This window comes from Pseudorhodoferax sp. Leaf267 (genome assembly GCF_001422405.1).
Lineage (GTDB): Bacteria > Pseudomonadota > Gammaproteobacteria > Burkholderiales > Burkholderiaceae_C > Pseudorhodoferax.
On record NZ_LMMV01000023.1, the window covers coordinates 1 to 57,242 of the forward strand.

Annotated in this window: 46 protein-coding genes, 2 tRNA genes and 1 pseudogene (1 of these 49 running past the window's edge); 38 read left to right on the forward strand and 11 right to left on the reverse strand. The window is 68.5% G+C overall.

The window, feature by feature from the left end; genetic code table 11:
- The 20 genes and pseudogenes from tuf to ASF43_RS22115 form a co-directional block, all read left to right on the forward strand.
- Positions 1-1,154: elongation factor Tu (gene tuf / locus ASF43_RS22025; protein ID WP_235578334.1), on the forward strand; the 1,154-nt coding region annotated here is incomplete at both ends.
- Position 1,155: 1 nt separating this feature from the next.
- Positions 1,156-1,257, forward strand: a pseudogene (locus ASF43_RS32330) (elongation factor Tu); the annotation flags it as partial.
- Positions 1,258-1,267: 10 nt separating this feature from the next.
- Positions 1,268-1,343 (forward strand) — tRNA-Trp (locus ASF43_RS22030).
- Positions 1,344-1,443: 100 nt separating this feature from the next.
- Positions 1,444-1,827, forward strand: a complete 384-nt coding sequence (gene secE, locus ASF43_RS22035; protein ID WP_056185798.1) for a preprotein translocase subunit SecE — start codon at positions 1,444-1,446, stop codon at positions 1,825-1,827.
- A complete protein-coding gene (gene nusG, locus ASF43_RS22040) occupies positions 1,828-2,415 on the forward strand; it encodes a transcription termination/antitermination protein NusG (protein ID WP_056185801.1) in 588 nt (195 codons plus the stop codon). It begins immediately after the preceding gene.
- Between the two features lie 151 nt (positions 2,416-2,566).
- Positions 2,567-2,998: a 50S ribosomal protein L11 gene (gene rplK / locus ASF43_RS22045; RefSeq protein ID WP_056185802.1), complete on the forward strand. Its 432-nt coding sequence runs from the start codon at positions 2,567-2,569 to the stop codon at positions 2,996-2,998.
- On the forward strand, positions 2,999-3,694 hold the full coding sequence (rplA, locus tag ASF43_RS22050) for a 50S ribosomal protein L1 (RefSeq protein WP_056185805.1): 696 nt from the start codon (positions 2,999-3,001) through the stop codon (positions 3,692-3,694).
- A 241-nt stretch (positions 3,695-3,935) separates the two neighbouring features.
- Positions 3,936-4,463: a 50S ribosomal protein L10 gene (gene rplJ / locus ASF43_RS22055; RefSeq protein WP_056185808.1), complete on the forward strand. Its 528-nt coding sequence runs from the start codon at positions 3,936-3,938 to the stop codon at positions 4,461-4,463.
- Between the two features lie 39 nt (positions 4,464-4,502).
- Positions 4,503-4,877, forward strand: coding sequence for a 50S ribosomal protein L7/L12 (rplL, locus tag ASF43_RS22060; protein ID WP_056185811.1), 375 nt, complete (start codon positions 4,503-4,505; stop codon positions 4,875-4,877).
- Positions 4,878-5,150: 273 nt separating this feature from the next.
- Positions 5,151-9,263 (forward strand): DNA-directed RNA polymerase subunit beta, encoded by a 4,113-nt coding sequence (gene rpoB / locus ASF43_RS22065; protein WP_056185815.1) that lies wholly within the window; start codon positions 5,151-5,153, stop codon positions 9,261-9,263.
- Between the two features lie 24 nt (positions 9,264-9,287).
- Positions 9,288-13,505: a DNA-directed RNA polymerase subunit beta' gene (gene rpoC, locus ASF43_RS22070; protein WP_056185818.1), complete on the forward strand. Its 4,218-nt coding sequence runs from the start codon at positions 9,288-9,290 to the stop codon at positions 13,503-13,505.
- A 104-nt stretch (positions 13,506-13,609) separates the two neighbouring features.
- Positions 13,610-14,164, forward strand: coding sequence for a hypothetical protein (locus ASF43_RS22075; RefSeq protein ID WP_056185820.1), 555 nt, complete (start codon positions 13,610-13,612; stop codon positions 14,162-14,164).
- Between the two features lie 107 nt (positions 14,165-14,271).
- A complete protein-coding gene (locus tag ASF43_RS22080) occupies positions 14,272-14,586 on the forward strand; it encodes a c-type cytochrome (RefSeq protein WP_056185823.1) in 315 nt (104 codons plus the stop codon).
- A gap of 17 nt (positions 14,587-14,603) precedes the next feature.
- Positions 14,604-15,884, forward strand: coding sequence for an NAD(P)/FAD-dependent oxidoreductase (locus ASF43_RS22085; protein ID WP_056185824.1), 1,281 nt, complete (start codon positions 14,604-14,606; stop codon positions 15,882-15,884).
- A 10-nt stretch (positions 15,885-15,894) separates the two neighbouring features.
- A complete protein-coding gene (rsmB, locus tag ASF43_RS22090) occupies positions 15,895-17,223 on the forward strand; it encodes a 16S rRNA (cytosine(967)-C(5))-methyltransferase RsmB (protein ID WP_056185827.1) in 1,329 nt (442 codons plus the stop codon).
- A gap of 43 nt (positions 17,224-17,266) precedes the next feature.
- Positions 17,267-17,821: a DUF4390 domain-containing protein gene (locus ASF43_RS22095; RefSeq protein ID WP_056185829.1), complete on the forward strand. Its 555-nt coding sequence runs from the start codon at positions 17,267-17,269 to the stop codon at positions 17,819-17,821.
- On the forward strand, positions 17,818-20,112 hold the full coding sequence (locus ASF43_RS22100) for an ATP-binding protein (protein WP_056185832.1): 2,295 nt from the start codon (positions 17,818-17,820) through the stop codon (positions 20,110-20,112). The genes ASF43_RS22095 and ASF43_RS22100 overlap by 4 nt, the downstream gene beginning before the upstream one ends.
- Before the next feature lie 39 nt (positions 20,113-20,151).
- Complete coding sequence (locus ASF43_RS22105; RefSeq protein WP_056185835.1) at positions 20,152-20,844, forward strand: response regulator; 693 nt, start codon at positions 20,152-20,154, stop codon at positions 20,842-20,844.
- A gap of 19 nt (positions 20,845-20,863) precedes the next feature.
- Positions 20,864-20,939 (forward strand) — tRNA-Phe (locus ASF43_RS22110).
- 73 nt (positions 20,940-21,012) lie between these two features.
- A complete protein-coding gene (locus ASF43_RS22115; RefSeq protein WP_056185838.1) occupies positions 21,013-21,462 on the forward strand; it encodes a DUF2501 domain-containing protein in 450 nt (149 codons plus the stop codon).
- Between the two features lie 207 nt (positions 21,463-21,669).
- On the opposite strand, the gene ASF43_RS22120 is transcribed toward ASF43_RS22115, so the two are convergent.
- On the reverse strand, positions 21,670-26,040 hold the full coding sequence (locus tag ASF43_RS22120) for a DEAD/DEAH box helicase (RefSeq protein ID WP_200932592.1): 4,371 nt from the start codon (positions 26,038-26,040) through the stop codon (positions 21,670-21,672).
- 23 nt (positions 26,041-26,063) lie between these two features.
- A complete protein-coding gene (locus ASF43_RS22125; protein ID WP_056185844.1) occupies positions 26,064-26,297 on the reverse strand; it encodes a hypothetical protein in 234 nt (77 codons plus the stop codon).
- 156 nt (positions 26,298-26,453) lie between these two features.
- Between ASF43_RS22125 and ASF43_RS22130 the strand changes: the two genes are divergently transcribed.
- Positions 26,454-28,517, forward strand: coding sequence for a spermidine synthase (locus tag ASF43_RS22130; protein WP_056185846.1), 2,064 nt, complete (start codon positions 26,454-26,456; stop codon positions 28,515-28,517).
- A 3-nt stretch (positions 28,518-28,520) separates the two neighbouring features.
- Here ASF43_RS22130 and ASF43_RS22135 read toward each other — a convergent pair whose 3' ends face one another.
- On the reverse strand, positions 28,521-30,035 hold the full coding sequence (locus ASF43_RS22135; protein ID WP_056185848.1) for a tripartite tricarboxylate transporter permease: 1,515 nt from the start codon (positions 30,033-30,035) through the stop codon (positions 28,521-28,523).
- Positions 30,036-30,044: 9 nt separating this feature from the next.
- Positions 30,045-30,533, reverse strand: coding sequence for a tripartite tricarboxylate transporter TctB family protein (locus ASF43_RS22140; RefSeq protein ID WP_056185851.1), 489 nt, complete (start codon positions 30,531-30,533; stop codon positions 30,045-30,047).
- A gap of 236 nt (positions 30,534-30,769) precedes the next feature.
- Between ASF43_RS22140 and ASF43_RS22145 the strand changes: the two genes are divergently transcribed.
- From ASF43_RS22145 to ASF43_RS22155, 3 genes are all read left to right on the forward strand, one after another.
- Positions 30,770-31,186, forward strand: a complete 417-nt coding sequence (locus tag ASF43_RS22145; RefSeq protein WP_056185854.1) for a MarR family winged helix-turn-helix transcriptional regulator — start codon at positions 30,770-30,772, stop codon at positions 31,184-31,186.
- Between the two features lie 82 nt (positions 31,187-31,268).
- Positions 31,269-31,964, forward strand: coding sequence for a substrate-binding domain-containing protein (locus ASF43_RS22150; RefSeq protein WP_082498073.1), 696 nt, complete (start codon positions 31,269-31,271; stop codon positions 31,962-31,964).
- The gene (locus ASF43_RS22155) at positions 31,961-32,518 is read left to right on the forward strand and encodes a cysteine hydrolase family protein (RefSeq protein ID WP_056185857.1); all 558 of its coding nucleotides are present in this window, start codon (positions 31,961-31,963) and stop codon (positions 32,516-32,518) included. Before ASF43_RS22150 ends, ASF43_RS22155 begins: the two co-directional genes overlap by 4 nt.
- Positions 32,519-32,536: 18 nt before the next feature.
- Here the strand turns inward: ASF43_RS22155 and ASF43_RS22160 are convergent, their stop codons facing one another.
- Complete coding sequence (locus ASF43_RS22160) at positions 32,537-33,259, reverse strand: response regulator (RefSeq protein WP_056185860.1); 723 nt, start codon at positions 33,257-33,259, stop codon at positions 32,537-32,539.
- 106 nt (positions 33,260-33,365) lie between these two features.
- Here ASF43_RS22160 and ASF43_RS22165 point away from each other — a divergent pair, with 106 nt between their 5' ends.
- The 3 genes from ASF43_RS22165 to ASF43_RS22175 are packed head-to-tail and all read left to right on the forward strand — an operon-like array spanning position 33,366 to position 38,958.
- Positions 33,366-36,404, forward strand: a complete 3,039-nt coding sequence (locus tag ASF43_RS22165; protein WP_162241844.1) for a PAS domain S-box protein — start codon at positions 33,366-33,368, stop codon at positions 36,402-36,404.
- On the forward strand, positions 36,401-36,790 hold the full coding sequence (locus ASF43_RS22170) for a response regulator (protein ID WP_056185868.1): 390 nt from the start codon (positions 36,401-36,403) through the stop codon (positions 36,788-36,790). The genes ASF43_RS22165 and ASF43_RS22170 overlap by 4 nt, the downstream gene beginning before the upstream one ends.
- A complete protein-coding gene (locus ASF43_RS22175; RefSeq protein WP_056185871.1) occupies positions 36,790-38,958 on the forward strand; it encodes a CHASE2 domain-containing protein in 2,169 nt (722 codons plus the stop codon). The genes ASF43_RS22170 and ASF43_RS22175 overlap by 1 nt, the downstream gene beginning before the upstream one ends.
- Before the next feature lie 166 nt (positions 38,959-39,124).
- On the opposite strand, the gene ASF43_RS22180 is transcribed toward ASF43_RS22175, so the two are convergent.
- From ASF43_RS22180 to ASF43_RS22190, 3 genes are read right to left on the reverse strand one after another with little or no spacing between them, the layout of a single operon-like run.
- Complete coding sequence (locus ASF43_RS22180) at positions 39,125-39,733, reverse strand: OmpA family protein (protein WP_082498118.1); 609 nt, start codon at positions 39,731-39,733, stop codon at positions 39,125-39,127.
- Between the two features lie 5 nt (positions 39,734-39,738).
- A complete protein-coding gene (locus ASF43_RS22185; protein WP_056185876.1) occupies positions 39,739-40,182 on the reverse strand; it encodes a FecR domain-containing protein in 444 nt (147 codons plus the stop codon).
- 59 nt (positions 40,183-40,241) lie between these two features.
- Positions 40,242-40,973, reverse strand: a complete 732-nt coding sequence (locus tag ASF43_RS22190; RefSeq protein WP_056185879.1) for a Crp/Fnr family transcriptional regulator — start codon at positions 40,971-40,973, stop codon at positions 40,242-40,244.
- Positions 40,974-41,129: 156 nt separating this feature from the next.
- Between ASF43_RS22190 and ASF43_RS22195 the strand changes: the two genes are divergently transcribed.
- From ASF43_RS22195 to ASF43_RS22230, 8 genes are all read left to right on the forward strand, one after another.
- The gene (locus ASF43_RS22195; protein WP_056185882.1) at positions 41,130-43,076 is read left to right on the forward strand and encodes a long-chain fatty acid--CoA ligase; all 1,947 of its coding nucleotides are present in this window, start codon (positions 41,130-41,132) and stop codon (positions 43,074-43,076) included.
- A gap of 5 nt (positions 43,077-43,081) precedes the next feature.
- Positions 43,082-43,897, forward strand: coding sequence for an ABC transporter ATP-binding protein (locus tag ASF43_RS22200; protein WP_056186592.1), 816 nt, complete (start codon positions 43,082-43,084; stop codon positions 43,895-43,897).
- Positions 43,898-43,906: 9 nt separating this feature from the next.
- The gene (locus tag ASF43_RS22205) at positions 43,907-44,836 is read left to right on the forward strand and encodes a branched-chain amino acid ABC transporter permease (RefSeq protein WP_056185886.1); all 930 of its coding nucleotides are present in this window, start codon (positions 43,907-43,909) and stop codon (positions 44,834-44,836) included.
- 4 nt (positions 44,837-44,840) lie between these two features.
- Complete coding sequence (locus ASF43_RS22210) at positions 44,841-45,902, forward strand: branched-chain amino acid ABC transporter permease (RefSeq protein ID WP_056185889.1); 1,062 nt, start codon at positions 44,841-44,843, stop codon at positions 45,900-45,902.
- Positions 45,903-45,946: 44 nt separating this feature from the next.
- Positions 45,947-47,254, forward strand: a complete 1,308-nt coding sequence (locus tag ASF43_RS22215; RefSeq protein WP_056185890.1) for an ABC transporter substrate-binding protein — start codon at positions 45,947-45,949, stop codon at positions 47,252-47,254.
- 4 nt (positions 47,255-47,258) lie between these two features.
- Positions 47,259-48,086: an ABC transporter ATP-binding protein gene (locus ASF43_RS22220; protein WP_056185894.1), complete on the forward strand. Its 828-nt coding sequence runs from the start codon at positions 47,259-47,261 to the stop codon at positions 48,084-48,086.
- Between the two features lie 122 nt (positions 48,087-48,208).
- Positions 48,209-49,402 (forward strand): phenylacetate--CoA ligase family protein, encoded by a 1,194-nt coding sequence (locus tag ASF43_RS22225; RefSeq protein ID WP_056186595.1) that lies wholly within the window; start codon positions 48,209-48,211, stop codon positions 49,400-49,402.
- A gap of 110 nt (positions 49,403-49,512) precedes the next feature.
- Positions 49,513-50,490: a tripartite tricarboxylate transporter substrate-binding protein gene (locus ASF43_RS22230; RefSeq protein ID WP_056185897.1), complete on the forward strand. Its 978-nt coding sequence runs from the start codon at positions 49,513-49,515 to the stop codon at positions 50,488-50,490.
- A gap of 52 nt (positions 50,491-50,542) precedes the next feature.
- Here ASF43_RS22230 and ASF43_RS22235 read toward each other — a convergent pair whose 3' ends face one another.
- Positions 50,543-52,648 (reverse strand): PQQ-dependent dehydrogenase, methanol/ethanol family, encoded by a 2,106-nt coding sequence (locus ASF43_RS22235; RefSeq protein WP_369803316.1) that lies wholly within the window; start codon positions 52,646-52,648, stop codon positions 50,543-50,545.
- A gap of 170 nt (positions 52,649-52,818) precedes the next feature.
- Here ASF43_RS22235 and ASF43_RS22240 point away from each other — a divergent pair, with 170 nt between their 5' ends.
- From ASF43_RS22240 to ASF43_RS22250, 3 genes are read left to right on the forward strand one after another with little or no spacing between them, the layout of a single operon-like run.
- Entirely contained in the window at positions 52,819-53,838 is a 1,020-nt protein-coding gene (locus ASF43_RS22240) for a thiamine pyrophosphate-dependent dehydrogenase E1 component subunit alpha (RefSeq protein WP_056185898.1), read from the forward strand.
- Between the two features lie 38 nt (positions 53,839-53,876).
- A complete protein-coding gene (locus tag ASF43_RS22245) occupies positions 53,877-54,794 on the forward strand; it encodes an alpha-ketoacid dehydrogenase subunit beta (protein ID WP_369803318.1) in 918 nt (305 codons plus the stop codon).
- A gap of 19 nt (positions 54,795-54,813) precedes the next feature.
- The gene (locus tag ASF43_RS22250; RefSeq protein WP_056185905.1) at positions 54,814-55,830 is read left to right on the forward strand and encodes a tripartite tricarboxylate transporter substrate binding protein; all 1,017 of its coding nucleotides are present in this window, start codon (positions 54,814-54,816) and stop codon (positions 55,828-55,830) included.
- Between the two features lie 81 nt (positions 55,831-55,911).
- Here the strand turns inward: ASF43_RS22250 and ASF43_RS22255 are convergent, their stop codons facing one another.
- Entirely contained in the window at positions 55,912-56,238 is a 327-nt protein-coding gene (locus ASF43_RS22255; RefSeq protein WP_056185908.1) for a DUF1840 domain-containing protein, read from the reverse strand.
- Between the two features lie 23 nt (positions 56,239-56,261).
- A protein-coding gene (locus tag ASF43_RS22260) for a cyclopropane-fatty-acyl-phospholipid synthase family protein (protein WP_056185911.1) crosses the window boundary here: on the reverse strand, positions 56,262-57,242 show its 3' portion. 291 nt of this gene lie beyond the right edge of the window; 981 of the gene's 1,272 nt are visible here — the last part of the coding sequence; its start codon lies off the right edge, out of view; the stop codon is at positions 56,262-56,264.

The window sequence follows — 57,242 nt, forward strand, 5'->3', positions numbered from 1 at the left end:
CACGTGAACGTTGGCACCATCGGTCACGTGGACCACGGCAAGACCACGCTGACGGCGGCCATCACCACCGTGCTGGCAGCCAAGTTCGGCGGCTCGGCCAAGGCCTACGACCAGATCGACGCAGCGCCTGAAGAAAAGGCGCGCGGCATCACGATCAACACCGCGCACGTGGAATACGAAACGGCCAACCGCCACTACGCCCATGTGGACTGCCCCGGCCACGCCGACTACGTCAAGAACATGATCACCGGTGCCGCCCAGATGGACGGCGCCATCCTGGTGTGCTCGGCCGCTGACGGCCCGATGCCCCAGACGCGCGAGCACATCCTGCTGGCCCGCCAGGTCGGCGTGCCCTACATCATCGTGTTCCTGAACAAGTGCGACATGGTGGACGACGCCGAGCTGCTCGAGCTCGTCGAAATGGAAGTGCGCGAACTGCTGGACAAGTACGATTTCCCCGGCGACGACACCCCCATCATCCACGGCTCGGCCAAGCTCGCCATGGAAGGCGACAAGGGCGACCTGGGCGAAGGCGCCATCATGAAGCTGGCCGACGCGCTGGACAGCTACATCCCCACGCCCGAGCGTGCCGTGGACGGTGCCTTCCTGATGCCCGTCGAAGACGTGTTCTCCATCTCCGGGCGCGGCACCGTCGTGACCGGCCGTGTGGAGCGCGGCATCGTCAAGGTCGGTGAGGAAATCGAGATCGTCGGCATCAAGCCCACGCTCAAGACCACCTGCACCGGCGTGGAAATGTTCCGCAAGCTGCTGGACCAGGGCCAGGCGGGCGACAACGTGGGCATCTTGCTGCGCGGCACCAAGCGCGAAGAAGTCGAGCGCGGCCAGGTGCTGTGCAAGCCCGGCTCCATCAAGCCGCACACGCACTTCACCTCCGAGGTGTACGTGCTGTCCAAGGACGAAGGCGGCCGCCACACGCCCTTCTTCAACAACTACCGCCCGCAGTTCTACTTCCGCACGACGGACGTGACTGGTGCGATCGAGCTGCCTGAAGGCAAGGAAATGGTCATGCCCGGCGACAACGTCAGCATCACTGTCAAGCTGATCAACCCGATCGCCATGGAAGAAGGCCTGCGCTTCGCCATCCGCGAAGGCGGCAAGACGGTCGGCGCTGGTGTCGTGGCCAAGATCATTGCNAAGCTGATCAACCCGATCGCCATGGAAGAAGGCCTGCGCTTCGCCATCCGCGAAGGCGGCAAGACGGTCGGCGCTGGTGTCGTGGCCAAGATCATTGCCTGAGTGAGTTCGTAGGGGTATAGCTCAATTGGCAGAGCGTCGGTCTCCAAAACCGAAGGTTGTAGGTTCGATTCCTACTGCCCCTGCCACCTGATCTCCAGGTTGGCGAACCCTCCGAAGCCCGTCAGGACCTGACGGGCTTTTAGCGTCTTCGGGCGTGCATGTAGTTGAAGCAGGAACAAGGCCGACATGGCGACTTCGCAAGTTGAAACAGTCAGTACCGGCGCGGACAAGGCCAAGATGGGTGCGTCCGTGGCGCTTGTCGTGGCGGCGGTGGCTGGCTTCTATCTGCTGCGGCAGCAGGGCCAGGTGGCGCAGTGGGCCATCCTGCTCGTGGGCCTGGCGGCAGCCGTGGCGCTGTTCCTGACCTGCGAGCCAGGGCGCCAGCTGATCGCGTTCGGTCGCGACGCCTGGCGTGAGGTCAAGAAGGTCGTTTGGCCGACGCGCAAGGAATCCATGCAGATGACGGCCTATGTATTCGCCTTCGTGGTGATCATGGCGGTGTTTCTGTGGCTCACGGACAAGACCCTGGAGTGGTTGTTCTACGACCTGATCCTGGGCTGGAAGAAATAAATGACTGACGCTGTGGAATCTCCTTCGCAGGAGCCGTCGCCGGCTCCGACCAATCCGGATTTCCGCTGGTACATCGTCCACGCCTACTCGGGCATGGAGAAGGCGGTCGAGCGCAACATCACCGAGCGCATCAACCGCGCCGGCATGCAGACCAAGTTCGGCCGCATCCTGGTGCCGACCGAAGAAGTGGTCGAGGTCAAGAACGGCCAGCGCAAGACCACTGAGCGCCGCCTGTTCCCAGGGTACGTGTTCGTCGAGATGCAGATGGACGACGAGTCCTGGCATCTGGTCAAGCACACGAACAAGGTGACGGGCTTCGTCGGCGGCGCCAAGAACCGCCCGGCACCGATCTCGGAAGAAGAGGTCGTCAAGATCGTCAGCCAGATGCAGGAGGGTGTGGAGAAGCCGCGCCACAAGATCGAGTTCCTGGTTGGCGAATACGTGCGCGTCAAGGAGGGCCCTTTCACCGACTTCAACGGTTCGGTCGAGGAGGTCAACTACGACAAGAGCAAGGTGCGTGTGTCCGTGACCATCTTCGGTCGCGCCACCCCCGTCGAGCTGGAATTCAGCCAGATCGAGAAAACATGAGGCTGCGGGGTTCGGCCCCGCCACCTGATCGGTGTCTGCGCTCTTCGACTCGGCGCAAATGCTTGTGAACTAGCAAGAGTCTTCAACCCCGGGGAGCCGAGGTCGGGCCGCCAGGTCCGCCAGAGCGTCAGCACCCGTAAGGAGTTCATCCATGGCGAAGAAAATCGTCGGCTTCATCAAGCTGCAAGTGCCAGCGGGTAAGGCCAACCCATCCCCCCCGATCGGCCCGGCCCTGGGTCAGCGCGGCCTCAACATCATGGAGTTCTGCAAGGCGTTCAACGCCCAGACCCAGGGCGTCGAGCCGGGCCTGCCGCTGCCGGTGGTCATCACCGCGTTCGCGGACAAGAGCTTCACCTTCATCATCAAGACCCCGCCCGCGACGGTCCTGATCAGGAAGGCCGTCAAGCTGGACAAGGGTTCGCCCACGCCGCACACGGTCAAGGTCGGCAAGATCACCCGCGCACAGCTGGAAGAGATCGCCAAGACCAAGCTGAAGGACATGAACGCCGCGAACGTGGATGCCGCCATCCGCACGCTGGCAGGTTCCGCCCGTTCCATGGGCATCACGGTGGAGGGTCTCTAAATGGCCAAGCTGACCAAGAAACAAAAAGCGCTGCAAGGCAAGGTCGACAGCAACAAGCTGTACGCACTGACCGACGCACTCGCGCTGGTGAAGGACGCCGCCACCGCCAAGTTCGATGAATCCATCGACGTGGCCGTGCAGCTGGGCGTGGACGCCAAGAAGTCGGACCAGGTGGTGCGTGGTGCCGTCGTGCTGCCCAACGGTACCGGCAAGACCAAGCGCGTTGCCGTGTTCGCCCAGGGTGCCAAGGCCGAAGAAGCCAAGGCGGCTGGCGCCGACATCGTCGGCATGGACGACCTGGCAGCCCGCGTGAAGGCTGGCGACATGCCTTTCGACGTGGTCATCGCTGCGCCGGACGCCATGCGCGTGGTCGGTACGCTGGGCCAGATCCTGGGCCCGCGCGGCCTGATGCCCAACCCCAAGGTCGGCACCGTGACGCCCGACGTCGCCACCGCCGTCAAGAACGCCAAGGCTGGCCAGGTCCAGTTCCGCGTCGACAAGGCTGGCATCGTGCACGGCACCATTGGCCTGCGTTCGTTCGAATCGGACAAGCTGCAAGGCAACCTGGTGGCCCTGATCGAAGCGCTGACCAAGGCCAAGCCCGCGACCAGCAAAGGCTTGTACCTGCGCAAGGTGGCGGTCTCGTCGACCATGGGCATCGGTGTCCGCGTAGACACCCAGACCATCTCGGCGTAATCGCAAGAAATGTGGGCGGTTCCTCAGGGAGCCGTCCTCGTGGTGGGTCGCCCGGCATGCCGGGCGGGTCATCCAAGACCGTTGGCGCCTGTGGGGATCTCGATCCCCGGCGGCTTAATCGTGAAAACGGCCAACGCAGATGGCGATCCCGCTGCAGATGGAGTTTTTCCTGAACAGTTGGTCGCTGCAAGAAGGCGTGTCCGAAGGCTCCGGCCCGACGGCACACATAAAGGAGTAGACCTTGAGTCTGAATCGCAGTGAGAAAGAAGCGGTCATCAGTGATGTGACCAGCCTCGCCGCACAAGCTCAAACGCTCGTGATCGCGGAATACCGTGGCATCACGGTCGCCGACATGACCCGTCTGCGCTCCGCTGCGCGTACCGGTGGGGTGAGCCTCAGCGTGTTGAAGAACACGCTGGCTCGCCGCGCTGTCGCCGGCAGTGCATTCGAAGTCGTGTCCGACCAGATGACCGGCCCGCTGATCTATGGCTTTTCGACCGATGCCGTGGCCGCCGCGAAAGTGGTGGCCGACTTCGCGAAGACCAACGACAAGTTGGTGATCCGCGGTGGCGCATTCGGTGGCAAGGCCCTGGACGTCGACGGCGTGAAGCAACTGGCCAATATCCCTTCCAAGGAAGTGCTGCTGGCGCAATTGCTGGGCTTGATGCAATCCCCGATCTCGCGTACGGCCCGTGTCCTGGCCGCACTCGCCGAGCAAAAGGGTGGAGGCGCTGCCGAAGAACCGGCAGCAGAAGCCGTTGCCGCTTGAAGCGCGACGAATTCACCCAACTTAACTTAGGAAATCAAAATGGCATTCGATAAAGACGCATTCCTGACCGCGCTCGACAGCATGACGGTCCTCGAACTCAACGACCTGGTGAAAGCCATCGAAGAGAAGTTTGGCGTGAGCGCAGCCGCCATGGCCGCACCCGCAGCCGGCGGCGGTGCTGCTGCACCCGCTGCTGAAGAAAAGACCGAGTTCAACGTCATGCTGCTGGAAGCCGGCGCGAACAAGGTGTCCGTCATCAAGGCCGTGCGCGAAATCACCGGCCTGGGCCTGAAGGAAGCCAAGGACCTGGTCGACGGCGCTCCCAAGGCCGTCAAGGAAGGCATCGCCAAGGCCGACGCCGACGCAGCCAAGAAGAAGCTGGAAGATGCCGGCGCCAAGGTTGAACTGAAGTAATCAGCCTGCTCTCCAAGGCTGGAGCGCCCTCGTGGGCCTCCAGCCTTTGGTGCTTGTGGGGCGCCCGTCGCGGCGCCCCCAAAAGCCAGCCGAAAGCGACGTGATGCGTGGCTTTCGAGTGTCTTTTGACTCGACTGCAAAAGATGCCTTGGTTCGGGCGATGTGCAATGCATCGCTGTCCGCCAGAGGTTGGTAGTGGCCAACCGCCAAGTTCGCCGGGTGTGATGCCCCGGCGCCACAGTCGCAGGATTCGAATCCTCGCCCGGAGATCTCATGGCCTATACGTACACCGAACGAAAGCGCATTCGTAAGAACTTTGGCAGCCGCGACAGCGTGCTGGAAGTTCCTTACCTGCTGCAGATGCAAAAGGACGCCTACACCGCGTTCCTGCAGGCGGAAGTTCCCCACAGCAAGCGCACGCCCGAGGGCTTGCAGGCCGCTTTCGAGGCGGCGTTCCCCATCGTCTCGCACAACGGCTATGTCGAGATGAAGTACGTGGAATACAACCTCGCCAAGCCGGCTTTCGACGTGCGTGAGTGCCAGACGCGTGGCCTGACCTTTGCCTCGGCCGTGCGCGCCAAGGTGCAGCTCATCATCTACGACCGCGAGTCGTCGACCTCGCAGTCCAAGGTGGTTAAGGAAGTCAAGGAGCAGGAGGTCTACATGGGCGAAGTGCCCCTGATGACCGATAAGGGCTCCTTCATCATCAACGGCACGGAACGCGTGATCGTGTCCCAGCTGCACCGTTCGCCCGGCGTGTTCTTCGAGCACGACAAGGGCAAGACGCACAGCTCGGGCAAGCTGCTGTTCTCCGCGCGCATCATCCCCTACCGCGGCTCCTGGCTGGACTTCGAGTTCGACCCCAAGGACGTGCTGTACTTCCGCGTCGACCGCCGTCGCAAGATGCCGGTCACGATCCTGCTCAAGGCCATCGGCCTGAACCCGGAGTCCATCCTGGCGAACTTCTTCGTCAACGATAACTTCCGCCTGATGGACAGCGGCGCGCAGATGGAGTTCGTGCCCGAGCGCCTGCGCGGCGAGGTGGCCCGCTTCGACCTGACCGACAAGTCGGGCAAGGTCATCGTCGCCAAGGACAAGCGCGTCACGGCCCGCCACACGCGGGATCTGGAGCAGTCCGGCACCACGCACATCAGCGTGCCCGAGGATTTCCTGATCGGCCGCGTGGTTGCCAAGAACATCGTGGACGCCGACACCGGCGAGATCATCGCCAAGGCCAACGATGAGCTGACCGAAGCGCTGCTCAAGAAGCTGCGCCTGGCCGGCGTGCAGGACCTGCCCGCGATCTACACCAACGAGCTGGACCAGGGCGCCTACATCAGCCAGACCCTGCGTTCGGACGAAACGGCCGACGAGTTCGCGGCCCGCGTCGCCATCTACCGCATGATGCGTCCCGGCGAGCCGCCGACGGAAGACGCCGTGCAGGCTCTGTTCCAGCGCCTGTTCTACAACCCGGACACCTACGACCTGTCGCGCGTGGGGCGCATGAAGTTCAACGCCAAGGTCGGCCGCGACGAAGCCACCGGCCCCATGGTGCTGACCAACGAGGACATCCTGGCCGTGGTCAAGATCCTCGTCGACCTGCGCAATGGCCGCGGCGAAGTCGATGACATCGACCACCTGGGCAACCGCCGCGTGCGTTGCGTCGGCGAGCTGGCCGAGAACCAGTACCGCGCCGGCCTCGCCCGGATCGAGAAGGCTGTGAAGGAGCGTCTGGGCCAGGCCGAGCAAGAGCCGTTGATGCCGCACGACCTGATCAACAGCAAGCCGATCTCGGCCGCGCTGAAGGAATTCTTCGGCGCCTCGCAGCTGTCGCAGTTCATGGACCAGACCAACCCGCTGGCCGAGATCACGCACAAGCGCCGCGTCTCGGCCCTGGGCCCGGGCGGTCTGACCCGCGAACGCGCAGGCTTCGAAGTGCGCGACGTGCACGTGACCCACTACGGCCGCGTCTGCCCGATCGAAACGCCCGAAGGCCCGAACATCGGCCTGATCAATTCGCTGGCCCTGTATGCCCGCCTGAACGAGTACGGCTTCATCGAGACGCCGTACCGCCGTGTGGTCGACGGCAAGGTCACGATGGACATCGACTACCTGTCGGCCATCGAGGAAGGCAAGTACGTGATCGCCCAGGCGAACGCCACGCTGGACGGCGAAGGCAAGCTGACCGGCGACCTGGTGTCGGCCCGCGAAAAGGGTGAGTCCATCCTGGTCGGCGCGGAACGCGTGCAATACATGGACGTGTCGCCCGCGCAGATCGTGTCGGTGGCGGCCTCGCTCGTGCCCTTCCTGGAGCATGACGATGCGAACCGCGCGCTGATGGGCGCCAACATGTCGCGCCAGGCCGTGCCCGTGCTGCGCCCTGAAAAGCCCATGGTCGGCACCGGCATCGAGCGTGTTGCCGCCGTCGACTCCGGCACCGTGGTCACGGCCACGCGCGGCGGCATCGTCGACTACGTGGACGCCACCCGCATCGTGGTGCGCGTGAACGACGCCGAGGCTGTGGCCGGTGAAGTCGGTGTGGACATCTACAACTTGATCAAGTACCAGCGTTCCAACCAGAACACCAACATCCACCAGCGTCCCATCGTCAAGAAGGGGGACCTGCTGGCCAAGGGTGACGTCATCGCCGACGGTGCATCGACCGACCTGGGCGAGATCGCCATTGGCCAGAACATGCTGATCGCGTTCATGCCCTGGAACGGCTACAACTTCGAAGACTCGATCCTGATCTCCGAACGCGTGGTCGCCGACGACCGCTACACCTCGATCCACATCGAGGAACTCGTGGTCATGGCCCGCGACACCAAGCTGGGTGCCGAGGAAATCACGCGCGACATCCCGAACCTGGCCGAGCAGCAGCTCAACCGCCTGGACGAGTCCGGCATCATCTACGTGGGCGCCGAAGTCATGCCCGGCGACACGCTGGTCGGCAAGGTCACGCCCAAGGGCGAGACCACGCTGACGCCGGAAGAAAAGCTGCTGCGCGCGATCTTCGGCGAGAAGGCTTCCGACGTGAAGGACACCTCGCTGCGCGTGGACCAGGGCTCGCAAGGCACGGTCATCGACGTGCAGGTCTTCACGCGTGAAGGCATCACGCGCGACAAGCGCGCCCAGCAGATCATCGACGACGAGCTCAAGCGCTTCCGCCTGGACCTGAACGACCAGCTGCGCATCGTCGAGGCCGATGCGTTCGACCGGATCGAGAAGCTGCTGACCAACCGTGTCGCCAACGGCGGCCCGCAGAAGCTGGCCAAGGGCACCAAGATCGACAAGGCCTACCTGGGCTCGGTCGAGAAGTTCCACTGGTTCGACATCCGCCCGGCCGAGGATGAAGTCGCCGCCCAGCTCGAGTCCATCAAGAACTCGATCGAGCAGCAGCGCCACAGCTTCGACCTGGCTTTCGAAGAGAAGCGCAAGAAGCTCACGCAGGGCGACGAGCTGCCCGCGGGCGTGCTCAAGATGGTCAAGGTCTACCTGGCCGTCAAGCGCCGCCTGCAACCCGGCGACAAGATGGCCGGCCGCCACGGCAACAAGGGCGTCGTGTCCAAGATCGTTCCGGTCGAAGACATGCCCTACATGGCCGACGGCACGCCGTGCGACATCTGCCTGAACCCGCTGGGCGTGCCGTCGCGGATGAACGTGGGACAGGTGCTAGAAGTGCACCTGGGCTGGGCTGCCAAGGGCATCGGCCAACGCATTGGCGACATGCTGCAGGCTGAGGCCAAGATCGCCGAGCTGCGCAAGTTCCTCGACGAGCTGTACAACAAGTCCGGCCGCAAGGAAGACCTGTCGCAGCTCAGCGACACCGACGTGCTCGAGATGGCCGCCAACCTGTCGCACGGCGTGCCGTTCGCGACGCCGGTGTTCGACGGTGCGTCCGAAGAGGACATCCGCGCCATGCTCAAGCTGGGCTATCCGGACGAGATCGCCAAGCTCAAGGGCCTGACCGAGACGCGCACCCAGGCGCACCTGTTCGATGGACGCTCCGGCGAGCAGTTCGAGCGCCCGACCACGGTCGGCTACATGCACTTCTTGAAGCTGCACCACCTGGTGGATGACAAGATGCACGCGCGTTCGACCGGCCCGTACTCGCTGGTGACGCAGCAACCGCTGGGCGGCAAGGCCCAGTTCGGCGGCCAGCGTTTCGGGGAAATGGAAGTGTGGGCGCTGGAAGCCTATGGCGCCTCGTACACCCTGCAGGAAATGCTGACCGTGAAGTCCGACGACGTGGTCGGCCGCACCAAGGTCTACGAGTCCATCGTCAAGGGCGAACACTCGATCGAAGCCGGCATGCCGGAATCGTTCAACGTGCTGGTCAAGGAAATCCGCTCGCTCGGCCTCGACATCGAGCTGGAACGCAGCTAACCAGGCAAGCAAAGGAACAACGTTATGAAGTCATTACTCGACCTGTTCAAGCAGTTCACGCCGGACCAGCATTTCGATGCGATCCGCATCGGCATGGCCTCGCCGGAGAAGATCCGCTCGTGGTCCTTCGGTGAAGTGAAGAAGCCTGAGACCATCAACTACCGCACCTTCAAGCCCGAACGCGACGGCCTGTTCTGCGCCAAGATCTTCGGCCCCATCAAGGACTACGAGTGCCTGTGCGGCAAGTACAAGCGCCTCAAGCACCGCGGCGTGATCTGCGAGAAGTGCGGCGTGGAAGTCACGCAGACCAAGGTGCGTCGCGAGCGCATGGGCCACATCGACCTGGCCGCGCCCTGCGCCCACATCTGGTTCCTGAAGTCGCTGCCGTCGCGCCTGGGCCTCGTGCTCGACATGACGCTGCGCGACATCGAACGCGTGCTGTATTTCGAGGCATATGTCGTGACCGACCCCGGCATGACCCCGCTCAAGAAGTACGGGATCATGACCGAGGACGACTTCGACGCGAAGCGCAAGGAATACGGTGACGAGTTCACCGCGAAGATGGGCGCCGAGGGCATCAAGGACTTGCTGGAGTCCATCGACATCGAGGACTCGATCGAGAAGCTGCGCAACGACCTGACGGGCTCCGAAGTCAAGATCAAGAAGAACGCCAAGCGCTTGAAGCTGCTGGAAGCCTTCAAGAAGTCCGGCATCAAGCCCGAGTGGATGGTGCTGAACGTGCTGCCCGTGCTGCCGCCGGACCTGCGTCCGCTGGTGCCGCTGGACGGCGGACGCTTCGCGACCTCCGACCTCAACGACCTGTATCGCCGCGTCATCAACCGCAACAGCCGTCTGCGCCGTCTGCTGGAGCTGAAGGCGCCTGAAATCATCGCGCGCAACGAAAAGCGCATGCTGCAGGAGGCTGTGGACAGCCTGCTGGACAACGGCCGCCGCGGCAAGGCCATGACGGGCGCCAACAAGCGCGCGCTCAAGTCCCTGGCCGACATGATCAAGGGCAAGAGCGGTCGGTTCCGCCAGAACCTGCTGGGCAAGCGCGTCGACTACTCGGGCCGCTCGGTCATCGTGGTCGGCCCCACGCTCAAGCTGCACCAGTGCGGCCTGCCCAAGCTGATGGCGCTCGAACTGTTCAAGCCCTTCATCTTCTCGCGCCTGGAAGCCATGGGCATCGCGACCACGATCAAGGCCGCGAAGAAGGAAGTCGAGTCCGGCACGCCGGTGGTCTGGGACATCCTGGAAGAGGTCATCAAGGAGCACCCGGTCCTGCTGAACCGCGCGCCCACGCTGCACCGCCTGGGCATCCAGGCCTTCGAACCCATCCTGATCGAAGGCAAGGCCATCCAGCTGCACCCGCTGGTCTGCGCTGCGTTCAACGCCGACTTCGACGGTGACCAGATGGCCGTGCACGTGCCGCTGTCGGTGGAAGCGCAGATGGAAGCCCGCACGCTGATGCTGGCCTCCAACAACATCCTGTTCCCCGCCTCCGGCGAGCCGTCCATCGTGCCGTCGCAGGACGTGGTGCTGGGCCTGTACTACACGACCCGCGAGCGCATCAACGGCAAGGGCGAGGGCCTGATCTTCGCCGACACCGGCGAGGTGCGCCGTGCGTTCGATGCGGGCGAGCTCGACCTGAACGCCAAGATCAACGTGCGCCTCACGGAGTACGCCAAGGACAAGACCACGGGCGAGTTCACGCCGTCGACCAAGCTGTGGGAAACCACGGGCGGCCGCGCGTTGCTGTCCGAGATCCTGCCCAAGGGCCTGCCCTTCTCCAACCTGAACAAGGCGCTGAAGAAGAAGGAAATCTCCAAGCTGATCAACGTCAGCTTCCGCAAGTGCGGCTTGAAGGAGACCGTGGTGTTCGCCGACAAGCTGCTGCAGGCCGGCTTCCGGCTCGCGACCAAGGCCGGCATTTCGATCTGCATCGACGACATGCTGGTGCCCAAGGAGAAGGCCGGCATCATCACGCGCGCCCAGAAGGAAGTGAAGGAGATCGAACAGCAGTACGTCTCCGGTCTCGTGACCTCTGGAGAGCGCTACAACAAGGTCGTGGACATCTGGGGCAAGTCGGGCGACGAAGTGTCCAAGGTGATGATGGCCCAGCTGTCCAAGCAGAAGGTCATGGACCGCACCGACAAGGAAGTGGACCAAGAGTCCTTCAACTCCATCTACATGATGGCCGACTCGGGCGCCCGCGGTTCCGCCGCGCAGATCCGCCAGGTGGCCGGCATGCGGGGCCTGATGGCCAAGCCCGACGGCTCCATCATCGAGACGCCCATCACGGCGAACTTCCGCGAAGGCCTGAATGTGCTGGAGTACTTCATCTCCACGCACGGTGCGCGCAAGGGTCTGGCCGACACGGCGCTGAAGACGGCCAACTCGGGCTACCTGACGCGCCGCCTGGTCGACGTGACGCAGGACCTGGTGGTGACCGAGCACGATTGCACCACGCACGACGGCACGGTCATGCGCGCCATCGTCGAGGGCGGTGAAGTCATCGAGTCGCTGCGCGACCGCATCCTGGGCCGCACCACGGCCGACGACGTGTTGCACCCCGAGAACCGCTCGGTGCTGCTGCCGGCCGGCGAGATGCTGGAAGAAGACATCATCGACGAGCTCGAAGCCGTGGGCGTCGACGAAGTCAAGGTCCGCACCGCGCTGACCTGCGCCACGCGCTTCGGCATCTGCGCCAAGTGCTATGGCCGCGACCTGGGCCGCGGCGGCCTGATCAACAACGGCGAAGCCGTCGGTGTGATCGCTGCCCAGTCCATCGGCGAGCCCGGCACGCAGCTGACGATGCGGACCTTCCACATCGGTGGCGCCGCTTCGCGTGCGGCGATCGCCTCCAGCGTGGAAGCCAAGTCCAGCGGCACGGTGGGCTTCAACGCCACCATGCGCTACGTGACCAACAGCAAGGGCGAACTGGTGGTGATCTCGCGTTCCGGCGAAATCATCATCACCGAGCATGGCCGCGAGCGCGAGCGCCACAAGGTGCCGTACGGTGCGACTCTGGCCGTCAAGGCCGACCAGGCCATCAAGGCCGGTGTCGTGCTGGCCAACTGGGACCCGCTGACGCGCCCCATCATCACCGAGTTCGCGGGCCGCTCGAAGTTCGAGAACGTGGAGGAAGGCCTCACGGTCGCCCGCCAGGTCGACGAAGTGACGGGCTTGTCCACGCTGGTGGTCATCGACCCGAAGCGCCGCGGCGCGGCCAAGGTCGTGCGTCCGCAGATCAAGCTGATCGATGCCTCTGGCAACGAAGTGAAGATCCCCGGCACCGACCACTCGGTGACCATCGGCTTCCCGATTGGTGCGCTGATCCAGGTGCGCGACGGCGAGGAAGTGGGCCCCGGCGAAGTGCTGGCCCGCATCCCGGTCGAAGGCCAGAAGACGCGCGACATCACCGGCGGTCTGCCGCGTGTGGCCGAGCTGTTCGAAGCCCGCACGCCCAAGGACAAGGGCCTGCTGGCCGAGCAGACCGGTACCGTGTCGTTCGGCAAGGAGACCAAGGGCAAGGTGCGCCTGCAGGTCACCGATCCGGAAGGCAAGGTCTGGGAAGAGCTCGTGCCCAAGGAAAAGAACATCGTGGTGCACGAAGGCCAGGTGGTCAACAAGGGCGAATCCATCGTCGACGGCCCGGCCGATCCGCAGGACATCCTGCGCCTGCTGGGTGTCGAGGAACTGGCGCGCTACATCGTCGACGAAGTGCAGGACGTCTACCGCCTGCAGGGCGTGAAGATCAACGACAAGCACATCGAGGTGATCGTGCGCCAGATGCTGCGCCGTGTCGTGGTCGAGAACCCCGGCGAGTCCGGCTACATCGGCGGCGAGCAGGTCGAGCGTTCGGAGATGCTGGACACGAACGACGCGCTGCGCGCGGCGGACAAGATCCCGGCGACCTACACCAACCTGCTGCTCGGTATCACCAAGGCCTCGCTGTCGACCGACTCGTTCATCTCCGCGGCGTCCTTCCAGGAAACCACGCGCGTGCTGACCGAAGCGGCCATCATGGGCAAGCGCGACGAGCTGCGTGGCCTGAAGGAAAACGTGATCGTGGGCCGTCTGATCCCGGCCGGTACCGGCATGGCCTACCACCAGGCACGCAAGGCCAAGGATTTGATGGACGACGCCGAGCGCCGCGCCATCGCCGACGCCGAAGCCGCCGAACTGGCAGGCCAGGAGACCTCGGTCGCCGAATCGGGCGAGTCGCCGGTCAACGACTAAGCGCATCCCGCGCGGCCTGGCCGCGCTGGCGCCACACCCCGGCTCCCTATCATGGGGATCCGGGGTGTTTTTCTTGGAGGGGTCGCAATGGGGTGCAGTCGGTGATGCAGGGCGTGTGGAGCCCGCTGCTGGTGTGGTGGGGCGTGGCGGCCGTGCTGTTGTTCTGGTCCGTCGGCGCCTATAACCGACTCGTGCGCCTGCGCGCCAAGGTGCTCAGCATCTTCGCCAGCCTGGTGGCGCAGTTCGACCGCTACGCGGCCTGGATGGCGCAGCACGCGCCCACGCCGCCGGCCGACGGCGCGCCACCGCGTGCCGGTGACGTCTGGACCAACCTGCGCGCCGCGACGGCGCAGTTCACCGCCTCGCTGGCGGCAGCCCGCGGCAACCCCATGGACCCGGCCGCCATGGCAGCACTGGTTGCCGCGCGCACCGTGCTGCTGATGGCCTGGCAGTACGTGGACGACGACACGCTGGCCGCATCGCGCGGCGACGAAAGCGTGGCGGCGATGCGGGCCGAATGGGAGGCGATCACCACGCAGACCCAAAGTGCGGACAAGGCCTTCGCCACCGCCGTCGAGGTCTACAACCGCGCGGTGCGCCAGTTCCCGGCCGTGCTGCTGGCCTGGCTGTTCGGCTTCAGGCCGGCGCGCAGCCTGTAGAAGATCGCATAAGCATCTGCCCACAACTTCTGACGCGCGCGCGTGGCGTGCCGGATACTGTCGGCCGCTTTCGACCGGCACCGCCACCCACGAGGAGAACAGAACCCATGCGATGGACCACGATGCTCGCCGCGCCCCTGCTGGCCGCGGCCTTCCTGCCTGCTGCGGCACAGTCGCCGGATGCGCTGTATGTGCGCAGCCTGGCCGCCACCTGCGCCAACTGCCATGGCACCGCGGGCCGCGCCCAGCCCGGCTCCAGCGTCGTCTCGCTGGCCGGCATGCCGCAGGAGCAGATCGTCGCGCAAATGAAGGCGTTCCAGAGCGGCGCCCGGCCCGCGACCATCATGCACCAGCTCAGCAAGGGCTACAGCGACGCGCAGATCGCGCAGATCGCCGGCTATTTCGCCGCGCAGGCCAAGTGATGCCAGGAGCGACCACCATGCAACAACGACGCTCTTTCCTGCACGCGTCCGCCGGCCTGGCCTTGCTGGGCCTGGCGGGTTGCGCCAGCACCACCGCGATTCCGACCAAGGCCAGGGTCGTCGTCATCGGCGGCGGCTACGGCGGCGCCACGGCGGCCAAGTACGTGCGCCTGCTGTCCGACCACAGGATCGACGTGGTGCTGATCGAGCCGAACGAGGCCTTTGTCTCCTGCCCGATCTCCAACCTCGTGATCGGCGGCAGCAAGCAGATCGCCGACATCACGACGCCCTACACGGCGCTGTCGCGCCGGCATGGCGTGACGGTGGTGCGCGACACGGCCAATGCCATCGACACGGCCGCGCGTACGGTGCGCCTGGCCAGTGGCGCGACGATCGGCTACGACAAGCTGGTGGTCTCGCCCGGCGTCGAATTGCAGTTCGGCAGCATCGAGGGGCTGGAAGCGGCCCACACCTCTGGCCAGATCCTGCAGGCCTGGAAAGCCGGCCGCGAAACGGTGGCGCTGCGGCGCCAGCTGGAGGCCATGCCCGACGGTGGCGTCTACGCCATCACCATCCCCGAAGCGCCGTACCGCTGCCCGCCCGGCCCCTACGAGCGCGCCTGCCAGGTCGCCTGGTATTTCAAAAATGCGAAGCCGCGCAGCAAGGTGCTGATCCTCGATGCCAACCCCGACGTGACGTCCAAGGGCCCGCTGTTCAAGAAGGTCTGGGCCGAGCAGTACAAGGGTATCGTCGAATACCGCGGCCAGCACAAGGTGACCGCGGTGGACGCCCGGGCCGGCCTCGTCAAGTTCGACGTGCAGGACGATGTGAAGGCCCAGGTCATCAACGCGCTGCCCGCCATGCGGGCCGGCAATATCGCGGTGCAGGCGGGCCTGAACAACATGGCCAACAACCGCTGGTGCGGCGTCAACTACCAGACCTTCGAATCGACGGCCGCGCGCGACGTGTTCGTGATCGGCGACGCGATCCAGATCGCGCCGGCCATGCCCAAGAGCGGCCACATGGCCAACGGCCACGCCAAGGTCGCGGCGGCGGCCATCGTGGCCCAGCTGGCGGGCTGGGACGTGAACCCCGCGCCCATGCTGAACAACACCTGCTACAGCTTCGTCGACGACCGCAACGTGGTCCACGTGGCCAGCGTGCATGCCTACGACAAGGCCGACAAGACCTTCAAGACCGTGGCCGGCTCGGGCGGCGTGAGCCCCGGGCCGACCGAGCTCGAAGGTGTGTACGCGATGAATTGGGCGCAGAACATCTGGTCGGACACGCTGGGATGACGTTGTGTCGATGACGCAGCCTGTCGTTGCGCCCCCCTTGTGGCGGCAACTGCTGGCCGCCGCCGGTGTGCTGCAGGCCGTGCGCGCCGGCCAGTCCACGACCACGGCGCTGGCCGCCGTGCCCTCTGCCTTGCGGCCTGCGGCGCAGGCGCTGGTGTTCCAGGGCCTGCGCCAGCTGGGCCGCGCCACGGCCCTGCGCACGCAGCTGGCCAAGCGCCCGCCCGCGCCCGAGCTCGACGCGCTGCTGTGCCTGGCGCTCGCGCTGGCCTGGGATCCGGCGCATGCGCCCTACGAACCTTTCACGCTGGTCAACCAGGCCGTGGAAGCCGCACGCCGGGGCCGGGCCAAGGCCCAGGCCGGCTTCGTGAACGCCTGTCTGCGCCGCTTCCTGCGCGAGCGCGAGGCCCTGGTCGCCGCGACCGATGGCGATCCCGTCGCGCAATGGAACCACCCGCGCTGGTGGATCGAACGCCTGCGGCGGGACTGGCCGCAGGACTGGCAGGCCATCCTGCGCGTGAACAACAGCGCACCGCCGCTGACCTTGCGCGTGAACCGGCGCCGGGCCCAGGTCGCGGACGTGCGGCAACGCCTGGCCGAAGCGGGCAGCCCGGCCGCGCCCACCGGCGACCACGGCCTGCTGCTGGCCCGCGCGCGTGCCGTGCAGGACCTGCCGGGCTTCGCGGCAGGCGAATGGTCGGTGCAGGACGCCGCCGCCCAGCTGGCCGCGCCGCTGCTGCTGGGCGGCCTGTCCGTGCCCACGGGACGCCCGCTGCGCGTGCTGGACGCCTGCGCCGCGCCCGGCGGCAAGACCGCCCACCTGCTGGAGCTGGCCGACGCCGAGCTCGTGGCGCTGGACGTGGACCCGGCGCGCTGCGAGCGCATCCACCAGAACCTGGCGCGCCTGGGCCTGTCGGCCACCGTCGTCGCGGCCGACGCCGGGCAGGTCGACGCCTGGTGGGACGGCCGGCCGTTCGACGCCATCCTGCTCGACGCGCCCTGCAGCGCCTCGGGCATCGTGCGCCGCCATCCCGACGTGCGCTGGTTGCGCCGCGAGACCGACATCGCCCAGCTGGCAGCCATCCAGGACCGCCTGCTCGCCACGCTCTGGCCGCTGCTGGCCCCGGGCGGCCGCCTGCTGTACTGCACCTGCTCGGTGTTCCACGACGAGGGCCGCGCGCGCATCGAAACGTTTCTTGCGCACCACACCGATGCGCGATTGCAGCCGTCGCCGGGCCATTTAATCCCCCGAAGCGCCGGGGCGGACGCGACCGTCCCGGACAATGACCCGGGTGACAACGACGGTTTTTTTTACAGCTTGTTGGAAAAGCGCCTGGACTAGGCTGCTGCTGGCCTGCCTGCTGGCGTGCAGTGCCCTGCTGCCGGTGCGGGCCCAACCGCAGGCAGCCCCAGGCTCAGCCGAGATCACCGAGCTGCAACTCGAACACGCCGACGGCGAGCTCCTGCTGTCGGCCAACGTGCAGTTCAAGCTGACCGAGCAGGTGGAGGACGCCTTGCACAAGGGCATCCCGATGTTCTTCGTGGCCGAGGCCGAGCTGCTGCGCGAGCGCTGGTACTGGACGGATCTCAAGGTGGCCAGCGAGGCGCGCCACATGCGCCTGGCCTACCAGCCGCTCACGCGGCGCTGGCGGCTGAACGTGGGCTCGCGGCCGATCGGCAACCTGGGCCAGGGCGTGGCGCTGGCGCAGACCTTCGACTCGCTGGCCGAAGCGCTGGCCAGCGTGCAGCGCCTGTCGCGCTGGCGCATCGCCAGCGTCGCCGGGCTGCCGGGCGATGCGTCTTCCTACATGCTGCGCTTTCGCTTCGCGCTGGACGTGTCGCAACTGCCGCGGCCGTTCCAGATCGGCGCGGTTGGGCAGTCCGAGTGGAACATCTCGGCCAGCAAGACCCTGCAGCTCGGCGCGGAAGGCGCGCGATGAGCGAGGCCAGCGCGCCGCCGGGCGGCGACGCACGCAGCGCCGACCAGCGCCGCTCCAAGGCCTTGCGCTGGGCTGTGGGCATCGGCGCGGCGGCCATCATCGGCGTTGGCCTGGTGCTGCTGTTCCTGCTGGCGCAGGCCACGAACAACCGCGAACTGTACGAGCGCAACTACGCACGCCTGTTTGCGTTGAACGTGGTCGTTGCGGTCGTCCTGCTGGCCGTGATCCTGTGGGCCGTGGTGCGGCTCATCGTGCGCGTGCGGCGTGGGCGCTTCGGCAGCCGGCTGCTGGTCAAGCTGGCCGCCATCTTCGCGCTGGTCGGGCTGGTGCCGGGCCTGGTCATCTACGTCGTGTCCTACCAGTTCGTGTCGCGCTCCATCGAGAGCTGGTTCGACGTGAAGGTCGAGGGCGCGCTCGATGCGGGGGTGAACCTGGGCCGCACCACGCTGGAGGTGCTGGCCAACGACCTGGGCAACAAGACGCGCCAGGCCAGCGCCCTGCTGGCCGACGTGCCCGACGCGGCCGTGGGCCTGAGCCTGGAGCGCATCCGCGACCAGCTGTCCGCCACCGATGTCGTGCTGTGGAGCTCCTCGGGGCAGCTGATCGCCAGTGCCGGGCAGTCCAGCTTCCAGCTCAACCCCGAGCGGCTGAGCGCGCAGCAGTTGCGCGCCGTGCGCGCCCAGCGCGTCCTGGCCCAGGTCGAGGGGCTGGACGAGATCGTGCCCGGCGTCGCGCCGCAGGGCCGGGTCAAGGCGCTGGCCGTGGTGCCCAGCGCCAGCGTGGGCCTGCTGGCCGAGCCGCGTTTCCTGCAGGCCACGCAGCCGCTGCCCCAGGTGCTGGTGGACAACGCCCTGGCCGTGCAGGAGGCCCACCGCGAATACCAGGAGCGTGCGCTGGCGCGCAACGGTTTGCAGCGCATGTACATCGGCACGCTGACGCTGAGCCTGTTCCTGGCCGTGTTCGGCGCCGTGCTGCTGGCCGTGCTGCTGGGCAACCAACTGGCCCGGCCGCTGCTGCTGCTGGCCCACGGGGTGCGCCAGGTGGCGGCGGGTGACCTCACGCCCAAGGCCGTGCTGCAAAGCCGCGACGAGCTGGCCGGCCTCACGCGTTCGTTCGCCGACATGACGCAGCAACTGGCCGACGCACGCTTCGCCGTGGACCGCAGCATGCAGCAGCTCGACGGTGCGCGCGCCAACCTGCAGACCATCCTGGACAACCTGAGCTCGGGCGTGATCGTGCTGGACGGGCAGGGCGCCATCGTCTCGTCCAACCCCGGTGCCACGCGCATCCTGCGCGCCCCGCTGGCCGCGTTCGAGGATCGCCGGCTGGCCGAGGTCGGCGGGCTGGAGAAGTTCGCGCAAAGCGTGCAGGCCCAGTTCGACCGCTTCGACGAAGAGCGCGACCACCATGGCCTGGACCACTGGCAACAGCCCTTCGAACTGAACGCCACGCAGTCGCCGTTCTCGCAGGACGCGATCATGCTGCTGGCCCGCGGCGCGCGCCTGCCGGACCACACGCGGCTGCTGGTGTTCGACGACATCTCCGAGATCGTCTCGGCGCAGCGCGCGCAGGCCTGGGGCGAGGTCGCGCGCCGGCTCGCGCACGAGATCAAGAACCCGCTGACGCCGATCCAGCTGTCGGCCGAGCGCATGGAGATGAAGCTCGCCTCCAAGCTCGGCGACCCCGAGCGCGCGCTGCTCACCAAATCCGTCCGCACCATCGTCGAGCAGGTCGACGCCATGAAGCGGCTGGTCAACGAGTTCCGCGACTACGCGCGGCTGCCGGCCGCCGAGCTCAAGCCGCTGGACCTCAATGCGCTCGTGCACAACGTGATGCAGCTGTACCCGCAGGAGAACGCCGCGGTGCGCGTGGACCTGGACCTGGACACGCGCTGCCCCAGCGTGATGGGCGATGCCGAGCAGCTGCGCCAAGTCATCCACAACCTACTGCAGAATGCGCAGGACGCGACGGAGGCGGCCAACATCGCCCATGCCGCGCAGGGCGAAGCGCCGGCCGACGCCGTCGTGCTGCGCACGCAATGGGCCGAGGCCACGCAGCGCGTGCGCCTGATCGTGCTGGACCACGGCACGGGCTTTCCCGAGCCCATCCTGAAGCGGGCCTTCGAGCCCTACGTCACGACCAAGGCACGCGGCACCGGGCTGGGTCTGGCGGTCGTCAAGAAGATTGCCGACGAACACGGTACACGCATCGACATTGCAAACCGTGTGGTCGACGGTGGTGTGGTCGGTGCGCAAGTGTCGTTATCATTCGCCGTCAACGGCAAGGCCTAGTCTGCCGCCTCTGCATTTCGGCAACTGCGCTCTCAATACATGGCAAACATACTGGTGGTCGACGACGAGTTGGGTATTCGGGATCTGCTCTCGGAAATCCTGAACGACGAAGGCCACAACATCGAACTCGCCGAGAACGCCGCACAGGCCCGCGCTGCGCGCACGCGTGGCCGTCCCGACCTCGTGCTGCTCGACATCTGGATGCCCGACACCGACGGTGTGTCGCTGCTCAAGGAGTGGGCCGCCGCCGGCGCGCTGACCATGCCGGTCATCATGATGAGCGGCCACGCCACCATCGACACCGCGGTCGAGGCCACCAAGATCGGCGCGCACTCCTTCCTCGAAAAGCCCATCACGCTGCAAAAGCTGCTCAAGGCCGTGGAGCAGGCCCTGGCGCGCAACATCGTGCGCAAGCCCGTGGGCCCGGCGCCAGGCAACGGCGTGCCCGAGGCCAAGCCCGAGGCGATCGACACGATCGGCGCGGCCGGCCTCAACGCGCCGCCACCCCTGGTCGAGACCGGCCCGCAGGCGCGCCAGACCTTCGAGCTCGACAAGCCCCTGCGTGAAGCGCGCGACGGTTTCGAGAAGGCCTATTTCGAATTCCACCTCGCACAGGAAGGTGGCTCCATGACCCGCGTCGCCGAAAAGACCGGCCTGGAGCGCACGCACCTGTACCGCAAGCTCAAGCAACTCGGCGTGGACCTCGCGCGCGGAAAGCGCAGCGCGGTCTGATATACTCGCAGGCTTTCCCGGCCCGGTAGCTCAGTTGGTAGAGCAGCGGATTGAAAATCCGCGTGTCGTTGGTTCGATTCCGACCCAGGCCACCAAAATTCAAAGCGCCACAACTCCAAAGGTTGTGGCGCTTTTTGTTTGGCGCTGTTGAAAGGCAAGGAGCATCCCATGAAGCCATCGATCCGGGCCGCGGCACTCGCGGCAGTTCTCGCATCCGCCGGTCCATCCTTCGCGGCGGGCCTGATGGACAGCTTAAAGGGCGCCGCGCAGGAGCAGCTCGGCGGCGGCGGCTCATCGTCGGGTTCGTCCGGTGCCGCGGGCATGCTCGGCGGCCTGGGCCTGCCGGCCATCGGCGGCAACACCGCCAGCAACGCGGCCGGCGTGCTGCAGTACTGCATGCAGAACAAGTACGCCAACGGCGCCAAGAACGTAAAGGACGCCTTGCTCAGCAAGGTCGGCTTGGGCGGCAAGGAGCAGCAGGACCCGGGCTACCAGAACGGCGTGAAGGGCCTGCTCACGGGCAGCGACGGCTCCACCTTCAACATGGACAAGCTCAAGTCCAACCTGAAGGAAAAGGCCTGCGACTACGTGCTGGACAACGCCAAGTCGTTGCTCTGAGCGCTGGTGGCGGCCGTCCCGGGCTGCTGACCAACGGCTGCATGCGCGACGCCAGTCTCTTCATCGCGCCAGGCTTCCCGGTGTTCTGCCGTGGCCTGTCGCGGCCAACCGCCACCTTGAGAGCAAGACCGGCTTCGACCCGGTCAAGGCGTTCACGCCTGTGGCCTCGCTGGCCGTGATTCCCAGCGTCATGACCGAGCTGGACCGCTAGGCCGGCCTGGCCGAGCCGACGAGTGCCACAGTGGACTGGACCCAGCTGCGCGCGCCCGGTGCCTGCCCGAGCAGGCGCATGGCCTCGCGCTGCGCGTCGGCGTCCAGCGGCACCAGTGCCTCCAGCTGCCCGCCGGCCCAGCTGGCGATCGGCAGCCCGTCGCGGTACAGCACACGGGCACCGGCCAACCGGGCGATGCGGGCGCCCGGCAGCAGGTTGCCGAGCAGGTTCGCCGGGTCAGTCGCGGCCAGGCAGACCAGCGCGCCGTCGTGCGGCTGGCGGCGCAGCTGGCGCATCGCGGCGATGGCCTCGGGCAACGCGAACTGTTCGCCCGATACACCCGCGATGAAGCGTCCGCCGCGGATCTCGCCGCGCGCCTCCAGCCGGCGGTACACGCGTACCAGGTCGCGCCAGCGCGGCAGCCACGGCGCTTCACGTTCCAACAGGTTCCAGCACACCACGCCATAGCGGCGCAGCAGCATGCGCGCGACATGCTCCAGGGCCTCGGCCGCGGCGGCCGCATCGGGCGCGGGGGCGGCCGGCCGCACCAGAGTCCAGCGGCCCGTGTCCTGCACGCCGAACAGCGCCACGCTGCGGCGCTTGCGTGTCAGCACCGAGGCGCGCTTGGCGGCCGGCACCATCAGCGCGCGCAGGCCGGCCGTGCTGTCGCAGTGCACGCGGCCGCGCACCACGAGCTCGGCCAGCGCGTCTTCCAGCTCAGCCGGCAGCAGGCGCTCGCCGTCCACGATCTCGTCGAAGAACGAGGCGCCGTGCGTGGCCAGGTAGCCCAGCACGCGTTGCGCGCGCGAGCTCGGTGGTGCCTCTTCGGACGGCGGCGGCGCGAGCCGCGTCCAGGCCGGCGCATGGCGGCGCGGCAGCAGCACGATGGGCGTGGACCGCAGCGAGGCCGCGCCCGCGCCACGGCCTTCGCTCGCCACGGGCCGCAGCCGGGCCCACAGCGTGCGGCCGGCGGTGCACAGCTCGTCCAGCCAATGGCTGGCGTAGTCGGCCAGGCGGGCCGGCAGCAACTCCGATTCCCAGGCGCCGGCCGGCGCTTCGAAGCCTTCGAGCTGGGCCAGCAGTGCGGGCAGGGCCTCGGGGCCTTGCATGCGGGTGGCCGGGCTCAGGTGCTGCCAGTCGAACAGGAAGCGCATGAAGTCGCGCGGCTCGACCGGTTCGATCTCGCGGCGCAGCCGGTGCAACGTGTAGCGGTGGATGCGCGCGAGCAAATGGCGCTCGCACCATTCGGTCTGCGTGGCGTCGGGGCTGAACCTGCCTTGCAGCACCGAGCCTTCGCGCTCCAGGGCCAGAAGCGCAAGCGCGATGTCAGGCGCAGGCAACTGCAGGTCGTCGGCGAGGCGCGCCACGGTGACCGGCCCCAGGCCCGACAGCCGCATGCGCAGCAGGGCCGCGATGGGTTGCTCGGCTGCGTCGTCCATTCCAGCGTCGGGCAGTGCGGCCAGCGCCGGCTCCGTCGCAGCGCCGGGATAGACGCGCTGCACCAACGCCAGCCGCTCGGCGGCCACCCACAGCGCCTGCGGTTGCAGCCGGGTCGCGCGGCCGGCTTTGGACAGCGCCGCGAGCCAGGCCGGCCAGCCGGGCTCGCGCGTGGCCTCGGCCGCCAGCACCACGCCCAGGCCGCACAGGGCCTCGTGCATCTCGTCGGCCGTGCGGGCCTGCGGCCAGGCTTCCTCGCGCACCCTGGCGATGGCGGCCGTATCCAGCCGGCCCAGGTCGTCGGCACTGCCAGGCTCGGTGTAGCGCCGGTTCTGCACGGCCTGCGTGCGGCGTTCTTCCAGCGGCGCGTCGTCCAGGAAGGCATAGGGCCTGGCGTTGAGCGCCTCGGCCGCCAGCGGCGAGGGTGCGGGCAGGTCGCGCGCCAGCACGGTGATGGCACCGCTCTCGATGCCGCGCAGCACGCGCAGCCAACCGGCGCTGTCCATGGCCTCGTGCAGGCAGTCGTACAGGGTCTGCGCCACGAGCGGGTGGTGGGGGATCTCGCGGTCGCCCTGCAGGTTTTCGGCGCACGCCACCTGGTCGGGGAAGACCGAGGCCAGCAGGTCCTCGGACTTCATGCGCTGCAGCTGCGGCGCCACCTTGCGCCCGCCCGTGAAGCGCGGCAGCGCCAGCGCTGTCGTCGCGTTCCAACGCCAGCGCACACCGAACAGCGGCGCGTCCAGCAGCGCCTGCACCAGCACGTCCATCGCGGTGTGGGAATGCAGGTAGCGCGCCACCTCGTCCAGCGGGAAGCTGTGGCTGGTCGAGAGCGACAGCACGATCGCGTCCTCGGTCGCGGCGGCCTGCAGCTCGAAGTTGAAGCTGCGGCAAAACCGCTTGCGCAGCGCCAGGCCCCAGGCGCGGTTGAGCCGGCTGCCGAAGGGCGCGTGCAGCACCAGCTGCATGCCGCCGGAGGCATCGAAGAAGCGCTCCAGCACCAGCGTGGTCTGCGTCGGCAGGGCGCCGAGCGCGGCCATGCCATGGGCCAGGTAGTCGGCGAGCTGGCGCGCGGCATCTTCGTCCAGGCCGACCTGCGCCATCAGCCACGCGCGGGCCGCGCCGGTGTCGGCGCCGACGAGGCGGCTGGCCACCTCTTCGCGCAGCCGCGACACGCCGAACGACAGCTCGTCGCTGCGGCCCGGCGCCTCGCCCAGCCAGAACGGGATGTTGGGCGCCGCGCCCTGCGCGTCTTCCACACGCACGCGGCCGGGCTCGATCTTGAGGATGCGGTAACTGGTGTTGCCGAGCTGGAACACGTCGCCGGCCAGGCTCTCGACCGCGAAGTCTTCGTTGACCGTACCAATGCCCTGCGCCTGCGGCTCCAGCAGCACCTGGTAGTCGCCGGTCTCGGGGATGGTGCCGCCCGAGGTCAGCGCCGTCATGCGCGCCCCCTTGCGCTCGCGCAGCAGGTGGTGCACGGCGTCGCGGTGCACGTAGCCCGCGCGCTGGCCCATGCGCGTGGCAAAGCCCTCTGCCAGCATGGCCACCACGGCGTCGAAGTCTTTGCGTTGCAGGTTGGCGTACGGCCAGGCACCGCGCACCAGGTCGAACAGCGCGTCCTCCTGCCATTCCTGGCAGGCGGTCTCGGCCACGATCTGCTGGGCCAGCACGTCCAGCGGCGCGGGCAGGATGTGCAGCGCGTCCAGCTCGCCGCGGCGCACGCAGTCGAGCAGCGCCGTGCATTCCACGAGTTCGCCCTGCGACTGCGGGAACAGCCGGGCCTTGGGCACGCCGCCCACCGCATGGCCGGAGCGGCCCGCGCGCTGCAGGAAGGTGGCGATGGCGCGCGGCGAGCCGAGCTGGCAGACCAGGTCCACGTCGCCGATGTCCAGCCCCAGCTCCAGCGAAGCTGTGGCCACCAGCAGCTTGAGCTCGCCACGCTTGAGGCGTTGCTCGGCGTCCAGCCTCAGCGCGCGCGCCAGGCTGCCGTGGTGGGCAGCGACCGCGTCCTTGCCCAGGCGCTCGGCCAGGTGCCGCGCCGCGCGCTCGGCCATGCGTCGCGTGTTCACGAAGACCAGCGTCGTGCGGTGCAGCAGCGCCAGCTCGGCGATGCGGCCGTAGACCTGCTCCCATTGCGCGTTGGACATCACCGTTTCCAGCGGCGTGGGCGGCAGCTCCAGCGCCAGGTCGCGCTGCTTGGCGTAGCCGATGTCGACGATGGCGCAGTCGGCCTCTCCGGCCCGCACGGCGCGCGTGCCGACCAGGAAGCGCGCGACCTCGGCGATGGGTTTCTGCGTGGCCGACAGGCCGATGCGCGTGAGCTGCTCGCCGGCCAGCGTCTGCAGCCGCTCCAGCGACAGCGCGAGGTGGCTGCCGCGCTTGCTGGCGGCCAACGCATGGATCTCGTCCACGATCACGGTGCGCACGGTGGCCAGCATCCGGCGGCCCGATACCGAGCCCAGCAGCACATACAGTGACTCGGGTGTGGTGACCAGGATGTGCGGCGGCTTGCGCAGGTGGCGCGCGCGTTCGCTGGCCGGCGTGTCGCCGGTGCGCACGCCCGTGCGGATCTGCACGTCGCGCAGGCCGCGTGCGGCCAGTTCGGCGCGGATGCCGGCCAGCGGCGCGTCCAGGTTCAGCGCGATGTCATTGGACAAGGCCTTGAGCGGCGACACGTAGACCACGGTCGTTGCATCGGGCAGCGCATGCTCCAGCCCCTGGCGCACCAGCTGGTCCAGCGCGGCGAGGAAGGCCGTGAGCGTCTTGCCCGAGCCCGTAGGGGCGGCCACCAGCGTGTGGCGGCGGGCGCGAATGGCGGGCCAGGCGGCCTGCTGCGCCGGCGTAGGGCGCTTGAAAGTCGCCCGGAACCAGGCAGCGACGGCAGGGTGAAAGGCGCATAACGACATGGGCGGTCCGGCAGGGCCGGCCATTTTTGCCGATGCGGCAGCGGTCGTCAGGCGTCCTCGCGGATCGCCCCTTCGGCCACGTAGCGTTTGTAGTCGGCGATCGGCAGAGCCGCGCGGTTGTGCACCTCGCCCGGCGTCTCGGCGCTTTCGTTTTCGGTCCAGCCCAGCGTCGCGTCCAGCTCCGTGATCTCGACCTCGACAGGCCCCTTGCGGATCGTGAGCAGGGCGCCGTCGCCTTCGCGGTACTGGACTTGGCCGGTAACCTGTACGGTCTTGGTCATTGAGCGGCTCCTGTTCGTTGGTGGTCGGACTGCGAGCTTGCCTGCGTGCTGGCCGTACGGCCAGCGGCGGGCGGGTCTTTCTGCTGTGGGCATGCACCTACAGAGCACGGCAGGTTCCATGGGCAGAATGCCTGCGACCCAACCCGGCCCCACACGATGCTCATCACCCTTGCCAGCGGCGCGACCATCGTGCTGTCCAGTTTCCTGCTGTTCCTCGTGCAACCCATCCTGGCCAAGCAGATCCTGCCGTGGTTCGGCGGCAGCTCGGCCGTCTGGACGGTGTGCATGGTGTTCTTCCAGTGTGCGCTGCTGGCCGGTTACCTCTACGCGCACTGGCTGCAGGGCCGCACGCCGCGCGTGCAGCGGGCCGTGCATCTCACGCTGCTGCTGGCTGCGCTGGCGGCGCTGCCCATCATCCCCGACGCGGCCTTCAAGCCCGCAGGCGACGACGAGGCAGCCTGGGCCATCCTCGGCCTGCTGGTGGCCACGGTGGGGCTGCCCTACGTGTCGCTGTCGGCCACCTCGCCGCTGCTGCAGCGCTGGCTGAGCCGCACGCTGCCGGCCGACGCGCAGCGCCAGGTTTACCGGCTGTTCGCCTGGTCCAACGCGGGCTCGCTGGCCGCCCTGCTGGCCTACCCCTTCCTGGTCGAGCCCTGGTTCGACAGCCTCACGCAGTCGCGTGCCTGGAGCTGGGCCTATGCCGTGTTCGCGCTGGGCTGCGCGTGGGTGACCTGGCGCGCGACCGCGCCGGGCCTGGCCATGCCCGCCGCCGCACAGGCACCGGCGGCCGATGCACCGGCACCGGCCGCCTCGCGCTACGTGCTGTGGATGCTGCTGGCCATGGTGCCCTCGGCCTTCCTGCTCGCGGTGACCACGCACATGACGCAGAACATCGCGTCCATTCCCTTCCTGTGGATCGTGCCGCTGTCGCTGTACCTGCTGTCCTTCATGGTGGTGTTCGAAGGCCGTGGCGGTCGCGGCTGGTACCTCGGGCCGATCGCGCGCCGCGTGTGGCTGCTGCCCACGCTGGGCGTGCTGGTGGCGATGGCCTGGGCCTTGTCGGCCAGCGGTGGCGTGCTGCACATCCGCTATGCGCTGCCGCTGTTCGCTGCCGGCCTGTTCCTGGTCTGCGTGATGTGCCATGGCGAGCTGGCGGCCCTGCGGCCCGCGCCGCAGCACCTGACGGGCTTTTACCTGTGCATGTCCATCGGCGGGGCGGTGGGCGGCCTGGGTGTCGGCCTGGTCGCACCACGGCTGCTGACTGCCTACTGGGAACTGCCGGCGTTGCTGCTGCTGGCCGCGCTGGCCGGGATCGGCGCTGGCTGGCGCGCCGGGGTCGGGCGCTGGTCGTTGCGTGCGCTGCCGGTGCTCGCGGCCTGCGCAGCCGTCGGCGGCGTCGGCTGGTATGGCTGGGTCTACGCCAAGGCGCTGCACGTGAACAGCATCGCGTCCGTGCGCAACACCTACGGCATGCTGCGTGTCACGCAGTCGGGCAGCGGCGAGCACCAGGTGCGACGCATGCTGCACGGCACCATCATGCACGGCGAGCAGTTCACCGACCCCAAGCTGCGCAACACCCCGACCAGCTACTACGGCGAGACCAGCGGCATCGGCCGCGTGCTCGCGCACCAGGGCGAGAGCGGGCCGATCCGCGTCGGCTCGGTGGGCCTGGGGACGGGCACCTTGCTGAGCTATGCACGCGAGGGCGACACCTATGCCGTCTACGAGCTCGATGGCCAGGTGCTCGACGCGGCGCGCCAGTGGTTCCGTTTCATCGCCGATGCGCCGGCCGCACCGCAGATGCGCATGGGCGATGCGCGGCTGTCCATGGAGCGCGAATTGGCCGCCGGCCAGCCGGGCCGCTACGACGTGATCGTGGTCGATGCGTTCTCCAGCGACTCCATCCCCGTGCACCTGCTGACGCGGGAGGCGCTGGCCGTCTACGTGGCCCACCTGGCGCCGGGCGGGCTTGTCGCCTTCCACGTGTCCAACCGCTACCTGGATCTGGCGCCCGTGGTCGCGCAACTGGCCGCCGACCAGGGCCTGGCCGCCTGGCAGATCGAGGACAACCCGACCGAGGACCACCTGAGCTTTACCGACTGGATCGTGGTCGGCCGCGAGATCCCCGCGGCCCTGCAGGAGACCGGCTGGGCGCCGCAGCCTGGCACGTCGCTGTGGACCGACAGCTACAACAACCTGTTCAAGGTGCTGAAGTATTGATCCTCAGCCTTCCTCGACGAAGGCTTGCTCGCGCTTGGAGCGCACGGCCGGCAGCAGCACGATGGCCATCAGCAGCAGCGCACCGACCAGCAGCGCGGCCGAGATCGGGCGTGTGACGAACACCGACCAGTCGCCGCGCGACAGCAGCAGCGCACGGCGCAGGTTCTCTTCCATCATCGGCCCCAGGATCAGGCCCAGCAGCAACGGCGCCGGCTCGCATTCGAGCTTGTGGAAGGCATAGCCCACGATGCCGAACCAGCCCAGCATCCACACGTCGAAGGTGTTGTTGTTGGTCGAGTACACGCCGATGGCGCAGAACAGCACGATGGCCGGGAACATCCACCGGTAGGGCACGGACAGCAGCTTGATCCAGATGCCGATCAGCGGCAGGTTCAGGATCACCAGCATCAGGTTGCCGATCCACATCGAGGCGATCAGGCCCCAGAACAGCTCGGGGTTGCTGGTCATCACCTGCGGGCCGGGCTGGATGTTGTGGATGGTCATCGCGCCCACCATCAGCGCCATCACCGCGTTGCCCGGAATGCCCAGCGTCAGCAGCGGGATGAACGAGGTCTGCGCGCCGGCGTTGTTGGCCGACTCGGGGCCGGCCACGCCGCGGATGTTGCCCTGGCCGAACGGGATCTCGCCCGGGCGCAGCTTGAGCTTCTTCTCCAGCGTGTACGAGGCGAAGGCCGACAGCAGCGAGCCGCCGCCCGGCAGGATGCCCATGGACGAGCCCAGCACCGTACCGCGCAGGATGGCCGGCGTCATGTTGCGAAAGTCCTGCGCGGTGGGCCAGATGCCGCTGAGCTTGGTCGTGTAGACCTGGCGCTCCTCCTCCGGCTGGGCCAGGTTGGCGATGATCTCGCCGTAGCCGAAGATGCCCATGGCGATCGCGATGAAGCTGATGCCGTCGGTCAGTTCGGGGATGTCGAACGAATAGCGCGCCACGCCCGAGTTCACGTCGGTGCCGACCAGGCCGAACAGCAGGCCCAGCACGATCATGCAGATGGCCTTGAGCAGCGAGCCCGAGGCCAGCACCACGGCGCCGATCAGGCCCAGCACCATCAGCGAGAAGTACTCGGCCGGGCCGAACTTGAACGCGATCTCGGTCAGCGGCGGCGCGAACGCGGCCAGCACCAGCGTGGCCACGCTGCCCGCGAAGAACGAGCCCAGGCCGGCGGCCGCCAGGGCCGCACCGCCGCGCCCGCCCTTGGCCATCTGGTGGCCGTCGATCACGGTCACCACCGAGGACGACTCACCGGGCAGGTTCACGAGGATGGCGGTGGTGGAGCCGCCGTACTGCGAGCCGTAGTAGATGCCGGCCAGCATGATCAGCGCGGCCACGGGCGGCAGCGCGTAGGTGGCCGGCAGCAGCATGGCGATGGTGGCGACCGGGCCGACGCCGGGCAGCACGCCGATCAGCGTGCCCAGCAGGCAGCCGATGAACGCATACATCAGGTTCTGCAGCGTGAACGCTGCGCCAAAGCCCAGGGCCAGGTTGTCGAGCAATTCCATGGGCGCTCCTCAGCCGGTAATGAACGATGGCCAGACCTGGAACTGCAGGCTCAGGCCGACGACGAAGGTCAGGTAGCTGCCGACCGCCAGGATCAGCGCCAGCACCAGCGCACCGCGGAACACGAAGCGGTCGCCCGCCATGCTGGAGATGATGACGACCGCGAAGATCGCCGCGATCAGGCCCATGGCCGGCACACCCAGGGTCTGGATGCCGCCCAGCAGGATGCCGAACACCAGGTTGGCGCCGACGATGAGCAGCATCGGCTTCCAGGCGATCCTGCCGATCAGGCCGCCGTCGGTCCGCTGCGCCGTGAGCGAGCCCAGCAGCACGAACACGCCACCCAGGGCCAGCAAGCTGCCCAGCAGCAGCGGGAAGTAGCCCGGGCCCATGCGCGCGGCGCTGCCGACCGTGTACTCGGTGGCGCCGATGGCAAAGGCCCCGCCGGCCGCGATGAACATCAATCCGGACGCGAAGTCCTTGCGACTCTTGATCTGCATGTCGATTCCGTAGAGGGTTGGGAAGCGGCAGCGGTCAGGGCGAGCGCGGCCGGGTCGAGGACATGAGCACGGCGCAGGCCCGCTGCGTGGTGCGCAAGCGGCCGTCAGGTCGTGGTCAGTTACGTCATGGTATGAGGTTTAATGCATCATGTCATGAGTAAATACCCACGCCCTCTGCGGGGATCGAGCCGGGGGCGCGCTGCTATATTTCCGGGCAACCAGAGGAGAGACAGCAGATGGCCGAGCGCAATCCGTCCGTGGACAAGAAACGCTACGAGGCGCTCTCGGATTTCCGGTTCCGGCTGCGCAGCTTCCTGCGCTTCAGCGAAGACGCCGCGCGCGACGAGGGCATCACCGTGCTGCAGTACCAGCTCATGCTGCACACGCAGGGCTTCGAGGGCCGCGAATGGGCCACCGTCAGCGAGATCGCCGAGCGCCTGCAGGCGCAGCCCCATGGCGTCGTGGCCCTGGTCTCGCGCTGCGAAGAGGCCGGCCTGGTGCAGCGCAGGCCCAGCCAGGTGGACCGCCGCCAGGTCGAGGTGCACCTGCTGCCGGCCGGCCGCAAGAAGCTGGCGCGGCTGGCCACCCTGCATGCCGACCAGCTGGCCGAACTGGCCGAAGTGGTGCGGCAGGCCAGCACGAGCCCGCGCTGAGCGCCGCGCGCTCGTGATAATCGCGGGCGCCGCCGCGCCCGGCGGCTCCGTTCCCACCACCCACGCACACCAGGAGAGGGCCATGGCGTCCACGCTCAAGATCATTTCGTCGATGGCCACCAAGCAGGTGCTGGCCGAGCTCGTCGCGCAGTACCGGCAGGACCAGGCCGTGGACATCGCCGTCGAGTCGGTCGGCGGCGTCGATGCGGCCAAGCGTGTGCAGGCCGGCGAGGCTTTCGACCTCGTGGTGCTGGCGCAGGACGCCATCGACAAGCTCGTGGCCGCCGGCCGCATCGTGGACGGCAGCCGCGTCGACATCGTGCGCTCGGGCGTGGCCGTGGCCGTGCGGGCCGGTGCGCCGCGGCCGGACATCGGCAGCGAGGACGCGCTCAAGGCCAGCCTGCTGGCTGCCAGGACCCTGAGCTATTCGACGGGCCCGAGCGGCGTGCAGCTGCTCAAGCTCTTCGAGCGCTGGGGCATCGCCGACACGTTGAAGGAGCGCATCGTGCAGGCGCCACCCGGCGTGCCCGTGGGCTCGCTGGTGGCCAAGGGCGAGGCCGAGATCGGCTTTCAGCAGCTGGCCGAGCTGATCCACCTGCCCGGCATCGACCTGCTCGGGCCGCTGCCCGACGCGGTGCAGATCACGACCGTGTTCTCGGGGGGCGTCGCCAGCGCCTCGCAGCAGGGCGAGGCGGCGCGCGCGCTGCTGGCCTTCCTGGCCTCGCCGGCGGCCGCTGCCGCCAAGCAGCGCCAGGGAATGGAGCCGGCCAGCGCATGACCGCCGCCACGACCACGGCCGTCCTCGTCATCGACATGCAGCAGGGCCTGTGCGTGGGGCCCGGCGCGGCGCACGACTGCGCCGGCACGGTGGCGCGCATCAACACCGTGACACGGCGCGCGCGCGAGGCCTTCGTGCCCGTCATCTTCGTGCAGCACGAAGGCGGCCCGGGCTACCTGGAGCACGACTCGCCGGACTGGCAGCTGGCCGACGGGCTGGAGACGGCCAGCTTCGACTTTCGCCTGCGCAAGACCACGCCCGATGCGTTCCTGCGCACCGGGCTGGAGCGGCTGCTCAAGAGCCGGGGCATCACGCAGCTGGTGGTCTGCGGCATGCACACCGAGTTCTGCATCGACACGACCTGCCGCCGCGCGCTGGCGCTGGGGTTTCCCGTGACGCTGGTGGCCGATGCGCACACGTCGGCCGGCAATGCCGCGATCCCGGCCGAACTGGTGATCGCGCACCACAACCTGACGCTGGCCGACATCAGCAGCTTCGGGCCGCGCGTGACGACGGCCATGGCAGCGGCGCTGCAATGGCCTGCCGGCGGCTGAGCGCGCCGGGCGCCAGTCTCACGAAACGTACATGTAGCCCACGCTGCGCACCGTCTTGAGCACGGCCGGTTTGTCCGGGTTCGGCTCGATCTTGCGGCGCAGACGCATCACGCGCAGGTCGATGGAGCGGTCCAGCGCGTCCCAGCTGCGGTTGTGGCCGTAGTTCATGATCTGGTCGCGGTTCAGCGGCCGGTTCGGGTGGCGCGAGAACAGCACGAGCAGGTCGAACTCGGCCGCCGAGACCGCCACCTCGCTGCCGTCGTCGCAGCGCAGCAGCCGGCGGCCGTCCAGGTCCAGCTCGCACAGGCCGAAGCGCGGGCGCTTGCCGGCCGCAGCGGGAGTGCCCGGGCCGGGCGCCAGGCGGCGCAGCAGGTTGCGCAGCCGGGCCAGCAGCTCGCGTGTCTCGAAGGGCTTGGTCACGTAGTCGTCGGCACCGACCTCCAGGCCGACGATGCGGTCCACCGAGTCGGCCGCGCCGGTCAGCATGACCAGGCCGATGCGGGGATGGGTCTCGCGCAGCCAGCGCGCGAGAGACAGGCCGCTCTCGCCCGGCATGTTGACGTCCACCAGCACCAGGTCGGGCACGGCCTCGGCGATCAGCGTGCGTGCCTCGCCCGCGTCCGACGCCGTGCGCACGTCGAAATTGTTGAAGCCGAAGTAGCGCGCCAGCACATCGCGCAGATTGGCTTCGTCGTCCACCACCAGCAACCTGGGGCGGCCGCTCGGTTCAAGCGCTTCCATGTCGCCTCACTTTGGCCTGCAAGATGACACAAATTGTAGGCCCGGCTTGGGGCGCGCATGGGCTTGCGCTATGCTGCGCCCGCCCTTTGCGGGGCAACGCCCGACCATGACCGCCGATCCAGCCGCCGCTCCAGGAACGCCACGGGAGCCCGTTGCCGCCGCCACGCAGCCGGCGGCCTGCGCCGCGGTGCAATTGCTGGTCCATGCGCGCGATGGCGTGGTGGCCACCGATGCGCAGGGCCTGGTCACCGAATGGAACCCAAGCGCCGAGCGCATGCTGGGCTGGCTGCGCGCCGAGGCCATCGGCCAGCCGCTGTCGGCGCTGGTGGTGCCGGTGCACCCCGCCGAGTCGCACGAAACCGGGCTGGAGCCTTACCTCAGGAGCGGCGCGGCGCGCGGCCTGGATGGCTTGCTGGAGATCGACGTGCTGCGCCGTGATGGCCGCCAGATCACGCTGGAGCTGTCGATCTTCTCGCTGCCCGGGCAGTCCGGCGAGGCGTCGGGCATCTTCCTGCGCGACGTGTCCGAGCGCCAGTCCACGCAGAAGGCGGTGCGCCAGTCCGAGGCGCGCTACCGCTCGCTGGTCGAGCACCTGGGCGAGGGCATGGCCGTGATCCAGGACGGCCGCGTGGCGTTCACGAATGCGCGCGCCATCGCGATCATGCGCGTCGACGCGGCCACGGTGGTCGGTGCCGACTACCTGCCGTGGCTGCATCCGGACGACCGGCCGCTGGCCGCGCAACGCCAGCACGCACGCCAGCGCGGCGACGACGTGCCGCGCCGCTACGAACTGCGCCGGCTCGACGAGGATGGCACGGTGCGCTGGCTGGACGTGCACGCCACGGCCGTGCCCTGGGAAGGCCGGCCCGCGACCATGGCCTTCTTCTCGGACATCAGCGCGAGCAAGGTCACGACCGAGGCGCTGCGCGTGTCCGAAGAGCGCTACCGCGCGGTCGTGGAGCATCTGTCCGAGGGCATGATCGTGATCCAGGATGAGAAGGTGGTCTACGCCAACCCGCGCGCCGCCGAGATCGCCGGGTTGCCGCTGGCGCAGATGCAGCAGATCGGCTTTCTCACGCGCATCCATCCCGACGACCAGGCCCTGGTGCTGGACCGCCAGCGCCGCCGCCTGGCCGGCGAGCAGCCGCCCGACCACTACGAGCTGCGCCTGCTGCTGCCCGGGGACGTGGTGCGCTGGATCGCCATCGGCGTGGCCGTCGTGCCCTGGGGCGGCAAGCCCGCGGCCCTGACCTTCTTCACCGACGTGACCGAGCGCAAGGCCATGCTGGAGGAGATCCGCGTGTCCGAAGAGCGCCTGCGTGCCGTCGTCGAGCACGCGGGCGAGGGCACCCTGGTGGCGATCGACCTGGACAAGCCGGTGTTCGTGAATGCGCGCGCGCTGCAGATCATGCGCATGACGCGCGAGGAGCTGGAGCAGCAGGGCTACCTGCACCTGCTGCATCCCGACGACCTGCCCATGGTGGTGGAACGCCGCCGCCGCCGCCTGGCCGGCGACCCGGTCGTGGGCCGCTACGAGGTGCGGCTGATGGACCGCGACGGCGGCGTGCGCTGGATCGACATGGGCACCACGGTCGTGCCCTGGTCGGGGCAAAAGGCCACGCTGACCTTCTTCACCGACGTGAGCCGACGCAAGGCGCTGGAGGCACGCCTGCGCGACACACTGGCCGAGCGCGAGACCATCCTGGAGAACTCGCTGGTGGGCATCGCCTTCCTGACGCAGGACCGCAAGCTGCGCTGGGCGAACCGGGCCATGACCCGCATCTTCCGCAGCGACCGGGCCATGCGGCTGGACCCGGACTGGCAGTCGGTCGATTTCCAGTCGTTCTTCCCCAGGCCCGAGGACTATGCCCGGGCCGGTGCCGAGATCAAGGCCCGCATGCGTGCGCAGCTGACCTTCGAGGGCGAGCTGCAGCTGCGCCGCGGCGACGGCACGCTGTTCTGGGCCTCGATCACGGGCAAGGCGGTCAATGCCAGCGATGCCGCCCATGGCACGGTGTGGACGGTGATGGACATCACCGAGCGCAAGGCGCTGGAGGTGGCGTTGCAGCGCACGTCGTCCGAGCGCGAGGCCATCTTCGGCAGCGTGCTGGTGGGCATCGCGTTCAACGTGAACCGCCACATCCGCTGGGTCAATGACAAGTTCGTGGAGATGATGGGCTACAGCCGCGAGGAGCTGACCGGCCGCTCCTCGCGCATGCTGTACCCCGACGACGAGAGCTACACGCGCGAAGGTGTGCTGACCCTGCAGCACCTGCAGCGCGACGGCTCGTACATCAGCGAGCGGCAGATGGTGCGCAAGAACGGCGAGCGCATCTGGGTGCAGCTGGCCGGCCGCTGCGTGTTCGGCAAGAACCCCGAGGCCGGCGCGATCTGGACCTTCCTGGACATCACCGACCGCAAGCGCGCCGAAGACGACGTGCGCGCCGCGCTGGAGCGCCAGCAGGAGCTCAACGTGCTGCGCTCGCGCTTCGTGGCCATGACCAGCCACGAGTTCCGCACGCCGCTGGCCACCATCCTGTCGTCGGCCGAGCTGATCCGCCACTACCGGGACCGCATGAGCGAGGCGGAGACGCAGGAGGTGCTGGACGGCGTGGAGGCCGGCGTGCAGCGCATGACCGGCATGCTCGACCGCATGCTGCTGATCGGCAAGGCCGATGCGCAGATGCTGGATTTCCAGCCGCTGCCGCTGGACCTGCGCGCGCTGTGCCAGCGCTGCGTCGCCGAGGCACGCAGCCAGTACCCGGGGCGTGCCGACGACATCGTCCTGGAGTACCAGTGCACGCGCGGCACCGGCGCGTTCGACGAGAAACTGCTGCGCCATGTGCTGGGCAACCTGCTGTCCAACGCCGTGAAGTACTCGCCTGCCGGGGGCGCCGTGCGGCTGCGCGTGACGGACCAGGGCGAGGGCTGGGCGTTCGAGGTCAGCGACCACGGCATCGGCATCCCGCTGCAGGAGCAGGGCCACCTGTTCGAGTCGTTCCACCGCGCCAGCAACGTCGGCGACATCCCGGGCACCGGCCTGGGCCTGGCGATCGTCAAGAAGGCGGTCGAGGTGCACGGCGGCACGATCGAGGTGCGCAGCGAAGCCGGCGACGGCTGCTGCTTCAAGGTGCGCATCGGATGACGGCCGCCCACATCCTCGTGGCCGAGGACGAGCCCGATATCCGCGCCAATCTGGGCCGGCTGTTGCGGCTGGAGGGCTTCGACGTGAGCCTGGCCGCCAGCGGCGCGCAGGCGCTGCAGATGGCCCACACGCGGCGGCCCGACCTGGTGCTGACCGACCTCATGATGCCCGGCATGGACGGGCGCCGGCTGCTGCGCGCGCTGCGCGGCGACCCGCGCACGGCGGGCGTGCCGGTGGTGTGCCTGAGCGCGCGCGTCGAGGCCGCCGACATGCAGGGCGCAGTGGCCGCCGGGGCCAGCGCCTACATCACCAAGCCCTACCAGAGCGCGACGCTGCTGGCCTGCATCCGCGGCCTGCTGGCGCCCGGCGGTGTCACGGAGACCTGATGCGTTGGCGTGGCGGTCTTTCCTGGCGCATCGCCGGGCGCAGTGCCGCGCTGGTGGCCATGCTGGTGCTGGCATCGCTGGTGGTGCTGGCCGACCCGCCCTGGCTGCTGACGCTGCGCCACCTGGTCTTCGACCAGTACCAGCGCTGGCAGCCGCGCGTGTGGCGGGACACCGCGGTGCGCATCGTCGACGTGGACGAGGACAGCCTGGCCCGCATCGGCCAGTGGCCCTGGCCACGCACGCGCATGGCCGAGCTGGTCACGCTCGCGCAGGCCGGCGGTGCGGCGGCCATCGGCTTCGACGTGGGCTTTTCCGAGCCGGACCGCACCGCGCCGGCCGCCATGGCCCGCAGCTGGCGCCTGCCCGAGGCGCAGCGCCATGCGCTGCTGGACGCGGTGCCCGACCACGACGCCGTCTTCGCGCAAGCGCTGGGCCAGGGCCGGGCGGTGCTGGGCTTCAGCCAGCGGCCGGCCGGCCACCACGCCGGCAGCGCCACGGGCGCCTTGGCCTTGCCCGAGACGGTGCGCTACGTGCAACTGGGGCCACTGGCCACGCCGTATGTGCCGGCGCTGAACGCCGTGGTGCCGACGCTGCCGCTGCTGGTGCAGGCGGCAGCCGGGCACGGCGCGATGGCGTTCATGACCGATGGCGACGGCGTGATCCGCCGCCTGCCGATGGTGGTGCGCGTGGGCGAACGGCTGCTGCCCACGCTGGCGGCCGAGATGCTGCGCGTGGGCCAGGACCAGACCAACTACACGTTGCGCAGCGGCCCGGGTGGCGGGCTCAACGAGGTGCGCACGGGCGCCATCGCCGTGCCCGTCACCTCCAGCGGCGAGCTGTGGATTCACTACGCGCCGCCGGTGCCGGCCCGCAACATCCCGGCCTGGAAGCTGCTGCAGGGCCAGGTGCCGGCGGCCGCGCTGCAGGGCCGGCTGCTGCTGGTGGGCAGTTCGACGCTGGGCCTGGCGGACCTGCGCTTCAGCCCGCTGGGCGGCGCACTGCCCGGTGTCGAGGTCCATGCCCAGGCGTTGGAGCAGGCCCTGGGCGATGACTTCCTGTTCCGGCCGCACTGGACCTCGGCGGTCGAGGCCGCGGCGCTGCTGCTGGGCGGCCTGCTGGCCGGCGTGCTGGCGCTGAACACCGGGCCCTTGCGCTCGGCCGGCGCCACCGCTCTGCTGGTCGCCGCCTATGCCGCGGCCGGATGGTGGGCCTTCAGCGGCCCGCGCCTGCTGCTGGACCCGCTGACCCCGGCGCTGGGCGTGCTGGCCATCTACGCGGCGATGAGCTTGCTGCGCCACCAGGCCAGCGAGCAGCGGCGGCGCTGGGTGTCGCAGGCGTTCTCGCGCTACGTGTCGCCCAATTTGGTCTCGCACATCGTGCGGCATCCGGAGCAGCTGGCGCTGTCGGGCGAGCGGCGCCAATGCAGCTTCATCTTCACCGACCTGGCGGGCTTCACGGGCCTCATGGAGCGCATCGACCCGGCCGCCGCCGTCGGACTGCTGAATGCCTACCTGGACGGCATGATCGCCATCGTCTTTCGCCACCAGGGCACGCTGGACCGCATCATCGGCGACGCGCTGGCCATCATGTTCTCGGCGCCCGTGCCGCAGGCCGACCACCGCCAGCGCGCGCTGGACTGTGCGCTGGAGATGCAGCGCTTCGCCCAGGCCTTCGCCACGCGCCAGCTCGGCCTGGACGAGCCGCTGGGCCACACGCGCATCGGCGTGCACAGCGGCGAAGTCATCGTCGGCAATTTCGGTGGCCGCACCATGTTCGACTACCGCGCGCTGGGCGATGCCGTGAACACGGCCTCGCGGCTGGAGGGGGCGAACAAATACCTGGGCACGCGCGTCTGTGTGTCCGAGGCCACGCTGGCCGGCTGTACCGGGGCCCAGGTGCGCCGCGTTGCGCGCCTGCTGCTGCAGGGCAAGACGCAGCCGCTGCGCGTGTTCCAGCCGCTGCACGACGGGCTGGACGGGCCGGTCCATGCGGCCGCCCTGCAGGCCTATGCCGATGCCTACGCCGCGATGGAGGCCGGCCGGCCGGAGGCGCTGCCGGCGTTCGAGGCGTTGGCGCTGGCCGACCCCGCGGATCCGCTGGTGCAGCTGCACCTGCGCCGCCTGCGTGCCGGCGAGACCGGCGACCTGGTGGTGCTGGCGGGCAAGTAGGGGCGACGCTGCACGAGGGCCGCCCGTGTGCGCGCCGTCGATCGCGATGAAACGCGAGGCGCGAACCGCAGCGATGGCCCCCGCGATCGCGAGGATGGGCAACGACCCAGATCGCCCGGGTGGAGCGATGCGCGCGTCGAGCGGGCGCGTCCAGCGTGGCCCGGGTTCAGCGCACCGTCACTTCGACGCGCCGGTTGCGCGGCTCTGCGGTCTCGTCGGGAGTGCTGATCAAAAGGTTGTGTTCGCCGTGCGAGGCGATCTCCACGTGCGTGGCGGCGGCGCGGGCTTCCTTCAGCAGCTCGGCGACCTGCTCGGCGCGGCGCAGCGACAGCGTGGCGTTCTGCTCGGCGCTGCCCACTGTGTCCGTGTGGCCGATGATGGCCAGCTCGGGCACTGCGCGGCTGCGCACCTCCTGCAGGATCTCGGGCAGCAGGGCTTCGGAGGCCTTGGTGATCTGCGCGTTGCCGACGTCGAAATACAGCTCGAACGTGCGTGGCGCGACGGGCTGTGCGGCCAGGGCCGCACCGGCATCGCGCTGCAGTTGCGCGGCATCGAGCACAAAGGTCTGGGCAGGCCCGCGCAGCGCCACGGCCTCGCGTGGCTGGTCCAGTTGCGCCACACCCTGCGGGCCGCTGTAGACCACCTTGCCGACACTGCCGTCGGCGTTTTCCAGCAACACCACGTAGGCGTGCGGCGCGGGCGGCGGGGGGGTGGCACAGCCGGCCAGCATGGCGGCCAGCAGGGCCGGCACCAGCGTGCGTGCGCGCAGCGGCATCGGCTTCACGGCTGCTCCTTCACGACCGCCGCGAAGCGCGTACCGCGCACGCCGATGATGCCGGACGGCGTCTTGATCCTGACCGCGTCGGGCTTGAGCCTGGCGATGGCACCCGACACGTAATGCAGGCTGCCGGCCGTGATCGAGCCGCCAAGCAGCAGGTCGCCCTTGGCCGGCGCGAACAGGAACTCCTCGAGTTGGAAGGTCGTGGAAGGCCCGAACGACAGCATGGTGTTGTCCATCAGGGTCACGCCCAGCGCGCCGGTACTGCCGGTGCGGATCACGTCGCCCAGGTGCAGCGGCGTGCCGGGCCGGGCGGGCGTCTGGCGGTCACCCGACGTGACGCTGGCCTCGCCCGTTACCGTCTTCACGTGGCCGACCTGCGCGGCCACGGTGGTGCCGGCCAGCAGCAGCGCCACGGCGCAGAAGATGGTTCTTGTGATTTGCATGCTGACGCCCTCCGTGGGAAACCGGGGGAGTATTGTGCACGCTGTCAAAACTGTCAGGGTCAACGTCGCCCTGTGTGCGCAACCGGTGTGACGCTGCGCAGGGCCTCCAGGTCCAGAACCCGCAGGCCGCCGTACTCGATGCGGATGTGGCCTGCGCCCTGCAGTGCTGCCAACGCCTCGTTCACGCGCTGGCGCGACAGGCCGACGAGATAGGCCAGCTCCTGCTGCGTGATGCGCAGCACCTGGCCGACGCCGGGGTACAGCACCGGGTTGAACAGCGCGGCCAAGTTGCGCGCCACCCGCACGTCGGGGTCGGCCAGGCGGTCGATCTCGCGGGCGGCGATGAACTGGGCCAGCCGTTCGTTGAGCTGGTTCATGACGAAGCGGTTGAAGCCGATGGAGTGGTCCAGCAGCCAGTGGAAGCTGTCCACCGGGATGCCGGCCACCACGCTGCGGCGCAGCGCCTGGATGTTGTAGCGGTAGGGCTCGCGCTTGAGCACCGTGCCCTCGCCGAACCAGCCGCCCGAGGGCAGGCCGGCGAAGGTCATGGTCTGGCCCTGTGCCGTCTCCGAGCTCATCTTGAGCAGGCCCTCGATCACGCCGAACCAGTAGGTCACCGGCCGGCCCACGCGGCACACGTGGTCGCCGGGCAGCGCATCGCCCGCGCTGATGTCGGGCAGCACGCGTGCGCGTTCGCTGTCGCTGAGTGGGGCCAGCCAGGGGATGCCGTCGAGTTCGCGCGGGGTGGGCGGGCGGCGGCGCTGGTGCAAGGGCTCGCCGGGCGGCTGCACGCGGCGCGCCTTGCGGGGCGCAGGCGCAGGGGCGGGTAATTCCGGGGGAGGGGACACCCGTAAATTGTCGTTGACACGACACCACGGCGTCAAAGTATGGCCTTAGCATCCGCCACGCTTTGATAGAGCAGGCGGTGTGACACAAGGACAACCAGCATGCAGACCACATTTCCAGGACTGTTGCAGCAGCACGCGGCCGAGCGGCCCGATGCAGCCGCGATGCGCGAGAAGGAATACGGCATCTGGCAGATGCTCAGCTGGAGCGCGCTGGCCCGCATGGTGGAGCACGTCGCCTGCGGCCTGCACCAGGCTGGGCTGCGGCGCGGCGAGCACCTGGTCGTGGTCGGCGCGAACAGGCCTCGGCTGTACGCCACGATGCTGGCCGCGCAATCGCTGGGCGCCATCCCCGTGCCGCTGTACCAGGACGCCGTGGCCGGCGAATGCCTGTTCCCGATGACCAATGCCGAGGTGCGCATGTGCGTGGTCGAGGACCAGGAGCAGGTCGACAAGATGCTGGAGGTGCGCACGCAGTACCCGGCGCTGACCCACATCTGGTACGACGATCCACGCGGGCTGCGCCACTACGCCGAGCCCGGCCTGGCGCCCATCGCAAGCCTGCTGGAGCAAGGCGAGGTGCTGGCCCGGCGCGAGCCGGGCTTCTTCGCCGGCCAGGTCGCGCAATGCCGGCCCGGCGACGTGGCCGCCATGTTCTTCACGTCCGGCACCACGGGCAACCCCAAGGGCGTGGTCCACACGCATGCGAGCCTGCTGGACCGCGCCCAGGCCGGCGCCGCCTTCGACCGGCTGACCGCGCAGGAAGAAGTGCTGGCCTACCTGCCACCGGCCTGGATTGGCCAGAACATCTTCAGCTACGCGCAGTGGCTGGCCTGCGGCTACGTGGTGAACTGCCCCGAGTCGGCCAGCACCGTCACGATCGACCTCAAGGAGATCGGCCCCACTTACTACTTCGCGCCGCCGCGCATCTTCGAAGGTCTGCTGACCAGCGTGATGATCCGCATGGAAGACGCGGGCGCCTTCAAGCGCGGCATGTTCCACCGCTTCATGGACGTGGCGCGCCGCGTGGGGCCCGCGCGCATGGACGGCAAGGCGTTGTCGCTGGGCGACCGCTTGCTGTACGCGCTGGGCGACCTGCTGGTCTACGGCCCGCTGCGCAACAACCTGGGCTTCTCGCGCGTGCGCGTGGCCTACACGGCCGGCGAGGCCATCGGCCCCGACCTGTTCACCTTCTACCGCGCCATCGGCGTGAACCTGAAGCAGCTCTACGGCTCCACGGAGACCGCCGTGTTCGTCTGCCTGCAGCCCGACAACCAGGTGCGCGCCGACACCGTGGGCGTGCCGATCCAGGGCGTGGAGATCCAGGTGGCCGACAACGGCGAGATCCTGGTGCGCTCGGCCGGCCTGCTCAAGGGCTACTACAAGAACCAGAAGGCCACCGACGAGGTGCTGACGCCCGACGGCTGGTACCACACCAGCGACGCCGGCTTCCTGGACGCCAACGGCCACCTGAAGATCATCGACCGCGTGAAGGACGTCGGCCGCCTGGCCGGCGGCGCAAGCGACGGCGCCATGTTCGCGCCCAAGTACGTGGAGAACAAGCTCAAGTTCTTCCCGCACATCAAGGAAGCCGTGGCCTACGGCGATGGCCGCGCCACGGTCTGCGTGATGCTCAACATCGACTTCGAGGCCGTGGGCAACTGGGCCGAGCGCCGCAACCTGCCCTATGCCGGCTACACCGACCTGGCGCAAAAGCCCGAGGTCTACGAGCTCATGCGCGACTGCGTGGAGAAGGTCAACGCCGACCTGGCGCAGGACGCGATGCTGGCCGGCAGCCAGGTCAGCCGCTTCCTCGTGCTGCACAAGGAACTGGACGCCGACGACAACGAGCTCACGCGCACCAACAAGGTCCGCCGCGGCTTCATCGCCGAGAAGTACCAGCTGCTGGTCGACGCGCTGTACGGCGGCAAGACGGAGCAGTTCATCGAGACGCAGGTCAAGTTCGAGGACGGCCGCACCGGCAGCGTGAGCGCCACGCTCCGGATCGGCGACAGCAAGACATTCGCGCCCGTGCGCAAGGCGGCATGATGGACATGAGCGAAACCGCACTGCACACACCGGCCGTCAGCGGTCGCAAGATCGGCGACGTGATCCTGGAGGTCAAGAACATCTCGCTGCGCTTTGGCGGCGTGAAGGCGCTGACCGACATCAGTTTCGACGTGCGCGAGCACGAGGTGCGCGCCATCATCGGCCCCAACGGCGCCGGCAAGAGCTCCATGCTCAACTGCATCAACGGCGTCTACGCGCCGCAGGAGGGCTCCATCACCTTCCGTGGCAACACCTTCAAGCACATGAACTCGCGCCAGGTGGCCGAGATGGGCGTGGCCCGCACTTTCCAGAACCTGGCCTTGTTCAAGGGCATGAGCGTGCTGGACAACATCATGACCGGCCGCAACCTGCGCATGAAGAGCAACCTGCTGCTGCAGGCGCTGCGCTGGGGGCCGGCCGAGCGCGAGGAAATCGCCAACCGCGAGAAGGTCGAACGCATCATCGACTTCCTGGAGATCCAGCCCTTTCGCAAAACGCCGGTGGGCCGCCTGCCCTACGGCCTGCAAAAGCGCGTGGACCTGGGCCGAGCGCTGGCCATGGAGCCGCAGGTGCTGCTGCTGGACGAGCCCATGGCGGGCATGAACGTGGAGGAGAAGCAGGACATGTGCCGCTTCATCCTGGACGTCAACGACGAGTTCGGCACCACCGTCGTGCTGATCGAGCACGACATGGGCGTGGTCATGGACATCTCGGACCGCGTGGTCGTGCTCGACTACGGCAAGAAGATCGGCGACGGCACGCCCGAGCAGGTGCGCAGCAACCCCGATGTGATCTCCGCCTATCTCGGCACGAACCACTGAAAGCGCGCGATGGGATTCTTCCTCGAAACTTTGTTCGGCGGCCTCATGGCCGGCATGCTGTACGCGCTGGTGGCGTTGGGCTTCGTGCTGATCTTCAAGGCCTCGGGTGTCTTCAATTTCGCGCAGGGCGCGATGGTGCTCTTCGCGGCGCTGGCCATGGCGCGCTTTTCCGAGTGGTTCCCCAAGTGGTTCGGCTTCGACAGCTTGCTGCTGGCCAACGGGCTGGCGCTGGTCGCGGCGATCGCGGTCATGGCCGTGCTGGCCTGGCTGATCGAGCGCCTGGCGCTGCGCCAGCTGGTCGGCCAGGAGCCGATCGCGCTGCTGATGGCCACGCTGGGCATCGCCTACTTCGTCGATGGCGCAGGCCAGCTGCTGTTCGGCAGTGCCACCTACAAGATCGACGTGGGCATGCCCAAGGACCCGATGATGGTGCTGGAAGGCACCTTCGACGGCGGCCTGCTGCTGAGCAAGGAAGACCTGTACGCCGCGCTCGTGTCCGCCTTGCTGGTGATCGGCCTCACGCTGTTCTTCCAGAAGACGCCGACCGGCCGCGCGCTGCGTGCCGTGGCCGACGACCACCAGGCCGCGCAGTCCATCGGCATCCCGCTGTCGCGCATCTGGGTGATCGTCTGGGCCATCGGCGGCATCGTCGCACTGGTCGCCGGGATCATCTGGGGCTCCAAGCTCGGCGTGCAGTTCTCCATCTCGCTGGTGGCGCTGAAGGCGTTGCCGGTGGTGATCCTGGGCGGGTTGACCTCGGTGCCCGGCGCCATCGTCGGCGGCCTGATCATCGGCGCGGGTGAGAAGCTGTCGGAGATCTACATCGGCCCCATGCTGGGTGGCGGCATCGAGAACTGGTTTGCCTACGTGCTGGCCCTCGGCTTCCTGCTGGTCCGTCCGCAGGGTTTGTTTGGCGACAAGATCATCGACCGGGTCTAAAGACATGCTATACAGAGAAAACGGCCAGTTCAAGCAGACCTACCGCGCCGACCTGCAGATCTTCCCGGTGCTGCAGGACCGCATCGGCATCTACGTGCTGCTGGCGGTGGCCTTCATCGCCGTGCCGCTGCTGGGCAGCGACTACTTCTTCCGCGCCATCCTGATCCCGTTCCTGATCCTGGCGCTGGCGGCGCTGGGCCTGAACATCCTGGTGGGCTATTGCGGCCAGATCTCGCTGGGTACGGGAGCCTTCATGGCCATCGGCGCCTACGCGGCCTACAACCTGCAGGTGCGTTGGGACTTGCCGCTGTTGCTGTCGCTGATCGGCGGCGGACTGGCGGCCACGGTGTTCGGCGTGCTGTTCGGCATCCCCAGCCTGCGCATCCGCGGGCTGTACCTGGCCGTGGCCACGCTGGCGGCGCAGTTCTTCACGGACTGGTTCACCAACCGCGTCAAGTGGGTCACGAACGACTCGCCCTCGGGCTCGGTCAGCGTGGGCGCGCTGTCCTTCTTCCACGTGCCGGTGGACACGCCCGTGCAGAAGTACCTGCTGTGCCTGTCCATCGTCTGCCTGTTCGCGCTGCTGGCCAAGAACCTGGTGCGCGGCGCCATCGGCCGGCAGTGGATGGCGATCCGCGACATGGACGTGGCCGCCGCCGTGATCGGCATCCGCCCGGTCTACGCCAAGCTGTCGGCCTTCGCGGTCAGCTCCTTCATCGTCGGCGTGGCCGGCGCCCTCTGGGCCTTCGTGCACCTGGGCTCGTGGGAGCCCGCGGCATTCAGCATCGACCGCTCGTTCCAGCTGCTGTTCATGGTGATCATCGGCGGCCTGGGTTCCATCTCGGGCGCCTTCTTCGGCGCGGCCTTCATGGTGCTGCTGCCCTTGCTGCTGAACTACGTGCCGCACTGGCTCGGGCTGCCGCTGTCCACCGGCACGGCGGCGCACCTGGAGCACATGATCTTCGGTGCGCTGATCGTGTTCTTCCTGATCGTCGAGCCGCACGGCCTGGCGCGGCTGTGGCTGACCGCGCGCGAGAAGCTGCGGCTGTGGCCCTTCCCTCATTGATTCCCACCCTGCACGCCAACGTGCCTTTCTCCAGGAGACTTCCCATGAAGCTGAAATCCCTCGTCGCCCTCGCAGCGGCCAGCCTGTCCGTGCTGGCCACGCCACAGGCCTTTGCCCAGGCCGAGCAGTTCGTGCCGCTCCTGGTCTACCGCACCGGCCAGTTCGCGCCGCTGGGAATTCCATGGGCCGACGGCAAGCAGGACTACCTGAAGCTCGTGAACGCACGCGACGGCGGCGTCAACGGCGTGAAGCTCACCTACGAGGAATGCGAGACGGCCTACGACGCGGCCAAGGGCGTGGAATGCTACGAGCGCCTGAAGAACCGCGGCGGTGGCGCCTCGGGCTTCGACACCCAGTCCACCGGCATCACCTTCGCCGTGACCGACAAGGCCTTCGCCGACAAGCGCGTCGTGCAGACCATGGGCTACGGTCTATCGCAATCCGTCGACGGCACGGTGTTCGAGTGGAACTTCCCGCTGCTGGGCACCTATTGGACCGCCGCCGACGTGATGATCCAGGACATCCTCAAGAAAGAGAAAGGCAACCTCAAGGGCAAGAAGATCGCGCTGGTCTACCACGACTCTCCGTACGGCAAGGAGCCGATCCCGCTGCTGCAAAAGCGCGCCGCCAAGGACGGCTTCGAGCTGTCCACGTTCCCGGTCACGCCGCCCGGCGTGGAGCAGAAATCCGTCTGGCTGCAGATCCGCCAGCAGCGGCCCGACTACGTGCTGCTGTGGTCGGCTGGCGTGATGACGCCTGCGGCCGTGCGCGAGGCCCAGGCCACGGGCTTTGCGCGCGAGAAGATCTACGCCATCTGGTGGGCCGGCTCGGACCACGACATCAAGGACATCGGCGCCGGCGCCAAGGGCTACAACGCCATCACGATCCACAACAGCGCGGCCCGGGACAAAGTCCACGATGACCTGAAGAAGAACGTCTACGACAAGGGCCAGGGCACGGCGTCCGACGCCGGCGAGGTGGGCGTGATGGCGCACACGCGCGGCATGATGATCTCGATGCTGCAGGTCGAAGCCATCCGCGCCGCGCAGGAGAAGTTCGGCAAGGGCAAGGTCATGACGCCCGAGCAGGTCAAGTGGGGCATGGAGAACCTGGACCTCACGGCCGACAAGCTCAAGGCCCTGGGCTTCGGCGAGATCATGCGGCCCGTGAAGACCTCGTGCGCCGACCACATGGGCAACGACTGGGCGCGCATCGTGCAGTGGGACGGCGGCAAGTGGAACATCACCTCCGACTGGTACCAGTCCGACAAGAGCCTGATCGACCCGCTGGTCAAGGAGCTGTCGGCCAAGTACGCGGCCGACAAGAAGATCACGCCACGCAGCTGCTCTTAACGCCATGTCCGCCGTGCCTTCGGCCAAGCGCCGCGAGCTCCTCAATGTCAACGGCATCGAGGTCATCTACAACCACGTGATCCTGGTGTTGAAGGGCGTCTCGCTGCGCGTGGACGAGGGCAGCATCGTGGCCCTGCTGGGTGCCAACGGCGCCGGCAAGACGACCACGCTGCGCGCCGTCTCCAATTTGCTGCATGCCGAGCGCGGCGCGGTGACCAAGGGCTCGATCGCGCTGCGTGGCGAGCGCATCGAGAACCTCACGCCGGCCGAGCTGGTGGACCGCGGCGTGATCCAGGTCATGGAGGGCCGGCACTGCTTCGCCCACCTGACCATCGAGGACAACCTCATGACCGGCGCCTACACGCGCAAGGACGGCAAGGCCGCAGTCGAGCAGACGCTGGAGAAGGTCTACAACTACTTCCCGCGGCTCAAGACCCGCCGCACCAGCCAGGCGGCCTACACCTCGGGCGGCGAGCAGCAGATGTGCGCCATCGGCCGCGCGCTGATGGCCAACCCCAAGATGGTGCTGCTGGACGAGCCCTCCATGGGCCTGGCGCCGCAGATCGTCGAGGAGGTGTTCGAGATCGTGAAGGACCTCAACACCAAGGAGGGCGTGACCTTCCTCTTGGCCGAGCAGAACACCAACATGGCGCTGCGCTACGCCGACTTCGGCTACATCCTGGAGAGCGGGCGCGTGGTCATGGACGGTGCGGCGGCCGACCTGGCCAGCAATGAGGACGTCAAGGAGTTCTACCTCGGCGTCGGCGGCGCGGAGCGCAAGAGCTTTCGCGACGTGAAGAGCTACAAGCGGCGCAAGAGGTGGCTGGCATGAGCCTCGCCCGGCCGCCCGAAGAGGCTCGGCACCGCAGCGCGCAGCGCGAAGGTGGCCCAGTGAACGCCGAGCATTACGACGCGCTGGAGGCGCGCGATCCGGCCGCGCGCGAAGCCCAGCTGATGGCAGCGCTCGCGCCCCAGGTGGCGCAGGCACAGCAGCGCAGCGTGGCGTTCGCAGGCATCCTGGCCGGCGTCGACGCGCAGGCCGTCACCTCGCGCGAGGCCCTGGCCCAGTTGCCCGTGACGCGCAAGCACGAGCTGCTGGAGCGCCAGAAGGCGGCACGCGCCGCAGGCCGCGATCCGTTCGGCGGCTTCAGCGCGATCGGCTTCGGTGCCGGCATGCGCCGTGTGTTCGCCAGCCCCGGCACGCTGTACGAGCCCGAGGGCCAGGCACCCGATTACTGGCGCGTCGCGCGCGCCCTGTTCGCGGCCGGTCTGCGCGCGGGTGAGCTGGTGCACAACAGCTTTAGCTACCACTTCACGCCGGCCGGCTCCATCATGGAGACGGGCGCCCATGCGCTGGGCTGCACCGTGTTCCCCGGCGGCACGGGCCAGACCGAGCAGCAGGTGCTGGCCATCAGCGAACTCAAGCCCGCGGCGTATGCCGGCACGCCGAGCTTCCTCAAGATCCTCGTGGAGAAGGCCGCCGAGATCGGCGTGGCCATGCCCACGCTGACCAAGGCCTTGGTGTCGGGCGAAGCCTTTCCACCGTCGCTGCGCGACTGGCTGGCCGCGCGCGGCATTGCCGGCTACCAGTGCTACGCCACGGCGGACCTGGGCCTCATCGCCTACGAGACGGCCGCGCGCGAAGGCCTGGTGCTGGACGAGGGCGTGGTCGTGGAGATCGTGCGGCCCGGCACCGGCGAGCCCGTGCCCGAGGGCGAGATCGGCGAGCTCGTCGTGACCACGCTGAACCCCGACTACCCGCTGATCCGCTTCGGCACCGGCGACCTGTCGGCCGTGCTGCCAGGCCGCTGCCCCACGGGCCGCAGCAACACGCGCATCAAGGGCTGGATGGGCCGCGCGGACCAGACCACCAAGGTGCGCGGCATGTTCGTGCATCCGGGCCAGGTGGCCGACATCGCGCGGCGCTTTCCCGAGCTGGGGCGCGTGCGCCTGGTCGTGGCCGGCGAGATGGCCAACGACACCATGGTGCTGCGTGCCGAGAGCGCCGCGCCCTCCGAGGCCCTGGCTGCGCGCGTGGCCGAGGCCGTGCGTGACGTGACCAAACTGCGCGGCAGCGTGGCCTTCTGTGCGCCAGGCGAATTGCCTGCGGACGGCAAGGTCATCGACGACCAGCGCAGCTACAAATAAAGTGGGGGCTGCCGTGCCCGCCGCGGCAGCGCACCGGACTGGTACTTCTCTCGATTTCCCTACAAATTGCGTGCAGATACCATCGCCCCCTTTCGCCTTCAGGAGTTGAGATGCAGAAACTTTGGACCGTAGCCGCTCTGTCGTTCGCCGCACTGGGCGCGCAGGCCCAGGATTTCCCGGGCGGCAAGCCCATCACCATGGTCGTGCCCTTCGCCGCCGGCGGCCCGACCGACCGCGTGGCCCGCGACCTGGCTGAAGCCATGCAGCGCCAGCTCGGCAACAACCCGGTCATCATCGAAAACCTGGGCGGCGCGGGCAGCACCATCGGCACGACCAAGGTGGCGCGCGCCAAGAACGACGGCTACACGCTGCTCGTCACGCATGTGGGTATGGCCACCACGCCCGTGCTGTACCGCAAGCTGTCCTACAACTACGAAACCGACTTCGAGTACCTGGGCATCGTCAACGACGTGCCCATGACGCTGATCGGCAAGCCCGGCCTGGAGGCCAAGAACTTCGGCGAGCTGCGCACCTGGATCGCGGCCAACGCCAGCAAGGTGAACCTGGGCAACGCCGGCATCGGCTCGGCCTCGCACCTGTGCGGCCTGCTGTTCCAAAGCGAGCTCAAGGCCGAGATGACCACCGTGCCGTACAAGGGCACTGCACCGGCGATTGCCGACCTGCTGGGCGGCCAGATCGACCTGCTGTGCGACCAGACCACCAACACCACGTCGCAGATCGAAGGCAAGAAGGTCAAGGCCTACGCGGTCACGACCAACAAGCGCCTGACCACGCCGGCCCTGAAGGACATTCCCACGCTGGACGAGTCCGGCATGAAGAACTTCCAGGTCACGATCTGGCACGGCCTGTATGCGCCCAAGGGCACGCCCGCCGCCGTGCTGACCAAGCTCAACACCGCGCTGAAGGCCGCACTGAAGGACCCGGAGTTCATCAAGAAGCAAGAGGGCCTGGGGGCAGTCGTGGCCAACGACAAGCGCGTCGAGCCGGCCGAGCACAAGAAGTTCGTGCAATCTGAAGTCGCGCGCTTTGGCCCGGTCATCAAGGCGGCCGGCCAATACGCCGATTGATCGTCGCCTGATTTTTCACGAAGCCGCCGGGGTCGACGCCCCGGCGGCTTTTTTATTTGGGCCGCACCGCGTCGGCCGTGCCCTGGATGAACGCCTTGATCGCCTCCACGTCGGCCATGCTGAGCTTGCCCGTGAAGTCGGGCATGCCGCGGGCCATGGCCGGGCCCTTGAACAAAAACTTGTCCAGGTTCTCGATGAAGGCGGCGTCCATGTAGCCCAGGTTGGGAATGTTGCCGCCGCGGTCCACGCCCGGCACGCCGTGGCAGAACACGCAGTTGCTCACATACAGGCCCGTGCCGGCCGCGACCTGGGCGGGGTCGTACTTCACGCCCTGCACCAGCTTGGCCATGCGGTACTCGACGAACTCCGGCATCCTGGCCGTGCCCCCGACGGCGAAGGTGTAGACCGTGCCCGGCCCCTGGCGCTCGGTGGCGCGCTGCGCCAGGCCGTAGACGCCGCCCCAGCCCACGGCCACCGACACGTACTGCTTGCCGTCGACCAGGTAGGTGGAGGGCGCGGCCACCACGCCCGTGCCGGTGGGGGTCTCCCAGAGCTTGGCGCCGGTCTTGGCGTCGTAGGCCACCATGCGGCCGTCGGCCGTGCCCTGGAACACCAGGTTGCCGGCCGTGGTCAGCGTGCCGCCGTTCCAGGGCGACGCATGCTCCACGCCCCATGCCTCTTTTTGTTGCACCGGGTCCCAGGCCACGAGCCGGCCCATGGGCTTGCTGGTGGGCGGGGCGGCGTTGACGAACATGCCGGTGTTCCAGCCCTGCGCCGCATGCGGGCGTAGCGGGGTGTTCTCGTTGAACTTCCAGTCCTTGTCGTCCATCAGGTTGATCGGCACGTGCTGGGCCGGCAGGTAGACCAGGCCGGTGCCGGGGTTGAACGACATCGGGTGCCAGTTGTGCGCGCCGAACGGGCCGGGCATGCTCTCGCCGGGCTTGTCGTTCTGACGTGCGGCCGCGATCTCGATCGGCCGGCCCTTGGCGTCGTAGCCGCTGGCCCAGTTCACCTCGACGAAGTTCCTGGCCGAAATGAACTTGCCGTTGGTGCGGTCGATCACGAAGAAGAAGCCGTTCTTGGGCGCATGCAGGATCACCTTGCGCGGCTTGCCGGCGATCTTCAGGTCAGCCAGGATCATGGGCTGCGTCGAGGTGTAGTCCCAGTTGTCGCCCGGCGTCTGCTGGTAGTGCCACTTGTAGGCGCCGGTGTCCGGGTCCAGCGCCACGATGGAGGCCAGGTACAGGTTGTCGCCACCTGCCGGGCTGCGCTTGCTGCGCGCCCAGGGCGAGCCGTTGCCGGTGCCGATGTACATCAGGTTCAGCTCGGGGTCGAAGGCCATGGTGTCCCAGGCCGTGCCGCCGCCGCCGGCTTCCCAGTACTTGCCCGACGGGTCCCAGGTCTTGGCCGCGCGCGCCATGGACGCGTCCTCGAAGGGCTTGGACGGGTCGCCCGGCACCGTGAACCAGCGCCACTTCTGCGCGCCGGTGTTCGCGTCGTAGGCCGTCACGTAGCCGCGCACGCCGTACTCGGCACCGCCGTTGCCGATCAGCACCTTGCCCTTGAACACCCGCGGCGCGCCGGTGATGGTGTAGGAGCGGCTGTGGTCGATCAGCGTGTCCTTCTCCCACAGCACGCGGCCGCTGCCGGCGTCCAGCGCGATCAGCCGGCCGTCGTAGGCGGCCACGTAGACCTTGCCTTCCCACAGCGCCACGCCGCGGTTCACGACGTCGCAGCAGCCGCGAAAACCGCGCGCGCGGTCGACCTGCGGGTCGTAGGTCCAGATGCGCTGGCCGGTGCGCACGTCCACCGCATGCACGACGCTCCACGACGCGGTCACATACATGATGCCGTCCACCACCAGCGGCGTGGCCTCCACGCCGCGCGTGCTTTGCAGGTCGTAGGACCAGACCAGGCCCAGTTGCTGCACGTTGGAGGTGTCGATCTGGCTGAGCCGGCTGTAGCGCGTCTCGGCGTAGTCCAGGCCGTAGCTGGGCCAGTCGGGCGTCTTCGCGGCGTTGGCGCGGATGAAGGCGCCGTTCACTTTCTTGACGGCCGCCGTGGCGCGGGCTGCCGTCTCGGCCGTCTGCGCCTGCACGGTGGTGTGGGACCAGGCCATGGCGCAAAGCGCCAGAACGGCCAGCATGCGTCGCTTCATCGTGTTGTCTCCTTGTTGTGGATGGGCGAGATGCATCCTGCGACGCACTGCCTGGCCGGCGGTACGGGGTTTCCCCAGGGGTGTGGGCGGGTAAGCCCGCTCGCGGCGGCGCGGCTTCGTTGGCTACCATCCGCCGCGTTGCGCGGCTGTCCTGCTGCGCGGGAATACCGATGCCGCCCACCCTCCCGCTTCCGACCCACGAGGCGCTGTACCGCACCATGCTGCGCATCCGCGCTTTCGAGAACGCCGCCGAGGCGGCCAGCCAGGGCGGTGTCAGCGCCTACGGCCAGCAGGCGGCCGGCAGTGCCCGGGTGCGCGGGCCGCTGCACCTGTCCACCGGCCAGGAGGCCGTGCCGGCCGGCGTCTGCGCCCACCTGCGCAGCAGCGACTACCTGACCTCCACGCACCGCGGCCACGGCCACACGCTGGCCAAGGGCGCAGACATGGCGCGCATGATGGCCGAGCTGTTCGGCAAGGCCACAGGCTTCAACGGCGGCAAGGGCGGCTCCATGCACATCGCCGATTTCTCGGTCGGCATGCTGGGCGCCAACGGCGTCGTGGCGGCCGGCCTGCCGATCGCGGTGGGCGCGGCCCATGCGCAGAAGCTGCAGCACACCGACGGCATCACCGTGTGCTTCTTCGGCGACGGCGCCATCAACCGTGGCCCCTTCCTCGAAGCCCTGAACTGGGCCCGTGTCTACGCCTTGCCCGTGCTGTTCGTCTGCGAGGACAACCGCTGGAGCGCCACCACGGCCAGCGGGCCGATGACGGCGGGCGAGGGCGCCTCGGCGCGCGCGGCCAGCCTGGGCATCGCGGCCACGCCCGTCGACGGCAACGACGTGCTGGCCGTGCACGCCTCCGCACGGCAACTGGTGGCCCAGGTGCGCGATGGCCAGGGGCCTTGCCTGCTGCATGCGCTGACCTACCGCGTGAAAGGCCATGTGTCCGTGGACCTGGCCGCCTACCGCGACCCGCAGGAACTGGCGGCGGCGCTGCGGACGGACCCGATCGCGCGCGCGCGGGCGGCCTATCTCGAACAGGGCGGCGCAGCGTTCGTGCTGGATGGCATCGAGGACGACGCCCGCGCCGAGGTCGAACGCGCGCTGGCCGCCGCAGATGCCGCGCCCTGGCCGCAAGCCGCAGCCGCTTTCACCGACGTGCAGACCACCGGGGCCGGTCAATGGTTCTGACGTACGCCCAAGCCGCAGCACTCGCCCTGCAGCATGAAATGGAAGCCGACCCGCGCGTGCTCGTGCTCGGCGAAGACGTGGGCCGCGGCGGCATCTTCGGCCAGTACAAGGGGCTGCAACAGCAGTTCGGCCCCGCGCGCGTGATCGACACGCCGATCAGCGAGGCGGCGATCATGGGCGCCGGCGTCGGCATGGCGCTGGCCGGCCTGCGGCCGGTGGTGGAAATGCGCGTCGTCGACTTCGCGCTGTGCGGCATGGACGAGATCGTGAACCAGGCCGCCAAGAACCGCTTCATGTTCGGCGGCCAGGGCCGCGTGCCGCTGGTCGCGCGCATGCCGGGCGGCATCTGGGACGCCTCGGCCGCGCAGCACTCGCAGTCGCTCGAAGCGTGGTTCGCGCACCTGCCCGGCGTGGTCGTGGTCTGCCCGTCCACGCCGCAGGACAACTACAGCCTGCTGCGCGCGGCGCTGGCCTGTGGTGACCCGGTGGTCTACATCGAACACAAGGGCCTGTGGAACGTGCAAGGCGATGTCGACCCCACGCTGGCCGTGCCGCTGGGCCAGGCCGCGCTGCGCCGCCGCGGCGACGACCTCACGCTGGTCAGCTGGAGCCGGCAGGCCGGCATCTGCGAGCAGGCAGCCGATGCGCTCGCCGCGCAAGGCATCGCCGTGGACTGCATCGACCTGCGCAGCATCTGGCCCTGGGACCGCGAGGCCGTGCTGGCCTCCTGCGCCCGCACGCGCCGCCTGCTCGTCGTGCACGAGGCCGTGCAGGCCGCGGGCTTCGGCGCCGAGATCGCAGCCACGGCCGCCGAGGCCACCGGTTGCCGCGTGGCCCGCCTGGGTGCACCGCGCATCCCGGTCGGCTATGCGCCCGTGCTGGAGGCGCAGTCGCGCGTCACGGCCGCGCAGATCGTCGCGCGCGCCACGGCCCTGCTGCAGAACACCACCCATTGAATCGACCCGGAGACTCTTGATGACCGCACCTTCGACCCTCGTTCCCGGCCGCCGCCTGCTGCTGGCCACCGCGGTGCTGGCCGCATGCAGCGCCCTGCCCGCCGCCGCGCAGGGCAGCTGGCCGACCAAGCCCGTGCGCATGGTCGTGCCGTTCGCGCCCGGCGGCACGACCGACATCCTGGCCCGCGCCATGGCCGTGGAGCTGACCAAGGCCCTGGGCCAGCCCTTCGTCGTGGACAACCGCGCCGGTGCCGGCGGCAACATCGGCGCCGACATCGTGGCCAAGGCCGCGCCGGACGGCTACACCATCCTCATGGGCACCGTGGGCACGCACGCCATCAACAAGTGGCTCTACGACAAGATGCCGTTCGACCCGGTCAAGGACTTCGCGCCCATCAGCCTGGTGGCCGGCGTGCCCAACGTGATGGTGGTCAACGCCGAGAAGGCGCGCTCGCTCAAGATCGGCAACGTGCAGCAGTTCATCGCCTACGCCAAGGCCAACCCGGGCAAGCTGAACATGGCCTCCAGCGGCAACGGCACGTCCATCCACATGGCCGGCGAGCTGTTCAAGACCATGACCGGGGCCTACATGGTCCACTTTCCGTACCGCGGCTCCGGCCCGGCGCTCATGGACATGGTGGGCGGGAACATGGACGTGATGTTCGACAACCTGCCATCGGCCATGCAGCAGATCAAGGCGGGCAAGCTCACGGCGCTCGCGGTCACCAGCGCGCAGCGCTCGGCGGCCTTGCCCGACGTGCCCACGGTGGAGCAGGCCGGCGGCCCCCAGCTCAAGGGTTTCGAGGCCAGCTCCTGGTTCGGCCTGCTGGCGCCGGCCGGCACGCCCATGGAGATCGTGAACCGCATCCAGCAGGAAGTGGCCAAGGCCATCAAGACGCCGGACGTCAGCGACAAGCTGCTGGCGCAGGGCGCCATCCCGAGCGGCAACACCCCGCAGGAATTCGCCAAGCTGATCGATGCGGAGCTGAAGAAGTGGGCGCCGGTGGTCAAGGCCTCCGGCGCCAAGGTGGACTGAGGGACGACGCGAGTACCGTCGCGCTACGCGCTACGCGCTACACGCTGCGGCGCTGAGCGCCTTGGGGCGGCCCGGTGGTGCTCAGACGCCCCAGACCACGTCGTGCCCCGCCGCCTCCGAGCGGCGCAGCATGTCGATGAATGGCACGGCGCGCTGGCGCAGTGACACCGTGTCGGCCTTGGGCGGCAGCTTCTCGCCCTTGGCCTCGGCCTCCTGTTCGGCGGCCTTGTGCTCCGCCTCTTCCTGGGCCACGGCGGCTTCCAGCGCAGCGATGGCCGCCGGCATCTGGGCGGGCTGGATGATGCCCGTGGGGTCCGGCGACTTGCCGATCAACTGCAGAACGCGCCGGCCGTTGGGCTCCAGCATGATGAGGTCGCCGGTGGCCTTGGATTTGAATTTGTAGAGCATGGTGTGGGCCGCGCGGGCGGCCTTCAGGTGGAGTACATGTAGCCCCGGTTGAACGGGTACGCTGATTGTGCGCCCGTGATGGTGCCGGTCTGCGTGAGGCCGCTGGGCCGGCTGGCCAGCATCTGGTGCAGCGAGATCCAGTTGTGTTCGAAGCTCATCGCGCTGCCCGCCAGGTACAGCCGGTACGCGCGCAGGATGCGCTCGGCGTCGCCTGCCTTGGCGGTCGTGGCCAGCGCGCCGCGGGCCTCGTCCAGCTGCGCCTCCAGTGCGTCCGACCAGGCCCATAAGGTCTTGGCGTAGTGCGGGCGCAGGTTCTCGGTGTCCAGCATCTCCAGGCCGGCATCGGCCATCTCGTGCAGCACCTGCGATACGTGCAGCAGCTCGCCGCCAGGGAAGATGTACTTCTCGATGAATTCGCCCATGCCGGCGCCCAGCTGCTCGTGCCCGGCCGACGAGCCCGTGATGCCGTGGTTCAGCACCAGGCCGCCGGGCACCAGCAACGCGTGGATCTTGCCGAAGTAGGTCGGCATGTTGGCCTTGCCCACATGCTCGAACATGCCGACCGAGGCGATCTTGTCGAAGGGCTCGGCCGCTGCCAGGTCGCGGTAGTCGCGCAGCAGCATGCGCACGCGGCCCTGCAGGCCACGGCGCGCGATCTCGCGGTTGACGTGCACGTGCTGGTTGCGCGACAGCGTGATGCCGGTCGCGTCCACGCCGTAGTGCTCGGCCGCCCACAGCAGCAGGCCGCCCCAGCCCGCGCCGATGTCCAGGAAGCGTTCGCCGGGCTGCAGCATCAGCTTCCTGCAGATGTGGTCCAGCTTGGCCTCCTGCGCCTGGGCCAGGCTCATGCCGGGTGCGCGGTAGTAGGCGCAGGAATAAACGCGCTTCTCGTCGAGCCACAGCGCGTAGAAGTCGTCCGACACGTCGTAGTGGAACTGCACCTGCTCGGCATCGCGCGCCGGCGAATGCGCGGCCAGCGACTTGGCGCGCCGCAGCACGCCGCC

What these genes read in the sequence shown, in the direction of transcription:
- secE (WP_056185798.1), top strand. Translation starts at nt 1,444, where the DNA reads ATGGCGACTTCGCAAGTTGAAACAGTCAGTACCGGCGCGGACAAGGCC.
- nusG (WP_056185801.1), top strand. Translation starts at nt 1,828, where the DNA reads ATGACTGACGCTGTGGAATCTCCTTCGCAGGAGCCGTCGCCGGCTCCG.
- rplK (WP_056185802.1), top strand. Translation starts at nt 2,567, where the DNA reads ATGGCGAAGAAAATCGTCGGCTTCATCAAGCTGCAAGTGCCAGCGGGT.
- rplA (WP_056185805.1), top strand. Translation starts at nt 2,999, where the DNA reads ATGGCCAAGCTGACCAAGAAACAAAAAGCGCTGCAAGGCAAGGTCGAC.
- rplL (WP_056185811.1), top strand. Translation starts at nt 4,503, where the DNA reads ATGGCATTCGATAAAGACGCATTCCTGACCGCGCTCGACAGCATGACG.
- rpoB (WP_056185815.1), top strand. Translation starts at nt 5,151, where the DNA reads ATGGCCTATACGTACACCGAACGAAAGCGCATTCGTAAGAACTTTGGC.
- rpoC (WP_056185818.1), top strand. Translation starts at nt 9,288, where the DNA reads ATGAAGTCATTACTCGACCTGTTCAAGCAGTTCACGCCGGACCAGCAT.
- ASF43_RS22075 (WP_056185820.1), top strand. Translation starts at nt 13,610, where the DNA reads ATGCAGGGCGTGTGGAGCCCGCTGCTGGTGTGGTGGGGCGTGGCGGCC.
- ASF43_RS22080 (WP_056185823.1), top strand. Translation starts at nt 14,272, where the DNA reads ATGCGATGGACCACGATGCTCGCCGCGCCCCTGCTGGCCGCGGCCTTC.
- ASF43_RS22085 (WP_056185824.1), top strand. Translation starts at nt 14,604, where the DNA reads ATGCAACAACGACGCTCTTTCCTGCACGCGTCCGCCGGCCTGGCCTTG.
- rsmB (WP_056185827.1), top strand. Translation starts at nt 15,895, where the DNA reads ATGACGCAGCCTGTCGTTGCGCCCCCCTTGTGGCGGCAACTGCTGGCC.
- ASF43_RS22100 (WP_056185832.1), top strand. Translation starts at nt 17,818, where the DNA reads ATGAGCGAGGCCAGCGCGCCGCCGGGCGGCGACGCACGCAGCGCCGAC.
- ASF43_RS22105 (WP_056185835.1), top strand. Translation starts at nt 20,152, where the DNA reads ATGGCAAACATACTGGTGGTCGACGACGAGTTGGGTATTCGGGATCTG.
- ASF43_RS22115 (WP_056185838.1), top strand. Translation starts at nt 21,013, where the DNA reads ATGAAGCCATCGATCCGGGCCGCGGCACTCGCGGCAGTTCTCGCATCC.
- ASF43_RS22120 (WP_200932592.1), bottom strand. Translation starts at nt 26,040, where the DNA reads ATGGCCGGCCCTGCCGGACCGCCCATGTCGTTATGCGCCTTTCACCCT.
- ASF43_RS22125 (WP_056185844.1), bottom strand. Translation starts at nt 26,297, where the DNA reads ATGACCAAGACCGTACAGGTTACCGGCCAAGTCCAGTACCGCGAAGGC.
- ASF43_RS22130 (WP_056185846.1), top strand. Translation starts at nt 26,454, where the DNA reads ATGCTCATCACCCTTGCCAGCGGCGCGACCATCGTGCTGTCCAGTTTC.
- ASF43_RS22135 (WP_056185848.1), bottom strand. Translation starts at nt 30,035, where the DNA reads ATGGAATTGCTCGACAACCTGGCCCTGGGCTTTGGCGCAGCGTTCACG.
- ASF43_RS22140 (WP_056185851.1), bottom strand. Translation starts at nt 30,533, where the DNA reads ATGCAGATCAAGAGTCGCAAGGACTTCGCGTCCGGATTGATGTTCATC.
- ASF43_RS22145 (WP_056185854.1), top strand. Translation starts at nt 30,770, where the DNA reads ATGGCCGAGCGCAATCCGTCCGTGGACAAGAAACGCTACGAGGCGCTC.
- ASF43_RS22150 (WP_082498073.1), top strand. Translation starts at nt 31,269, where the DNA reads ATGGCGTCCACGCTCAAGATCATTTCGTCGATGGCCACCAAGCAGGTG.
- ASF43_RS22155 (WP_056185857.1), top strand. Translation starts at nt 31,961, where the DNA reads ATGACCGCCGCCACGACCACGGCCGTCCTCGTCATCGACATGCAGCAG.
- ASF43_RS22160 (WP_056185860.1), bottom strand. Translation starts at nt 33,259, where the DNA reads ATGGAAGCGCTTGAACCGAGCGGCCGCCCCAGGTTGCTGGTGGTGGAC.
- ASF43_RS22165 (WP_162241844.1), top strand. Translation starts at nt 33,366, where the DNA reads ATGACCGCCGATCCAGCCGCCGCTCCAGGAACGCCACGGGAGCCCGTT.
- ASF43_RS22170 (WP_056185868.1), top strand. Translation starts at nt 36,401, where the DNA reads ATGACGGCCGCCCACATCCTCGTGGCCGAGGACGAGCCCGATATCCGC.
- ASF43_RS22175 (WP_056185871.1), top strand. Translation starts at nt 36,790, where the DNA reads ATGCGTTGGCGTGGCGGTCTTTCCTGGCGCATCGCCGGGCGCAGTGCC.
- ASF43_RS22180 (WP_082498118.1), bottom strand. Translation starts at nt 39,733, where the DNA reads ATGCCGCTGCGCGCACGCACGCTGGTGCCGGCCCTGCTGGCCGCCATG.
- ASF43_RS22185 (WP_056185876.1), bottom strand. Translation starts at nt 40,182, where the DNA reads ATGCAAATCACAAGAACCATCTTCTGCGCCGTGGCGCTGCTGCTGGCC.
- ASF43_RS22195 (WP_056185882.1), top strand. Translation starts at nt 41,130, where the DNA reads ATGCAGACCACATTTCCAGGACTGTTGCAGCAGCACGCGGCCGAGCGG.
- ASF43_RS22200 (WP_056186592.1), top strand. Translation starts at nt 43,082, where the DNA reads ATGAGCGAAACCGCACTGCACACACCGGCCGTCAGCGGTCGCAAGATC.
- ASF43_RS22205 (WP_056185886.1), top strand. Translation starts at nt 43,907, where the DNA reads ATGGGATTCTTCCTCGAAACTTTGTTCGGCGGCCTCATGGCCGGCATG.
- ASF43_RS22210 (WP_056185889.1), top strand. Translation starts at nt 44,841, where the DNA reads ATGCTATACAGAGAAAACGGCCAGTTCAAGCAGACCTACCGCGCCGAC.
- ASF43_RS22215 (WP_056185890.1), top strand. Translation starts at nt 45,947, where the DNA reads ATGAAGCTGAAATCCCTCGTCGCCCTCGCAGCGGCCAGCCTGTCCGTG.
- ASF43_RS22220 (WP_056185894.1), top strand. Translation starts at nt 47,259, where the DNA reads ATGTCCGCCGTGCCTTCGGCCAAGCGCCGCGAGCTCCTCAATGTCAAC.
- ASF43_RS22225 (WP_056186595.1), top strand. Translation starts at nt 48,209, where the DNA reads ATGGCAGCGCTCGCGCCCCAGGTGGCGCAGGCACAGCAGCGCAGCGTG.
- ASF43_RS22230 (WP_056185897.1), top strand. Translation starts at nt 49,513, where the DNA reads ATGCAGAAACTTTGGACCGTAGCCGCTCTGTCGTTCGCCGCACTGGGC.
- ASF43_RS22235 (WP_369803316.1), bottom strand. Translation starts at nt 52,648, where the DNA reads ATGAAGCGACGCATGCTGGCCGTTCTGGCGCTTTGCGCCATGGCCTGG.
- ASF43_RS22240 (WP_056185898.1), top strand. Translation starts at nt 52,819, where the DNA reads ATGCCGCCCACCCTCCCGCTTCCGACCCACGAGGCGCTGTACCGCACC.
- ASF43_RS22245 (WP_369803318.1), top strand. Translation starts at nt 53,877, where the DNA reads ATGGAAGCCGACCCGCGCGTGCTCGTGCTCGGCGAAGACGTGGGCCGC.
- ASF43_RS22250 (WP_056185905.1), top strand. Translation starts at nt 54,814, where the DNA reads ATGACCGCACCTTCGACCCTCGTTCCCGGCCGCCGCCTGCTGCTGGCC.
- ASF43_RS22255 (WP_056185908.1), bottom strand. Translation starts at nt 56,238, where the DNA reads ATGCTCTACAAATTCAAATCCAAGGCCACCGGCGACCTCATCATGCTG.